This is a genomic window from Alcanivorax jadensis T9 (assembly GCF_000756655.1).
Lineage (GTDB): Bacteria > Pseudomonadota > Gammaproteobacteria > Pseudomonadales > Alcanivoracaceae > Alcanivorax > Alcanivorax jadensis.
This window is the reverse complement of sequence record NZ_ARXU01000001.1, coordinates 400668-458338: the sequence shown is the minus strand read 5'-3', so window position 1 is coordinate 458338 and position 57671 is coordinate 400668. Positions and strand designations below refer to the sequence as shown.

General features: G+C 58.5%; 53 protein-coding genes (2 of these 53 cut by a window edge). 36 read left to right on the top strand and 17 right to left on the bottom strand.

Annotated elements, in window-relative coordinates:
- From lpxD to T9A_RS01995, 26 genes are all read left to right on the top strand, one after another.
- Positions 1-347: the final stretch of a UDP-3-O-(3-hydroxymyristoyl)glucosamine N-acyltransferase gene (lpxD, locus tag T9A_RS02120; protein WP_035244648.1), read on the top strand. 664 nt of this gene lie to the left of the window's left edge; only the last 347 of its 1011 coding nucleotides appear in the window; its start codon lies off the left edge, out of view; its stop codon occupies positions 345-347.
- A 36-nt stretch (positions 348-383) separates the two neighbouring features.
- Positions 384-824 carry a 3-hydroxyacyl-ACP dehydratase FabZ gene (fabZ, locus tag T9A_RS02115; RefSeq protein ID WP_035244646.1) on the top strand — a complete coding sequence of 147 codons (441 nt, stop codon included), beginning with the start codon at positions 384-386 and terminating at the stop codon, positions 822-824.
- Between the two features lie 72 nt (positions 825-896).
- Complete coding sequence (lpxA, locus tag T9A_RS02110; protein WP_035244645.1) at positions 897-1664, top strand: acyl-ACP--UDP-N-acetylglucosamine O-acyltransferase; 768 nt, start codon at positions 897-899, stop codon at positions 1662-1664.
- A gap of 1 nt (position 1665) precedes the next feature.
- Positions 1666-2820, top strand: a complete 1155-nt coding sequence (gene lpxB, locus T9A_RS02105; RefSeq protein ID WP_035244643.1) for a lipid-A-disaccharide synthase — start codon at positions 1666-1668, stop codon at positions 2818-2820.
- Positions 2820-3458, top strand: a complete 639-nt coding sequence (gene rnhB / locus T9A_RS02100) for a ribonuclease HII (protein WP_052042432.1) — start codon at positions 2820-2822, stop codon at positions 3456-3458. Before lpxB ends, rnhB begins: the two co-directional genes overlap by 1 nt.
- Before the next feature lie 66 nt (positions 3459-3524).
- Positions 3525-7040 carry a DNA polymerase III subunit alpha gene (gene dnaE / locus T9A_RS02095; protein WP_035244642.1) on the top strand — a complete coding sequence of 1172 codons (3516 nt, stop codon included), beginning with the start codon at positions 3525-3527 and terminating at the stop codon, positions 7038-7040.
- 236 nt (positions 7041-7276) lie between these two features.
- Positions 7277-8248, top strand: coding sequence for an acetyl-CoA carboxylase carboxyltransferase subunit alpha (locus T9A_RS02090; RefSeq protein ID WP_035244639.1), 972 nt, complete (start codon positions 7277-7279; stop codon positions 8246-8248).
- Positions 8249-8371: 123 nt separating this feature from the next.
- The gene (gene tilS / locus T9A_RS02085; RefSeq protein WP_052042431.1) at positions 8372-9661 is read left to right on the top strand and encodes a tRNA lysidine(34) synthetase TilS; all 1290 of its coding nucleotides are present in this window, start codon (positions 8372-8374) and stop codon (positions 9659-9661) included.
- A 260-nt stretch (positions 9662-9921) separates the two neighbouring features.
- Positions 9922-11823 (top strand): RecQ family ATP-dependent DNA helicase, encoded by a 1902-nt coding sequence (locus T9A_RS02080; RefSeq protein WP_035244638.1) that lies wholly within the window; start codon positions 9922-9924, stop codon positions 11821-11823.
- Positions 11824-12271: 448 nt separating this feature from the next.
- A complete protein-coding gene (locus T9A_RS02075) occupies positions 12272-13900 on the top strand; it encodes a CTP synthase (protein WP_035244637.1) in 1629 nt (542 codons plus the stop codon).
- A 9-nt stretch (positions 13901-13909) separates the two neighbouring features.
- Positions 13910-14752 carry a 3-deoxy-8-phosphooctulonate synthase gene (kdsA, locus tag T9A_RS02070; RefSeq protein WP_035244635.1) on the top strand — a complete coding sequence of 281 codons (843 nt, stop codon included), beginning with the start codon at positions 13910-13912 and terminating at the stop codon, positions 14750-14752.
- A gap of 20 nt (positions 14753-14772) precedes the next feature.
- Positions 14773-16065, top strand: coding sequence for a phosphopyruvate hydratase (gene eno, locus T9A_RS02065; protein ID WP_035244633.1), 1293 nt, complete (start codon positions 14773-14775; stop codon positions 16063-16065).
- On the top strand, positions 16066-16428 hold the full coding sequence (locus tag T9A_RS02060; RefSeq protein WP_332248849.1) for an FtsB family cell division protein: 363 nt from the start codon (positions 16066-16068) through the stop codon (positions 16426-16428). It abuts the gene before it with no gap.
- Entirely contained in the window at positions 16425-17138 is a 714-nt protein-coding gene (ispD, locus tag T9A_RS02055; protein ID WP_156964804.1) for a 2-C-methyl-D-erythritol 4-phosphate cytidylyltransferase, read from the top strand. Before T9A_RS02060 ends, ispD begins: the two co-directional genes overlap by 4 nt.
- Before the next feature lie 2 nt (positions 17139-17140).
- Positions 17141-17614, top strand: coding sequence for a 2-C-methyl-D-erythritol 2,4-cyclodiphosphate synthase (gene ispF, locus T9A_RS02050; protein ID WP_084573373.1), 474 nt, complete (start codon positions 17141-17143; stop codon positions 17612-17614).
- On the top strand, positions 17611-18642 hold the full coding sequence (gene truD, locus T9A_RS02045; RefSeq protein WP_035244630.1) for a tRNA pseudouridine(13) synthase TruD: 1032 nt from the start codon (positions 17611-17613) through the stop codon (positions 18640-18642). Before ispF ends, truD begins: the two co-directional genes overlap by 4 nt.
- A 48-nt stretch (positions 18643-18690) precedes the next feature.
- Positions 18691-19353 (top strand): protein-L-isoaspartate(D-aspartate) O-methyltransferase, encoded by a 663-nt coding sequence (locus T9A_RS02040; RefSeq protein ID WP_035244629.1) that lies wholly within the window; start codon positions 18691-18693, stop codon positions 19351-19353.
- A 145-nt stretch (positions 19354-19498) separates the two neighbouring features.
- A complete protein-coding gene (locus T9A_RS02035) occupies positions 19499-20407 on the top strand; it encodes a DUF368 domain-containing protein (protein ID WP_035244627.1) in 909 nt (302 codons plus the stop codon).
- 88 nt (positions 20408-20495) lie between these two features.
- On the top strand, positions 20496-21284 hold the full coding sequence (locus T9A_RS17345) for a peptidoglycan DD-metalloendopeptidase family protein (RefSeq protein WP_035244624.1): 789 nt from the start codon (positions 20496-20498) through the stop codon (positions 21282-21284).
- 27 nt (positions 21285-21311) lie between these two features.
- Positions 21312-22232, top strand: a complete 921-nt coding sequence (locus tag T9A_RS02025) for a cation diffusion facilitator family transporter (RefSeq protein WP_035244623.1) — start codon at positions 21312-21314, stop codon at positions 22230-22232.
- 118 nt (positions 22233-22350) lie between these two features.
- Complete coding sequence (locus tag T9A_RS02020) at positions 22351-22980, top strand: hypothetical protein (protein WP_035244621.1); 630 nt, start codon at positions 22351-22353, stop codon at positions 22978-22980.
- A complete protein-coding gene (locus T9A_RS02015) occupies positions 22977-24515 on the top strand; it encodes a GMC family oxidoreductase (protein WP_035244620.1) in 1539 nt (512 codons plus the stop codon). The genes T9A_RS02020 and T9A_RS02015 overlap by 4 nt, the downstream gene beginning before the upstream one ends.
- 600 nt (positions 24516-25115) lie before the next feature.
- Positions 25116-25712 carry a transcriptional initiation protein Tat gene (locus T9A_RS02010; RefSeq protein WP_035244618.1) on the top strand — a complete coding sequence of 199 codons (597 nt, stop codon included), beginning with the start codon at positions 25116-25118 and terminating at the stop codon, positions 25710-25712.
- A gap of 11 nt (positions 25713-25723) precedes the next feature.
- Positions 25724-27322, top strand: a complete 1599-nt coding sequence (locus T9A_RS02005) for a GMC family oxidoreductase N-terminal domain-containing protein (protein ID WP_035244617.1) — start codon at positions 25724-25726, stop codon at positions 27320-27322.
- A 229-nt stretch (positions 27323-27551) separates the two neighbouring features.
- Positions 27552-28709 carry an iron-containing alcohol dehydrogenase gene (locus tag T9A_RS02000; protein WP_035244615.1) on the top strand — a complete coding sequence of 386 codons (1158 nt, stop codon included), beginning with the start codon at positions 27552-27554 and terminating at the stop codon, positions 28707-28709.
- A complete protein-coding gene (locus tag T9A_RS01995) occupies positions 28709-29140 on the top strand; it encodes an acyl-CoA thioesterase (RefSeq protein WP_035244613.1) in 432 nt (143 codons plus the stop codon). Before T9A_RS02000 ends, T9A_RS01995 begins: the two co-directional genes overlap by 1 nt.
- Before the next feature lie 216 nt (positions 29141-29356).
- Here the strand turns inward: T9A_RS01995 and T9A_RS01990 are convergent, their stop codons facing one another.
- The 9 genes from T9A_RS01990 to T9A_RS01950 form a co-directional block, all read right to left on the bottom strand.
- Positions 29357-30334 (bottom strand): AgmX/PglI C-terminal domain-containing protein, encoded by a 978-nt coding sequence (locus tag T9A_RS01990; RefSeq protein WP_035244611.1) that lies wholly within the window; start codon positions 30332-30334, stop codon positions 29357-29359.
- Entirely contained in the window at positions 30331-30831 is a 501-nt protein-coding gene (locus T9A_RS01985) for an ExbD/TolR family protein (protein WP_035244609.1), read from the bottom strand. Before T9A_RS01985 ends, T9A_RS01990 begins: the two co-directional genes overlap by 4 nt.
- Positions 30828-31358, bottom strand: a complete 531-nt coding sequence (locus T9A_RS01980) for an ExbD/TolR family protein (RefSeq protein WP_035244607.1) — start codon at positions 31356-31358, stop codon at positions 30828-30830. Before T9A_RS01980 ends, T9A_RS01985 begins: the two co-directional genes overlap by 4 nt.
- A 43-nt stretch (positions 31359-31401) precedes the next feature.
- A complete protein-coding gene (locus T9A_RS01975; protein ID WP_052042430.1) occupies positions 31402-32091 on the bottom strand; it encodes a MotA/TolQ/ExbB proton channel family protein in 690 nt (229 codons plus the stop codon).
- A gap of 140 nt (positions 32092-32231) precedes the next feature.
- A complete protein-coding gene (locus T9A_RS01970; protein WP_035244606.1) occupies positions 32232-32519 on the bottom strand; it encodes a hypothetical protein in 288 nt (95 codons plus the stop codon).
- Positions 32519-33271 (bottom strand): tetratricopeptide repeat protein, encoded by a 753-nt coding sequence (locus T9A_RS01965; RefSeq protein ID WP_052042429.1) that lies wholly within the window; start codon positions 33269-33271, stop codon positions 32519-32521. Before T9A_RS01965 ends, T9A_RS01970 begins: the two co-directional genes overlap by 1 nt.
- Positions 33252-36197, bottom strand: a complete 2946-nt coding sequence (locus T9A_RS01960) for a tetratricopeptide repeat protein (protein WP_035244605.1) — start codon at positions 36195-36197, stop codon at positions 33252-33254. Before T9A_RS01960 ends, T9A_RS01965 begins: the two co-directional genes overlap by 20 nt.
- On the bottom strand, positions 36194-38110 hold the full coding sequence (locus T9A_RS01955; protein ID WP_035244604.1) for a tetratricopeptide repeat protein: 1917 nt from the start codon (positions 38108-38110) through the stop codon (positions 36194-36196). The genes T9A_RS01960 and T9A_RS01955 overlap by 4 nt, the downstream gene beginning before the upstream one ends.
- On the bottom strand, positions 38107-38625 hold the full coding sequence (locus T9A_RS01950) for a hypothetical protein (protein WP_035244603.1): 519 nt from the start codon (positions 38623-38625) through the stop codon (positions 38107-38109). The genes T9A_RS01955 and T9A_RS01950 overlap by 4 nt, the downstream gene beginning before the upstream one ends.
- A 166-nt stretch (positions 38626-38791) precedes the next feature.
- On the opposite strand from T9A_RS01950, the gene T9A_RS01945 reads away from it, so the two are divergent.
- Positions 38792-39652 (top strand): fructosamine kinase family protein, encoded by an 861-nt coding sequence (locus T9A_RS01945; protein WP_084573371.1) that lies wholly within the window; start codon positions 38792-38794, stop codon positions 39650-39652.
- A gap of 11 nt (positions 39653-39663) precedes the next feature.
- A complete protein-coding gene (locus T9A_RS01940; protein ID WP_035244602.1) occupies positions 39664-40779 on the top strand; it encodes a 4-phosphoerythronate dehydrogenase in 1116 nt (371 codons plus the stop codon).
- On the opposite strand, the gene T9A_RS16980 is transcribed toward T9A_RS01940, so the two are convergent.
- A complete protein-coding gene (locus T9A_RS16980) occupies positions 40751-40951 on the bottom strand; it encodes a PA1571 family protein (protein ID WP_156964803.1) in 201 nt (66 codons plus the stop codon). The two genes, T9A_RS01940 and T9A_RS16980, sit on opposite strands and share 29 nt — an antisense overlap.
- Positions 40952-41024: 73 nt before the next feature.
- On the opposite strand from T9A_RS16980, the gene T9A_RS01935 reads away from it, so the two are divergent.
- Positions 41025-42164, top strand: coding sequence for an ATP-NAD kinase family protein (locus T9A_RS01935; RefSeq protein ID WP_035244601.1), 1140 nt, complete (start codon positions 41025-41027; stop codon positions 42162-42164).
- 141 nt (positions 42165-42305) lie between these two features.
- On the opposite strand, the gene htpX is transcribed toward T9A_RS01935, so the two are convergent.
- Positions 42306-43202: a protease HtpX gene (gene htpX / locus T9A_RS01930; protein WP_035244600.1), complete on the bottom strand. Its 897-nt coding sequence runs from the start codon at positions 43200-43202 to the stop codon at positions 42306-42308.
- Positions 43203-43323: 121 nt separating this feature from the next.
- Here htpX and T9A_RS01925 point away from each other — a divergent pair, with 121 nt between their 5' ends.
- A complete protein-coding gene (locus T9A_RS01925) occupies positions 43324-44256 on the top strand; it encodes a class I SAM-dependent methyltransferase (protein ID WP_052042428.1) in 933 nt (310 codons plus the stop codon).
- A gap of 126 nt (positions 44257-44382) precedes the next feature.
- On the opposite strand, the gene T9A_RS01920 is transcribed toward T9A_RS01925, so the two are convergent.
- Positions 44383-44898 carry a hypothetical protein gene (locus tag T9A_RS01920; RefSeq protein ID WP_035244599.1) on the bottom strand — a complete coding sequence of 172 codons (516 nt, stop codon included), beginning with the start codon at positions 44896-44898 and terminating at the stop codon, positions 44383-44385.
- Positions 44899-45009: 111 nt separating this feature from the next.
- On the bottom strand, positions 45010-46239 hold the full coding sequence (locus T9A_RS01915; protein WP_035244598.1) for a pyridoxal phosphate-dependent aminotransferase: 1230 nt from the start codon (positions 46237-46239) through the stop codon (positions 45010-45012).
- A gap of 139 nt (positions 46240-46378) precedes the next feature.
- On the opposite strand from T9A_RS01915, the gene T9A_RS01910 reads away from it, so the two are divergent.
- The 5 genes from T9A_RS01910 to djlA all read left to right on the top strand — a co-directional run bounded on the left by T9A_RS01910 (position 46379) and on the right by djlA (position 51705).
- Positions 46379-47047, top strand: a complete 669-nt coding sequence (locus T9A_RS01910; RefSeq protein WP_035244597.1) for a DNA-3-methyladenine glycosylase I — start codon at positions 46379-46381, stop codon at positions 47045-47047.
- Positions 47048-47139: 92 nt separating this feature from the next.
- Positions 47140-49053 (top strand): FTR1 family protein, encoded by a 1914-nt coding sequence (locus T9A_RS01905; protein WP_035244595.1) that lies wholly within the window; start codon positions 47140-47142, stop codon positions 49051-49053.
- A gap of 127 nt (positions 49054-49180) precedes the next feature.
- A complete protein-coding gene (locus tag T9A_RS01900; protein ID WP_408605289.1) occupies positions 49181-50101 on the top strand; it encodes an NAD(P)-dependent oxidoreductase in 921 nt (306 codons plus the stop codon).
- Positions 50101-50883, top strand: a complete 783-nt coding sequence (gene hyi, locus T9A_RS01895; RefSeq protein WP_035244592.1) for a hydroxypyruvate isomerase — start codon at positions 50101-50103, stop codon at positions 50881-50883. Before T9A_RS01900 ends, hyi begins: the two co-directional genes overlap by 1 nt.
- A gap of 3 nt (positions 50884-50886) precedes the next feature.
- On the top strand, positions 50887-51705 hold the full coding sequence (djlA, locus tag T9A_RS01890; RefSeq protein ID WP_035244590.1) for a co-chaperone DjlA: 819 nt from the start codon (positions 50887-50889) through the stop codon (positions 51703-51705).
- Between the two features lie 145 nt (positions 51706-51850).
- On the opposite strand, the gene T9A_RS01885 is transcribed toward djlA, so the two are convergent.
- Positions 51851-52795 (bottom strand): oxygenase MpaB family protein, encoded by a 945-nt coding sequence (locus tag T9A_RS01885; protein ID WP_035244588.1) that lies wholly within the window; start codon positions 52793-52795, stop codon positions 51851-51853.
- Positions 52796-53250: 455 nt separating this feature from the next.
- Here T9A_RS01885 and T9A_RS01880 point away from each other — a divergent pair, with 455 nt between their 5' ends.
- On the top strand, positions 53251-53490 hold the full coding sequence (locus T9A_RS01880; RefSeq protein ID WP_035244585.1) for an HP1242/YdcH family protein: 240 nt from the start codon (positions 53251-53253) through the stop codon (positions 53488-53490).
- A 104-nt stretch (positions 53491-53594) separates the two neighbouring features.
- Here the strand turns inward: T9A_RS01880 and T9A_RS01875 are convergent, their stop codons facing one another.
- The 3 genes from T9A_RS01875 to T9A_RS01865 all read right to left on the bottom strand — a co-directional run.
- On the bottom strand, positions 53595-55307 hold the full coding sequence (locus T9A_RS01875) for a ShlB/FhaC/HecB family hemolysin secretion/activation protein (protein WP_035244583.1): 1713 nt from the start codon (positions 55305-55307) through the stop codon (positions 53595-53597).
- A gap of 88 nt (positions 55308-55395) precedes the next feature.
- On the bottom strand, positions 55396-56670 hold the full coding sequence (locus tag T9A_RS01870) for a hypothetical protein (protein ID WP_035244582.1): 1275 nt from the start codon (positions 56668-56670) through the stop codon (positions 55396-55398).
- A 78-nt stretch (positions 56671-56748) separates the two neighbouring features.
- On the bottom strand, positions 56749-57671 hold the 3' portion of the coding sequence (locus tag T9A_RS01865; RefSeq protein WP_035244580.1) for an acetoacetate--CoA ligase. Its footprint extends 1018 nt past the window's final position; the window shows 923 of its 1941 coding nt (coding positions 1019-1941); its start codon lies beyond the right edge, outside the window; its stop codon occupies positions 56749-56751.

Sequence of the window (57671 nt, the reverse complement as noted above, 5' to 3'; positions counted from 1 at the left end):
TGATCGGTGATGGTGTGATTCTGGATAATCAAATCCAGGTCGCCCACAACGTGGTGATCGGGAACCATACGGCTATCGCGGGTAAAGCTGGTATTGCAGGTTCTGCCAAGATCGGTGCCTACTGTCTGATCGGTGGGGCTGCCGGCATTGCCGGGCACATCGAAGTCTGTGACAAGGTGCAGATACTGGCTATGTCACTGGTGTCGAGTTCAATCAAAGAGCCGGGTACTTATGGCTCAGCGTTACCCGTAGATACCCAGAGTCGCTATCGTAGAAATGTGGCTCGCTTCCGAAATCTTGATGATCTGGCTCGCCGCGTGCGCAAACTGGAACGTTCAAGCGATTAACGACCGCGTATTGCGGCACTTGCCTGTGTGGAACACATGATGATGGATATTCAGGCGGTCAGGGAATACCTGCCGCACCGTTACCCTTTTTTGCTGATTGACCGTGTTCTTGATGTGGAGCCCGGCAAGCGCATTGAGGCGATCAAGAACGTGAGCATCAACGAGCCCTTCTTTAATGGTCATTTTCCCCATGAACCGATCATGCCGGGTGTACTGATCATTGAGGCCATGGCACAGGCTGCTGGGATCCTCGGTTTTGTTACCGAGAACAAGAAACCTGGCGACGGTTTTATCTATTTGCTGGTTGGCACTGACCGCGCACGCTTCAAGCGTCGGGTTGTACCGGGTGACACGCTGCATCTTAGTGCCGAGTTCATCATGGCCAAACGCAATATCCTCAAGTTCGCCTGTGAGGCCAAGGTTGATGGCAAGATCGTCGCCAGTGCCGAGATGCTGGTGGCAGAACAGAAGGTCTGAGCCGGGGAGGCATAAGCCAGCGATTTTTGGCGTATACTCCCTGTATTTACAGAACATTAAAGCGAAAATTTCATGATACATCCGACCGCCCTTATCGATCCGGCCGCGGAGCTTGCAGAGGATGTGCAGGTAGGCCCTTACACGGTTATCGGACCTGATGTGAAAATTGGCTCAGGTACCGTTGTCGCCTCCCATGTGGTCATCAAGGGGCCGACCACCATTGGTAAGAATAACCATATCTTCCAGTTCGCGTCTGTTGGCGAGGATTGTCAGGATAAGAAATACAAGGGTGAGCCGACACGCTTGGAAATTGGTGATGATAACGTTATCCGTGAATCGGTAACGATCCACCGCGGTACCATCCAGGACAATTCTCTGACCCGCATCGGTAGCCGCAATCTGTTGATGGCCTATGTGCATATAGCCCATGACTGCATCGTTGGTGATGACTGTATTTTTGCCAACAACGCTTCAGTTGCTGGTCATGCGCAAGTTGGTAATGGTGTGATTCTCGGCGGTATGACTGGGGTTCATCAGTTCTGCAAGATAGGCGCTTACTCCATGACCTCCGGCTGCTCCTTCGTGCTGAAGGATATACCCGCCTATATCATGGTATCAGGTAACCCTGCCCAGGCGCGGAGCATGAACTTTGAAGGCATGAAGCGCCGAGGATGGTCTAAAGAGACCATCGCGTCCCTGCGAACTGCCTATAAGCTTATCTACCGCCAGGGGCTGACTCTGGAGCAGGCAGTGATCGAGCTTGAGGCAATGGACGCGTCGGATGAACTGCAGGCCCTTATTGACTCTCTCAAGGCATCCGAACGCGGCATCACCCGCTGAGATGGCAGCCAGCAAGGACGCTCCGCTTGTTGCCCTGATCGCCGGAGAAGCCTCCGGCGATATTCTTGGTGCAGGATTGATGCAGGCTTTGCAGGTTCGCTATCCGGGTGCCCGTTTTATCGGTGTAGGCGGCGAGGAAATGTCGGCTGCCGGTCTCTCCAGCCTGTTTCCCATGGAAAAGCTCTCGGTGATGGGAATCACCGAAGTTCTGGCTCACCTGCCGGAACTGTTGCGCCTGCGCAAACAACTGGTGAGCTTCCTGCTTGAAGAGCGCCCGGATGTGGTCATCGGCATTGATTCCCCGGACTTCACTCTCCCTATCGCACGGCGTCTCCACGCACAGGGTCTGAAAACCGTCCATTACGTGAGCCCTTCGGTGTGGGCATGGCGGCAGGGCCGTATCAAGGGCATCAAACGCAGCATCGATCTGATGCTCTGCTTGTTGCCGTTCGAAGCGCGCTTTTATGAGCAACATCAGGTGCCTGTGTCCTTTGTGGGCCACCCTCTGGCGGATCGTGTGCCACTGGAAACGGATACTCCGGCGGCGCGTGTCGAGCTTGGTCTGCCGGAAAGCGCCGACATTTTGGCAGTCCTGCCTGGTAGTCGTGGCGGGGAAGTGGGGCAGCTGATGCCTGCTTTCCTGGATGCCATGGTGGCCCTGCATGCTCAGCGGCCGGATCTGCATTTTGTGATTCCCGCAGCCAATGGCGCCCGCCGTGAACAGATTCAGGCACTGCTGGATACAGCAACGGATTTACCGGTCACCCTGGTGGATGGGCAAAGCCGTACCGTGATGGCAGCGGCGGATGTGATTCTGATGGCCTCCGGTACCGCTACCCTTGAGGGCTTGCTGGTGGGTAAACCTATGGTAGTGGGCTATCGGGTGGGTGCTATTACCTATGCCATCGCCAGTCGACTGGTGAAAAGCGAATTCGTGTCGCTGCCCAATCTGCTCTGTCGCGAACAAATGGTCCCCGAGCTGATCCAGGACGGCCTGACCACCGATGCCATTGTGGAGTCCGTGAGTCACTGGTTCGATTACCCGGATCAGGCTGATGCCCTCAAGTCCCGCTTCCGGGCGGTGCATGAACAGCTGCGTGGCGGTGCCAGTGAAAAGGCGGCGGATGCGGTCAACCAACTGCTGGAAGGTAGCTGATGGATCCGTTTTCCGAATACGCCTTGGCCGAGCCTTTCATTCCTTCCGTGTTTCGTTGGCAGCCGGGTATGCGGGTGGTCGGTGTGGATGAAGTCGGCCGCGGCCCCTTGGTGGGTGCGGTGGTAACCGCCGCGGTTGTGCTGGATCCTGCGCACCCGATACCCGGTCTGGCCGACTCAAAGAAAATCAGTGAAAAGAAAAGGTTGCAGCTTGAAGTTGAGATCAAGTCTCATGCTCTGGCCTGGTCGCTGGGGCGCGCTGAACCGGAAGAAATCGATGAGCTGAACATCTTCCACGCGACCTTGCTGGCCATGCAGCGTGCGGTACAGGCTTTGCCCCTTGACGTGCACGGCGTGCTGGTGGACGGTAACCGCGTCCCCGAGCTTGTCTGTCCGGCAGAGGCGGTGGTGAAGGGTGACGGTCGGGTACCGGCGATTTCTGCGGCCTCCATTCTGGCCAAGGTGGCTCGCGACCGTGAAATGCAGCAGCTTCACCAGCAACACCCCCAGTATGGTTTCGACCGCCACAAGGGTTACCCGACCAAGGTGCATCTGGCCGCGCTGGAACAACATGGTGCTCTGGCCCAACATCGCCGCTCCTTTGCGCCGGTGGCCAGAATTCTCGGTGCCCATGCCTGAGCTGGCACTGACCGGGACGGCTTGCCGAAACACGATACGAACACAGCAACACTGAGGAACACCCCATTGAGTGACCCCCGTTTTGTCCACCTGCGCCTGCACACCGATTATTCCCTGGTGGACGGGGTGGTGCGGGTCAAGGAACTGATCAAGACCTGTGCCAGCCAGGCCATCCCGGCGGTGGCCGTGACGGACGATTCCAACCTGTTCGCCATGATCAAGTTCTACTCCGCAGCCATGAATGCTGGAGTGAAGCCGTTGATGGGGGCGGATCTGTGGGTGGAAAGCGCCCATATCGAAGAGCCTGCAAAGTTGTCTTTCCTGGTACAGAACGAACAGGGCTACCAGAACCTGACGCTGCTGATCAGTCGCGCCTGGCAGACCAACCAGGACCGGGGCAGGGCCCTGGTCAAGCCAGAATGGCTGGAAGAGCTCCATGAGGGGTTAATCGTGCTGTCCGCGGCAAGCCAGGGCGAAGTGGGGCAGCTGTTGCTGGCCGAGAAAAACGACCTGGCACGGCAGCAGGCTCGCTGGCTGCAGTCTGTTTATGGTGATCGGGTGTATCTGGAAGTTCAGCGCACCTCCCGGCCGGGGGATGAGGATTGCCTGCACGCCACCGTGGCGCTGGCGACAGAACTGGCGATGCCAGTGGTGGCGACCAATGACGTACGTTTCATTCGCCGGGGGGATTTCGAGGCCCATGAGGCCCGCGTCTGCATCCACGATGGCAACACCCTGGAGGATCCCCGCCGGCCCAAGAAGTATTCCGAAGAGCAGTATCTGAAATCGGAAGATGAGATGGCGGCGCTGTTTTCCGATCTGCCGGAAGCGCTGGAAAACACCGTCGAAATCGCCCGCCGCTGTACTCTGGATATTCGCCTGGGCGAGAATTTTCTGCCGGACTTCCCGATTCCGGATGGCATGACCATCGAGCAATATTTCGAAAAGCTGTCCCGGGATGGGCTGGAAGATCGCCTTGAGGTATTGCTGGACAGAAATGACCCGGAGTACCCCAGCAAGCGTAAAGACTATGACGACCGGCTCAAGTTCGAGCTGGATATCATCAACCAGATGGGCTTTCCCGGTTACTTCCTGATTGTTGCCGACTTCATTCAATGGGGTAAGGATAACGAGGTGCCGGTAGGGCCGGGGCGGGGGTCCGGTGCTGGCTCGCTGGTGGCCTATGCCCTCAAGATTACCGATCTGGATCCCATTGGCTACGACCTGCTGTTCGAACGTTTCCTTAACCCGGAACGGGTATCCATGCCTGACTTCGATGTGGATTTCTGCATGGAGAAGCGTGACCGGGTAATCAACTACGTGGCCGACAAGTACGGCCGTGATGCGGTGAGCCAGATCATCACCTTCGGCACCATGGCCGCCAAGGCGGTGGTGCGCGATGTGGCGCGGGTCCAGGGCAAGCCCTATGGCCTGGCAGACCGGCTCTCCAAGATGATTCCGCCCACCCCGGGGATGACCCTGGAGAAGGCGTTTGAGCAGGAAGAAACCCTGCGCGAGTTCCTGGAAAGCGACGAGAACTCCGACAAGGATTCCGCCAACGAAATCTGGGAAATGGCGCTGAAACTGGAAGGCCTGACCCGGAACGTGGGCAAGCACGCCGGGGGCGTGGTGATTGCACCGGGCAAGCTGACGGATTTCGCGCCGCTCTATTGCGAGGAAGACGGCACCAATCTGGTGACCCAGTACGACAAGGACGATGTGGAATCCGCCGGGCTGGTGAAGTTCGACTTTCTCGGCCTGAAGACCCTGACCATCATTGACTGGGCGGTGAAGGCAGCCAACGTCAAGCGTCAGCGGGAAGGGCTGGATGATCTCGACATCGACCATATCCCGCTGAATGATTCGCCCAGTTTCGACCTGCTCAAGAAGGGGGATACCACCGCGGTATTCCAGCTGGAAAGTCAGGGCATGAAGGAGCTGATCAAGAAGCTCAAGCCCGATGTCTTTGAAGACATCATCGCCCTGGTGGCCCTGTACCGTCCGGGGCCGCTGGAATCAGGCATGGTAGACAACTTCGTTAACCGCAAACACGGTCGCGAGCCACTGGCCTACCCGGACCCGCAGTACCAGCACGAATGGCTGGAGCCGATTCTCAAGCCGTCCTACGGGGTCATCCTGTATCAGGAGCAGGTGATGCAGATCGCCCAGGAGCTGGCTGGCTACACCCTGGGGGGGGCGGACATGCTGCGTCGGGCCATGGGCAAGAAAAAGCCGGAAGAAATGGCCAAGCAACGGGTCATCTTTGAAGAGGGCGCCAAGGGCAAGGGCGTTGATCCGGACCTGGCCATGAAGATCTTCGACCTGGTGGAAAAATTCGCCGGTTACGGTTTCAACAAGTCTCACTCGGCTGCCTATGCGCTGGTGGCCTACCAGACTGCCTGGCTGAAGGCGCATTATCCGGCGGAATTCATGGCCGCCACCATCTCGGCGGATATGCAAAACACGGACAAGGTGGTGACCTTCATCGATGAGTGCAAGACCATGGGCTTGCAGGTGTTGCCACCGGATGTGAACTCCTGCGGTTACCGTTTTACGGTGAACCCGGAAGGCGACATCGTTTACGGTCTGGGCGCCATCAAGGGGCTGGGCGAGGGGCCCATCGAGGCTATCGTGTCCGCCCGCGCCGACGGAGGTGGCTTCAAGGACCTGTTCGATTTCTGCCGTCGTATCGATCTGAAGAAAATCAACCGTCGCTCCCTGGAAGCCATGGTGCGAGCCGGGGTGCTGGACAACCTGGGGCCGCCTTCCTCTGATAAACGATCCAGCTTCCATGACCGCGCCACGATCCTGGCTACCTTGCCGGATGCCATCGCCGCCGCCGACCAGGATGCCCGTAATGAGGCTGCCGGCATCATGGATATGTTTGGTGCCGTGGACGAAAGTCCGGCCACGGCAGTGGAATGGAAACCGGCCCGGTCCTGGAATGACGACACCCGCCTTAACGGCGAGCGTGACACCCTGGGGCTGTTCCTCACCGGCCATCCCATTGATCAGTATGAGAGCGAAGTGCGCCAGTTTGTCTCCGCCCGGCTCAACTCGCTGCTACCCACGGGTAAAGGTGAAGCGGCAACGGTGGCCGGCCTTGTGGTGGCCTTGCGTATCACCCGCAGCAAGCGCAGCGGCGAGCGTATGGCATTCGTGACCCTGGATGACAAGACCGGGCGGGTAGAAGTCTCCGTGTTCGGCAAGACCTTTGCCGAGTACGGAGACCTTGTGCAAAAGGATGCGTTGCTGATCTTCAAAGGCGGTGTCCGCAACGACGATTACACCGGCGGGTTCAACCTGATTGCCGATGAAATCATGGATATGCGCCAGGCCCGGGAAACTTTCGCCCGCCGCCTGCGCGTGGCCGTGCCGGTATCCGAAGAACTGCCCCGACGCCTGCAACAGACGCTGGCCCCATACCAGGGGGGAAGTACCCCGGTGCTGCTGGATCTGGACCACCCCATCGCTGCCGCCAGTTTCTGGATGGGCGAGGCCTGGAAAATCAGCCCCCACGAGTCCCTGGTAGAGGAGCTGCGGGTGCAGTTCGGCGAAGATGCGGTGCGGATGGAGTATTGATAGCGGCTTCTAGCTACGAGCCCTCTAACTACGAGCTAAAAGCTGGTGGCTGATTTCCTTGAAACAGTTTGCAACCTAGCCGTGCGCTTCGCGTCTCGACCTTGTCATCCGGTTACGGCTACACTTGTGCAGGCCAATTCCGGCGGGATCAGGGATGACGATTTCGCCAGCCATGCGCCAGACAGGGCGATTTTTCCCGGTGTTGCCAGCAAAACACCATAAACAGGCTCAGAGATATGAACCCGAACTTCCTCGAATTTGAACAACCCATCGCAGATCTGGAAGCGAAGATCGAGGAATTACGATTGGTAGGCAGTGGTAGTGAGGTCAACATTTCTGAGGAAGTGGCCAAGCTGCAGGAAAAGAGCATTTCGCTTACCGAGAACATTTTCAGCAACCTCAGTGCCTGGCAGATCTCGCAACTGGCCCGTCACCCCAAACGGCCTTACATGCTGGATTACATCAAGCGGATTTTCGCTGATTTTGATGAACTGCACGGGGATCGGGCCTTTGCCGACGACCCGGCCATCGTTGGTGGCATTACCCGCCTGAACGATCAGCCGGTGATGGTGATCGGTCATCAGAAAGGCCGCGAAGTGAAGGAGAAGGTGCGTCGTAATTTCGGTATGCCCAAGCCGGAAGGCTACCGCAAAGCCTTGCGCCTGATGGAAATGGCCGAGCGCTTCCGGATGCCGATTCTCACCTTTATCGATACTCCCGGGGCATTTCCGGGAATTGATGCGGAAGAGCGTGGCCAGTCCGAGGCCATTGCCCGCAACCTGCGTGTCATGTCTCAGCTGAAAGTACCGATCATCGCCACCGTGGTAGGTGAGGGCGGCTCTGGCGGGGCGCTGGCCATCGGTGTCTGTGATCATCTGCAGATGCTGGAATTCTCCACCTATTCGGTGATCTCCCCGGAAGGTTGTGCCTCTATTCTCTGGCGCAGCGCCGACAAGGCCCCGGAAGCGGCGGCGGCCATGGGCCTCACCGCTGGCCGACTCCACGAACTGGGCATCGTCGACCAGGTGATCAAGGAGCCACTGGGTGGCGCTCACCGTGATTATGAACAGGCGGCGGATGCCATCCGCAAGGCGCTGGTCAAGCAACTCGATGAGCTCAAGGCTCTTGAGGTTGAGGCACTGGTGGAGCGTCGCTACGACCGGCTGATGAGCTACGGCAACGTGGTCAGCGCTACCGCCGACGAATAACCGCTTGCCGGCCGTCCTCTAGCCGCCAGTCACGATGCTGTGGGAAGCTAGGCTTGCATGGCGAAGGCGGCAGCGCCTTTTTGCTCAAACCCGGTCCCGGCAAGCGTGATAATCTGATTCCCCATGGCAAACCCACCCCTGATTTCTGATCTGGCACAGCAGGCCCCACCGGGGCCGTTGTTGCTTGCCTTCAGTGGCGGCCTGGATTCCACCGTATTACTGCACCTGCTGGTGGAAGCCGGCCTTGGTCCTCGCCTGCGGGTGGTCCATATCAATCATCAACTACAGCCTGACAGCGGCGACTGGGCGGAACATTGCCAGCAGATCGTCGCCGGTCTGGAATTGCCCTGTGAGGTAATCGCGGTGCAGGTGGAGGCGGGCAAGGGGATTGAAGCTGGCGCCCGCCAGGCGCGCTACCATGCCCTGTTTGCTGATGCCCACCGGGATGGCGCCACCGTCATTACCGCCCACCACCGCGATGATCAGGCCGAGACCCTGCTGCTGCGCTTGCTGCGTGGTGCGGGCGTGCAAGGGCTTGCCGCCATGCGTGGCCTGGATCATCGCCAGGAAATAGCCGTATGGCGACCCCTGTTGGACCAGCCCAGATCTGTGTTGGAGCGCCATGCCCATGAGCAGGGCCTGCAGTGGCAGGATGATCCCAGCAACCAGGATCAATCCCTGCGCCGTAACTATTTGCGCCACAGCATTTTACCGGCCCTGCGCCAGCGCTGGCGTGGGGCCGACGAAATCCTGGCCCGCACTGCCCAGCACATGGGGGATGCCCGTGAGTTGCTGGACGAAAGGGCGCAGCAGGATGCCGACGCCTGTGGGGTCAGTTCCCAACGGTTTCCACTACCCGGGCTGGCAGCATTAGGCCCGCCCCGGCAACGTAACCTGTTGCGCTGGTGGCTTCATCGTCGCGGTGCCAGTGCGCCCAGCGCGGCCGTGCTGGCTGAGTTACTGGCGCTGCAGGATGCCGCTCAGGACAGTCAGGCCAGGGTGGAGTGGGGGAACTGGGCTGTGCGCTTGTTTCAGGGGGCGCTGTACTTGCTTCCCCGTCACGTTTTGGCGCCCTGGCAGGGCGAGTTGCTCTGGTCGGCGGACTCGCCCCCGCCCACGCTGCCATTCTGGCGATTGGCGACTATGGCCGAGGAGGGCGGGGTAAGCCTGATGCGTCCTCCTGGTGATCTCACTCTGCGTCCCTTCACCGGCGGCGCCCGTCTGTTGCGTAATGGCATGCACCAGCGCATCAAGGAACTGTGGCGAGCGGCCGGCGTGCCCCCCTGGCAGCGTCATCAGTGGCCACTGTTATACCGGGGCGAGACGCTGGTATCGGTGCCGCTGGTGGGGCTGGCGGATGGCGAAGAGGCTGCGAGTTGTGAGGAATGGTTTTTGTTGCCGCACTCTTCCTAGTCACGTGAAGGGATGCTGTTACTGTCGGTGGACCCTGTGGAAAGATAGGAGGCAGTAGGAACGAGAGCATCGTAAGCCTGTATCCTCCACTTGAATACCGATAGAGCCGAATTTTGGCCAATATCCTACGGGTTTGATCTACGCTGACTGATATAGACGGGGATTTTGGCTCTGTACCCTGAGGTCTTGGACCTGCAAGGAGGCAGCCATGACCTCTGCCTTCTTGCTCTGAACTTCCGCCTGACTACCGAAGAGCCCTCATGCAAGACGTGCAACAATTACTGCAACAGACATTCAATCTCCAGACCTTCCGGCCCGGCCAGCAGGCTGTCATCGACGCGCTACTGGCGGGCCGCTCGGCGCTGGCGGTGTTTCCGACTGGCGGCGGCAAGAGCCTGTGTTATCAGTTGCCGGCATTGATGCTGGATGGGTTGACGCTGGTGGTGTCGCCGTTGATTGCACTGATGAAGGATCAGGTGGACCAGCTTAATCGTTTGAATATTCCGGCGGCACGACTGGATTCCAGTGTGGATGCCGGAGAATTGCAGGCCATCTATCAAGGGCTCGACGATGGCAGCATCAAGCTGCTTTATGTAGCGCCGGAGCGTCTCGCCAATGAGCGTTTCCTGGCCCGGTTGAAACGCCTATCTATCAGTATGATGGCAGTGGATGAGGCGCACTGTGTCTCCGAGTGGGGGCATAACTTTCGCCCCGACTATCTGAAACTGGCGCAGCTAGCCCGTAAACTCAAGGTGGGCCGGGTGCTGGCGCTGACCGCCACGGCCACCCCGCAGGTGGCAGAGCAGATTTGCGATAGTTTCCACATCGCCGGGGCGGATCATATCCAGACCGGGTTTTTTCGCCCCAATCTGGCCCTGGCGGTGCGTCCTTGCCGCACCGACGAGCGTGATCAGTACCTGCTGGATCAGCTCACCAGCCGGTCTGCCGAGCCCGCCATCGTCTATGTCACCTTGCAGAAGACCGCCGAGACAGTGGCGGCCTTTTTGCAGGCACAGGGATTGAAGGCCCAGGCCTACCACGCCGGGCTCAAAGACGAGCCCCGCCATCAGGTGCAGGAGGCGTTCATGGCGGGGGAGACCGACATCGTGGTGGCCACCATCGCCTTCGGCATGGGGATCGACAAGGCGGACATTCGCGCGATCTACCACTACAACCTGCCCAAATCCCTGGAAAACTATATGCAGGAAATTGGCCGGGCCGGTCGCGACGGGCAACCCTCCCACTGCCACCTGCTGGCCAACCCGGATGATCTGACGGTGCTGGAGAATTTCACCTATGGCGATACCCCGGACAGTGAGTCGCTGGCCGCGCTGATTCACTGGCTGTTGGCACAGCCGGCGCAATTTGACCTTGCCGTTCATGAGTTATCCGGGCAGTTCGATGTGCGACCTCTGGTCATCAATACCTTGCTCACCTACCTGGAACTGGAAGGGGTGATCCGCGCCACGGCGCCGTTCTATACCGAATACAAGGTGGCTTTTCAGGGATCGAGGGAAGAGATTCTTGCCGGCTTCAACCCGGAGCGAGCTGCTTTTCTGGAGCGTCTGTTTGCCACTGGCAAGCAGGGTCGAATCTGGCTGACCCTGCGGCCCATCGACGCCGCCCAGACACTGGGCGATGATCGCTTGCGGATCCTCAATGCCCTGAACTATCTGGAACAGCAGCAGATGATCGAGCTACGGGTGGCCGGCGTGCGTCAGGGGTATCGAATGCTCAACCCGCCAGCGGAAAGCGAGCCCTTGATCGTGCGGATGCAGGAGCAGTTTGCCCTGCGTGAGCAGCGTGATATTCAGCGCCTGCAGCAGGTGTGTGACTGGGCGGGAAGCGCCGACTGTCACCAGCAGGCATTGGTTGGCTATTTCGGCGAGACTCTCGCGCAGCCCTGTGGTCAGTGCAGCGCCTGCCTCGGCGAACAGCCGCAGTTGCCGTCCCGTCGCCATCGTGCACCGGACCCGGCAGTGGTTCACGCCATGCGTGAGGAAAACCACCAGGCTCTGACCACTCCCCGGCAGTTGGCCCGCTTTCTCTGCGGCATCACCAGCCCCAGAGCCAGCCGAGCCCGCCTGGCCCGGCACCCGTCGTTCGGGTCACAGATGGGTGCGCCATTTTCCGAGGTGCTGGCTGCCTGTGAGAGCGACTGACGACGGGAACACAGGGTTCGATTCCGGCGACCTGGCGCAGTGCAGGTAATTCAGCGTTGCCTCGGGGAGTTGCGAGTCACGAAAGGTCAGGCCGGTTTTCCATTTCGAAACTCGCACCCCACAATCCACTGAGCGTTGAAAGCGGCATCCGTAGACAGAATAACGCCTGAGCCACTCAGGGTGGACCTGCGCCATGCATCAGCCCGCGCCACTTTTTACGCTCCCGAGAGCGATTCCGATTGAGGCGAGGGGCGCCTTCTGTTAGCATTTCCTCCCGTCCTGATGTAGCGCAAGCCCCTGAATTTTCAGGTGTTCAACCATCACTTGCGTAGCTGGCCAACCCGATTCAGAAAGCCCCTTGCCCGTGTCATGCGTGCAGGGTGTTTTTTTATTGGTGCCGGTTACACTGGTGAGAGTGCTACCAACCCACTAGCAATCTGGTGAGTGCATGTCACGTTTCATCTTTGTCACCGGCGGTGTGGTGTCGTCTCTGGGTAAGGGGATTACTTCAGCATCCCTGGCCACTTTGTTGGAAGCCCGCGGCCTCAACGTCACCCTGATCAAAATGGACCCATATATTAATGTGGATCCCGGCACCATGAGCCCTTACCAGCACGGTGAGGTGTTCGTGACCGAAGACGGCGCCGAAACCGACCTGGACCTGGGTCACTACGAGCGTTTTATTCGCACTCGCCTGAGCCGTCGCAACAGCTTCACCACTGGCCGTGTCTATCAGGACGTGCTGGACAAGGAGCGCCGCGGTGAGTATCTGGGTGCTACCGTGCAGGTGATCCCCCATATTACCGACGAGATCAAGCTGAAGATCCGAGAAGGGGCAGGGGATGCGGACGTGGCTATCGTGGAAATCGGTGGTACCGCCGGTGACATCGAGTCCCTGCCGTTTCTGGAAGCGGCGCGGCAGATGCGTGTGGAGCTGGGCTCCAGCCAGTCTCTGCTGGTGCACCTGACGCTGGTGCCGTATATCGCCACTGCCGGCGAGATCAAGACCAAGCCGACCCAGCACTCAGTTAAGGAGCTGCGCTCCATCGGCCTGCAGCCGGATATTCTGGTGTGCCGGGCAGATGACCCTATCCCGCAGAGTGCCCGCGACAAGATTGCCCTGTTTACCAATGTGGAAGCGCGGGCGGTCATTTCCTCCCCGGATTGCAAAACCATCTATCAGGTCCCCCGTGGCATGCACGAGCAGGGGCTGGATGACATCGTGGTGGAAAAGTTCGGACTGGATCTGCCGGAGCCGGATCTGGGCGAATGGGATCGTGTTGTAGAAGCCCAACTGAATCCGGAAAGCGAAGTCACCGTGGGCATGGTGGGCAAGTACATCGAGTTGGTCGATGCCTACAAGTCACTCAATGAAGCCTTGATCCACGCTGGCATCAGCAACCGGGCCAAGGTCAATATCCTTTACCTGGATGCGGAAGATATTGAACGCGAAGGCACTGGTGTGCTGGAAAACCTGGATGCCATCCTGGTTCCCGGTGGCTTTGGCGACCGCGGTACGGAAGGCAAGATCGCGGCCATTCGCTATGCCCGCGAAAACAAGGTGCCGTATCTGGGCATCTGCCTGGGTATGCAGCTGGCGGTGATCGAATACGCCCGTCACGTGGCCGGGATCGAAAACGCCCATTCTTCCGAACTGCGTCCGGATACGCCGGATCCGGTGGTGGGGCTGATTACCGAGTGGACCACGGAAGACGGTCGCAAGGAACAGCGCTCCAAGGAATCCGATCTGGGTGGCACCATGCGTTTGGGTGGCCAGGAATGTATTCTGGAGGCGGGCAGCCGTGCCGCCGATTGCTATGGTGGCACCAGTATTGTTGAACGTCACCGTCATCGTTACGAAGTAAACAATAATTACCTGCCGCAACTGGAAGGCGCCGGCCTGAAGATTGTTGGTCGTTCAACCGATGGCGAGTTGGTGGAAGTGATCGAAGTGGCAGACCACCCCTGGTTTGTGGCTTGCCAATTCCACCCGGAGTTTACGTCCACGCCTCGTGATGGGCATGGTCTGTTCAGGGGCTATGTGGCCGCGGCCCTGGCGGAACAGAAAGCACACTAAGGACGCGTTATGCAGAAGACCATCAAGCTAGGCGAGCTGGAGTTTGCCAACGACAAGCCCATGGCTCTTTTCGGCGGCATGAATGTGCTGGAATCCCGTGATCTGGCCATGCAGGTGGCGGAAGCCTATGCGGAAGTGACCAGCAAGCTGGGCATTCCCTGGGTGTTCAAGGCCAGCTTCGATAAGGCCAACCGTTCCTCGCTGAGCTCCTACCGGGGGCCGGGGATGGAAGAGGGCCTGAAGATCTTTGAAGAGATCAAGCAGACCTTCAATTGTCCGGTGATCACCGATGTGCATGAGCCCTATCAGGCGGCACCGGTGGCCGAAGTGGCGGATATCATTCAGCTGCCGGCCTTCCTGGCTCGGCAGACCGATCTGGTGGTGGCCATGGCAAAGACCGGGGCGATCATCAACATCAAGAAGCCCCAGTTCCTGGCTCCCCACGAAATGAGCCATATCCTGCACAAGTGCGAGGATGCCGGTAACGACCAGCTTATTCTCTGCGAGCGTGGCTCCAGCTTCGGGTACAACAACCTGGTGGTGGACATGCTCGGCTTTGGCATCATGAAACAATTCAACTACCCGGTGTTTTTCGACGTGACTCATGCCCTGCAGAAACCAGGGGGTCGTGCGGACAGCGCCGATGGGCGTCGTGCTCAGGTGGCTGAACTCGGTCTTGCCGGCATCAGCCAAGGCATCGCCGGGTTGTTCCTGGAAGCCCACCCGGACCCGGACAATGCCAAATGCGATGGCCCCTGCGCCCTGCGTCTGGACCGTCTGGAGCCATTCCTGACACGGATGCAAACCCTGGATAATACCGTCAAGGCACTGCCTGCCTTTGAAAACAACTGATTGAAGAGAGATTGACTGTCATGTCCAAGATCGTTGACATCAAAGCCCGCGAAATTCTCGACTCCCGTGGCAATCCCACCATCGAAGCTGATGTGATTCTGGAATCCGGCGCCTCCGGCAGTGCCTGTGCCCCCAGTGGCGCCTCTACCGGTTCCCGCGAAGCGCTGGAGCTGCGTGATGGCGACAAGGCCCGTTACCTGGGCAAGGGCGTCACCAAGGCCGTTGGCAATGTGAACTCCGCCATCCGGGAACTGCTGGTAGGAATGGAAGCCGGCGACCAGAAGGCCCTGGACAAGGCCATGATCGATGCCGATGGCACCGAGAACAAAGCCAAGTTCGGCGCCAACGCCATTCTCGCCGTGTCTCTGGCTGCAGCCAAAGCCGCTGCAGTGGATCAGGGCAAGCCCCTGTACGAGTACATTTCCGACCTGCAGGACGATGACAACGAATACTCCCTGCCGGTACCGATGATGAACATCATCAACGGTGGTGAGCACGCGGATAACAACGTGGACATCCAGGAGTTCATGATTCAGCCGGTGGGCGCTCCCACCGTGGCCGAAGCAATCCGTTACGGCGCCGAGATTTTCCACGCCCTGAAAAGCGTGCTGAAAAAGCGTGGTCTGAACACCGCAGTGGGTGACGAAGGCGGTTTCGCCCCGGACCTGCCCAGCAACGAGGCGGCCCTGGAAGCAATCATGGAAGCCATCGAGATTGCTGGCTACAAGGCCGGTGATGACGTGACCCTGGCCCTGGACTGCGCCGCCAGCGAATTCTACAAGGACGGTAAATACGTGCTGGCCGGTGAAGGGCGTAGCATGGATTCTGAAGAATTCGCCAGCTACCTGGCCGAGCTGTGCGACCGTTACCCGATCATCTCCATTGAAGATGGCATGGATGAATCCGACTGGGATGGCTGGAAAATCCTCACCGAGAAGCTGGGTAAAAAGATTCAGCTGGTAGGTGACGATCTGTTCGTGACCAACACCAAAATCCTCAAGCGTGGTATTGATGAGGGTGTGGCCAACTCCATCCTGATCAAGTTCAACCAGATCGGTTCTCTCAGCGAAACCCTGGATGCCATCAAGATGGCCAAGGATGCCGGTTACACTGCAGTCATTTCTCACCGTAGCGGTGAAACTGCCGACAGCACCATCGCCGACCTGGCAGTGGCTACCGCTGCCGGGCAGATCAAAACCGGTTCTCTGTGCCGCTCCGACCGGGTGGCCAAGTACAACCGCCTGATCCGCATTGAGCAGGAACTGGGGCGCGCTGCCTACCACGGTCGCAAAGAGTTCAAGTTCCTCGGTTAAATGATGCCGGATACCAGAACCAGCAAGGCAGGGAAGGAATTTGGCAAGCGGGAGGCCATGCAGCTGTCTCCCGCCAGGCAGATTGTGATTGCCCTGTTGGCTCTGGTATTTGTCGGCCTGCAGGCCCGGCTGTGGTTTGGTGAGGGCAGTCTGAGGCATGTGGCGACGCTGGAAAAAGAGGTAGCCACACTCAAGCAGAGCAATGCCAAACTGAACGAACGCAACCGGCTGATGGCCGCCGACGTGAAGGATCTCAAGCAGGGCACCGAAGCGGTGGAAGAGATTGCTCGCAAGGATCTGGGCATGATCCGCGACGGTGAAAGTTTTTTCCTGATTCTCGAACAACCCCGGGGCGGTGAGTGAATCCTGTCATTAACGGCCCTCTCTATGCGGTGGTACCGGCTGCCGGTATCGGTGAGCGCATGGGGGCGGGTTTTCCCAAGCAGTACCTGTCACTGGCCGGCAAGACCCTGGCCGAGCATACCCTCAATCGTTTGTTATCATTTGCCCCCATCGACCGTGTGTTGGTTGCCGTATCCGTGCAGGATCCCTGGTGGCCGACGCTGGGTGTCTCCACGCATTCGCGTATTGCCACTGTTAGCGGCGGAGCCGCCCGCGCCGAATCCGTGCGCAACGGCGTCACCAGGGCGCTGGAGTTGGGTGGAGAAAACGCCTGGGTACTGGTTCATGATATGGCCCGGCCTCTGGTACGGCTGTCAGATATTCAGAACCTGCTCGACCAGACCGACAGTCAGGGTGCGATATTGGCGTTGCCGGTGGTGGATACCATCAAGCAAGCCGATGATGGCAACCATATTGCCGCCACTCTGGATCGCGACTGCATCTGGCGGGCGCTGACGCCGCAGTTGTTCCCTGCTCGTGCGTTGCACGATGCCCTGCAAGGTGATCTGGCCGGTATTACCGATGAAGCGTCTGCCATGGAAAGAGTGGGACGCCGTCCGGCGCTGGTGGCGGGTCATAGCGACAATATCAAGGTTACCGTCCCGGAAGATCTGGCACTGGCCCGTTTCTATCTGGCCTGCCAGCTGGGCGACGAGGAGAACATGCTGTGAGTATTCGTATCGGCCAGGGCTTCGATGTGCACGCGTTCACGGAAGGGGATCACGTGATGCTGGGCGGTGTGGCAATTCCTCACAGCCATGGACTCAAGGCACACTCGGATGGTGATGTGGCCCTGCATGCCCTGTCTGATGCCTTGCTGGGTGCCCTGGCCTTGGGGGATATCGGTCACTATTTTCCGGACACCGATCCGCAGTGGCAGGACGCGGATTCCGCCACCTTGTTGGCGGCGATCTACCGGGACGTGACAGCGGCCGGCTGGCAATTGGGCAATGCAGATATCACCGTCATCTGCCAGGCCCCCAAACTGGCTCCCCATATCAGAGCCATGCGCCAGCGCATTGCCGATCTGCTCGATTGTGAGGTGGGGCAGGTTTCCGTCAAGGCGACTACCACCGAAAAACTCGGTTTCACCGGCCGCAAGGAAGGTATTGCGGTGCAGGCCGTGGTACTGGTGGAGTCTCGATGAGTCTACCCTGCGCCCATGGCGGGCCGGCATCCACTGGGGTGCTGAAAGCCTCTCCGGCAGATTTTCAGGTATTCGAGCACATGCATGTGCGCCCGGAAGGTGAGGGCGAACACCTGTGGCTGGAAATCGAGAAGACCGGCTGGAATACTGAGGATGTGGCGCTGTTACTGGCCAAACAGGCGGGTGTTCATCGCCTGGCGGTGGGCTACAGCGGGCTCAAGGACAAGTACGCCATTACCCGTCAGTGGTTCAGCCTGCATCTGCCCGGCAAGGCGGACCCGGAGTTTGACTGGCCGCCGGGGTTGAGGGGCCTTCAAGGGCTTCGCCATCGCCGCAAACTGAACCGGGGTACCCATCGCGCCAACGGTTTTGTGCTTCGTGTTACCGATTTCCAGGGAGATCGCCAGCAGCTGGAACAGCAACTTGCCACCATTGAGCGCCAGGGGGTGCCCAACTATTTTGGTGAGCAGCGCTTTGGTCGCGGTGCCGGCAACCTGGTGCGGGGAACCGAGTGGTTGTGTGGTGGCGAAGCGCCGCGCAAGAAAGCGCTGCGCGGTCTGTGGCTGTCAGCGGTGCGCAGCAACTTGTTCAACCAGGTCCTTGCCGAGCGTGTTAACCGGCAATGCTGGGACCGGGTACTGGCCGGTGATCTGCTACAGCCGCAAGGTAGCCGCGGCCTGTTCCTTGCGGACGACGACACAGAGGCCGGCGAAAGAGTGATTGCCGGTGAGGTTCATCCCACCGCCCCTTTGCCGGGGGTGCCGGGCATGGCATCATCTGGCCCTTGCCGGGAACTGGAACAGCGGATACTCGCACCGTATGCCACCGTGATCGATGGCCTGTGCAGCATCGGCGTTGAGGAAGCCCGCCGGGCAACAAGGTTGCCGGTACGGGAATTGCAATGGTCCTGGCAAGCAGAAAGGGAAGGGGAAGTGTGCCTGGAGCTGGCGTTTACGCTGCCCACAGGCGCTTTTGCCACGACAGTCATGGCGGAAATTATAAAACCTGAGTCCGAGACTTCAGGGTAACCCTGAGTGATCCGCCGAGAGGCACATCCAGAGGCAAAAGAAGTACAGATGGATATCCAACTTAGCGGCATCGGCATGACCTCTGCACGGACCCGGGATCGTCTGGTGCAACGGCTGCGTGATGCCGGCATCAGTGACGAGCGTGTGCTTGATGCCATCCGCAATACCCCGCGTCACCTGTTTATCGAAGAAGCCCTGGCCCACCAGGCCTACGACGATACGGCGCTGCCCATCGGCCACGGTCAGACCATTTCCCAGCCCTGGGTGGTGGCACGCATGACCGAATTGTTGATCGCCAACGGCAGACCCACCAAGGTGCTCGAGATCGGCACGGGCTGTGGCTATCAAACGGCGGTGCTGGCCCAGTTCTGTGACGCCCTCTATTCTGTGGAACGCATCCGCCCATTGCAGGACCAGGCGCGCAACCGTTTGATGAAGCTGGGCCTGGCTCGGGTACAGCTCAAGCACGCGGATGGTGGCTTCGGTTGGAAAAGCGAAGCCCCCTTTGATGCGATCCTGGCCGCCTGTGCCCGTGCGGACATTCCTGATGATCTGTTGTCACAACTGGCAGACGGAGGCCGTCTGGTGATGCCGGTGGGCGGTGATCGCCAACAGATCCTCACTGTGGTTGACCGTGATGGCGACCAGTTCCATGTGCAATCACTGGATGCGGTCCGCTTCGTGCCATTCCAGCGTGGGGTGATGCGGTAAGCAGCTACGAGCTACTAGCTGCGAGTGAAACAAACACTTTGCTCTTGAGGTTGCGCTTCGTTTGGGGCGGGCCCCATCCTGAAAGCTAGAAGCTAGAAGCTAGAAGCTAGAAGCTAGAAGCTAGAAGCTCTTTTCAAGGACTAACATGATTCGACCCGGTATTTTCTTTCGCGGCATGGCCATGGGCGCGGCCGATGTGGTGCCCGGAGTGTCCGGTGGCACCCTGGCGTTGATCACCGGTATTTATGAAGAGTTGATTGATACTCTTGGCGGGCTGACGCCGCGTTTGCTGAAGGTATGGCATCAGCAAGGCTTTGTGGCGTTCTGGCGTCAGGCCAATCTTACGTTTCTGGTGACCCTGCTGGCGGGCATCTTTACCAGTATTGCTGTGCTGGCGCGTTTGATTACCTGGCTGCTGGAGACGCATCCAGTGCCGGTTTGGGCCTTCTTCAGTGGCCTGATTCTGGCCAGCATCTTTCTGGTCTTGAAACCACTGCAACAACGGGGGGCGGTTCAGATTGCTGCCTTTGTGGCCGGCACTGGTGTGGCTGTGGCTATCGGGCTGGCGCCGGCGCTGTCGGCGGTGGGCAGTGGCGCAACGGTGTTCTTCTTCAGCGGCATGCTCGCCATCTGCGCCATGATCCTGCCTGGCATTTCCGGCAGTTTTATCCTTCTTTTACTGGGAATGTACCAACCGGTGCTGGAGGCAGTGAAGCAAGGTGAGATACCGTTGTTACTGGCCTTTATGGCCGGCTGCGCTATCGGCCTACTGAGTTTTGTGCATGTGCTCAAATGGACTCTGCACCGTTACCACGACACCGTCATGGCCTTGCTGGCGGGTTTCATGGCCGGGTCGTTGCTGAAGCTTTGGCCCTGGCGGGTATCGGGTGAACAAGGTCTGGCAGATCGTTGGTTGTCACCGGCGCAATATGCCAGTGAAACCGGCGACGGTTCGCAATTGGCATTGGCTCTGCTGGCCGGGCTGGTCGCGGCTACGCTGGTGTGGCTACTGTATCGGCTGGCGCCAGTGCATAATGTTGCGCAGGATTCGTAAATATTGAATTTCCGGTACCGTAATCCGGTGCCATTTCGAGGGAGTGGTTAATGGCGTGCCAACACCCGACAGGTAGCGACTCATTCTGATGCGTGCCCTGGCGACGGCATTGATCTTCGTGATGGTAGGCGGCTGCAGTGCGGGAAATTTTGCACCGGTCGTTGATATCTACGGTCAAGAGCCACGAACCAGCAAGGTCACCGCTGGCACCCATGAAGTGCGCGGGGGAGAAACCTTATATTCCATCGCCTGGCGTTATGGTTGGGACTATCGGGAGCTGGCCAGGGCCAACAGGATTCCGGCGCCTTATACCATCTATCCGGGGCAGCGTATTTCCCTGGCGCTGAAAGCACCCTCCAGCGGTACTTCATCGGCCTCCTCAAGTACCAGTAAACCGGCACCGAAAGCCCAGGACAAACCCACCAGCAAACCGGCACCCGCCAAGCCGCAAAAAACACCTGCGGCCAAACCCTCTGCGACTGCGTCTGCAGGTTCCACAGTGGGCCCGGTGAGCTGGCGCTGGCCGGCTGGGGGACAGGTGGTAGAAACCTTTTCCAGTGACAATCATGGCCGCAAAGGCATCGCCATTTCCGGTAAAACCAACAGCCCGGTAGTGGCAGCGGCGGATGGCCGTGTGGTGTATCGTGGCAGTGGCCTGACCGGTTACGGCAATCTGTTGATTCTCAAACATAGTGACCGCTGGCTGAGTGCCTATGCCCACAACGACAGAATGCTGGTCAAGGAAGGGGATGCGGTAAAGGCCGGCCAACAGATCGCCGCGATGGGAGCCACGGGGACTTTCCGTACCCAGTTGCACTTTGAAATTCGCAAGGATGGTAAACCGGTGGATCCGCTCACCTATTTGCCGAAGAAATAACCCCTCTGCTCACCAACGGAACCATCCATGACCAGTGAAACCCGCCGGGAACACCGCCTTTTGATGATCGCCGCATTGGCGTCAATCTTTACGGCATTGCTGTTGATCGCAGCCAAGACGGTGGCCTGGCTGATGACCGGCTCGGTGAGCCTGTTGGCGTCACTGGTGGATTCGGTGATGGATTCGCTGGCCTCGCTGATCAATTTCTTTGCCATTCGTTATTCCCTGGTGCCTGCCGATGAAGAGCATCGCTTTGGTCATGGCAAGGCGGAAGCGCTGGCGGGGCTGGGGCAGGCAATCTTCATTGCCGGCTCGTCGATATTCCTGATCCAGCAGTCTGCTTTCAAACTGATGGATCCGCAGCCGATTGAGCAGAATGCGGTGGGGGTAGCGGTGATGGTGTTTTCCATTGCGTTGACCTTCGGGCTGTTGTTGATCCAGAAATTCGTGGTCAGAGAGACCGGATCAACCGCCATCGAGGCCGATTCACTTCACTACCTGTCAGACCTGTCAGTGAACGCGGGGATCATCCTGGTGCTGGTGGTCAGTCAGTATGGTTTTCTGTGGCTGGATGGCGCCATGGGGCTGGTGATTGCCCTGTTTATTCTTTACAGCGCCTGGTCGATTGCCGGTGAGTCCATCCAGTTGCTGCTGGACCGGGAGATTCCCGGTGATGTACGTGATGTAATCGGGGCCATTGTGGCGGAGCATTCGCTTGCACTGGGGTTTCATGACCTGCGTACCCGCCAGTCTGGCCGCACCCAGTTTATCCAGTTACATGTGGATATGGATCAGAACCTGTCGCTGCGTGAAGCCCATGACCTGGCTGAACGTATCGAGCAGGGGATTCGCCAGGCCTATCCGGCGGCGGATGTGATTATCCACCAGGATCCGGTGGCGGTAGGCCCCAGCGTGCCGGTGGCCGGCCCCGGTAACGGCGATTTCTGATAGCCTTTCGCTGGCCGCCTGTTCTGTGCGGTCAAGCTCCCCTGTTAGAGTAAACACATTGTATTCATGTGGTCTTTTGAGTAGCTTCAAGGCTGTGTTTTTGCGTTGAGGACAGACCATGAAAAGCCAGCTTCAGGCGCGGCGGGTTTCCGCTATCTGGCAACAGGGCATGGCCCGCCGGCGGTTTCTGAAATGGGGCCTGCTGGGCTCCGCAGGCGTGGCGGCTGTGGCCGCCGGGGGCTTTGCCCTGCTGCGCCGTTCTCCACTGGACAAGCAGGAAGCTCCGGCCTGGGTACGAGGCCTGTCCGAGGCGGAATACCATCTCTTCAACCGGGCACGGCAAGTGTTGTTGCCCGTTGACGGCACCGCTCTGCTGCCAAGCGAGCAGGTGCCAGTGGTGCAGAATGTGCAAACCCTGCTGGGGCATTTGCACCCGCTGACGCGAAAGGAGGTGGCGGCCGGACTGGGTCTGTTCGATAACGCTGCGGTGCTCACTCGAGGCAGCCGGTTTGTCGATTTGAATGATGACGATGCCCGGGCCTATTTCGATAGTTGGGGCCAGGGCAATGTGATCCAGCGGACCCTGGCCACGGTTATCAAGCAGCTCGTCTATAGTGCCTACTGGCAGGATTCCGCCACCTGGCCACCCACGGAGTTCGATGGACCGGTGAGTGACAAGTGGGGGCTGGAATACCTGGGTAATGCACCGCTGCCTGACAGTGTTGCTGATGGGGAGGCGCGGGCATGAGCGAAGTGAAATGGCAGGCTTCCGGCTTGCGAGTCCACCAGGCCAGTGATGTTACCCGTGACCATTTGCAGCTGGAAGCCGATGTGGTGATCGTCGGGTCTGGCGCTGGTGGGGCAGTCAGCGCCTATGAGTTGGCCAAACGGGGAATGAAAGTGCTGGTGCTGGAGGCAGGTCCTTATGTGCCCTCCAAGGACTTCACCGAGAATTTCACCGACAGCCTGGACACCCTCTATCAGGATCATGGCAGTCAGAGTAACAGCGACGGCGATTTGCTGGTGCTTCAAGGGGCCTGTGTGGGAGGCTCCACGGTAGTCAACGGCTGTGTCTGTTTCCGAACCCCGGACTTTATTCTGCAGGACTGGCAGCGGGATTTCGGTCTGAGTGAACTCACCGTTGACGAACTGGCGCCGTATTTCGACGAAGTGGAAAAGAACCTGGCCGTTCACGATAACGGTGAGCATGAAATTCCCCGGCATGGTCGTCTGATTCGCGCTGGTGCCAATCGACTGGGCTGGTCGGTGAAACCGCTTAAGCGCAATATTCGCCAGTGTGGCCTCACCGGACATTGCCTGTCTGGCTGCAAGACCGAGCGCAAACAATCCATGCTGGTGACCTATCTGCCCTGGGCGGCAGCTCATGGGGCGCAGATATATGCGGATACACGGGTGGAAAAAATTGTTACCCGCGAGGGTAAGGCATGTGGTGTGGAGGCAATCATTACCCGCCATGACGGCACCGTGGCAGCAACCCTGTCGGTGTCTGCGCCCCGTGTCATTCTGGCGGCCGGGGCAGTGCAGACCCCCTTGTTGCTACTCAAGAGCGGCTTGGCAAACCGGTCAGGGCAGGTGGGCAAGAATTTTGCCTGCCACCCCTCCCTGTATGTACCAGCCCGATACCCGGAACCTGTGTACCCCTGGCGGGGTGCCATGCTGGGGGTCTATGTGGATGAGTTTATGCATCCGGACAAGGGTGGGTTTGTGCTGGAAGATGGCGGAGCTGGCCTGGTAGAGCTAACCATGGCCGCAGAACCCGGCACCGGAAAACCGTTCATGGATTACATGGCCAATGCCAAATATCTGGCCGGGTTGGTGACGCTGATCCACGATCACAATGTGGGCAGCATCGAATGGGATGGCGAGCGTAAAAAGATCAACTACAAGCTCAGTGATACCGACTTTCCCTCCATGCAACGGGCATTGAAAGCTGCCGCCAGGTTGCATCTCGCTGCTGGTGCCAGCGAAGTCTATGTGCCTGCCAGCGATCAACGGATTATCCGCAACGAGGCCGATATTGACAGCCAGGTGGACAGCCTGGAAAACCAGCCCCAGCATCTGCGCATGGTCAGTTACCATCCACAGGGTACGTGCCGTATGGGGGCGGACCCGGACCACAGTGTGGTCGCCGCCAATGGCCAAAGCCATGATGTACCCGGCCTCTATGTGGCCGATGCCAGCCTGTTACCCACCTCGATCATCGTTAACCCTCAGATTACCGTTTACGCCCTGGCCACTCGAATTGCCCGACATATGGGCTGATTCGGTGCCTTCAACAGCCTGCCTGGGGGTGGCTGACAGGATGTCGGTTGCTCCCGGTCACCAGGGAGCCTCTGAATAACTCCTTGCATGCTCAGTCTTTCAGGCTGGCTCGCAATCTAGGCGCGATTTTGAAGGTGTATGTCCATCCATCGAAAAAGCGCAACAACGAGTGCGAGTCAGCCTGGAAGACCCGGAGGGCGAGGTCTGAAGGGCCCATCTGCTGCGCTTTGCCGCTAGGAAAGGGAACCACCCTGCCCGTCGCGACAAAACACAACAGCTGCACCCTTCAGGCCACGCTGAGTACGCAAGGAGTTATTCAGAGGCTCCCTAGGGCTTTGGCGTTTGTAACGGTTTGTTATAGACTGGGACCTGCATCCGTGGCCTCATCGCGGCGCCTGACGTAAGCCGTTGCCGCCACAGACAATTTTCTTCAGTCGGTCGTATTGCCTGATACGCCGCTTCTTCAGAAAATTGCCTGTGACAACAAATTCTTGCGCCATGCATCCACACTGAAGCCACGGATACAGGTCACTAGAAATTACCGCTCCACCAATAACAACAAGGACCCAAAGGAACAGGGTCTGCCCAGGAGAGGGTTAGATGAATAACAACAAGCGTGCGCCGCTGCCCGGCTTTCTGGCCGGTCTGGAGCCGTTGAGTCGTCGCAGTTTCCTGCGCAGCTCCGTGCTCGCCAGCGCCGCAGTTACCTCCGGTTGTGCCAGTATGTTCGGGCGACGAAATGCCCCTGAAGCGCTGCAATATCATAGCCTCAACCAGGACGAAGCCCGGGTTATCACCCGCCTGACCGAGGTCATGTTACCCACCGCCAGTTATGGGCTGCCATCCAGTACCGAGGTCGTGCCGACGGTCAAGAATGTGGACGCCATGAGCCAGCGCATGCCCCAGCAGACCCGCGAGTTGCTTGGCCTGGGTATCTGGGTGTTCAACAACCGGCCCATGGTCAGCTTCAAGTTCAGCCAGTTCACCTCCCTCTCCGACGACAAGGCGCTCGATTACGTTAACGCCATGCAGGAAGGATCGTTCTTCGAGCGTGGTCTGATGACCACGCTGAAAGCCCTGGTGGCATTGAATTACTGGCGTGATGAGCGCACCTGGCCGGGGCTGGAATACCATGGCCCGGTGACCGAAGTGTGGGGCGTGCGGCGTCTGGGTAATGCACCGTTGCCGCGAGCCTGACAGGGGGAATTATGGCTTTTGTACGTGTCGCCCGTGACGGTGTCCCCGTCACCGAGGCAAAAGATGTGGCCCTGGATGCAAACCTGGGCAAACGCTTCACCCTGAAAACCGATGTGGTGGTAGTGGGCTCTGGTGCTGCCGGTTCCATTGTGGCCTATGAAATGGCCAAAGCCGGTCGCGATGTATTGGTGCTGGAATCCGGCCGCTATTATCCCAGCTCCCAGTTTACCGAACACCTGGGTGATACCATGACCAAGATCTATCAGGATCAGGTCGGCCAGGTAAATACCACTGCGGATATCATTTTTGTCCAGGGCGCCTGTGTCGGTGGCTCTACGGTGATCGGTGCCTGCGTGATGGAAGAGCCCGATGATGCGGTGCTGGATGGCTGGGCGAGCCAGTATGGCCTGGAGAATCTGTCGGCAGAAAAATTCCGGCCCTACCTGGATGGCGTGGCAGACCAGTTGCAGATTCATATCAACGAGGCCCACGAGATCAACGCCTGTGCCCACAAGGTGATTCAGGGCTGCGAGAAAATGCAGTTTTCCTGGAAACCGGCCCAGCGCAACGTGAAGCAGTGCGCGCTGACCGGGCACTGCCTGGCGGGGTGTCCTTCTGACCGGAAAATGAGCTCTCTGGTGACGCATTTGCCCTGGGCCGCCGCCCATGGCGCACGGATCTTCTCGGATACCGAAGTGGTACGTGTGCTGACCCGTGATGGTCGGGCCCGCGGCGTGGAAGCGCGTATTACCGACCCGGACAGCGGCGCCCACGTAGCCGACATGCAGGTGGATGCGGATATGGTGGTACTGGCCGCTGGCGCCATTCATACACCGCTGATCATGCAGCGTAGTCAGATAGAAGATCGCAGCGGTCAGCTGGGTCGTAACCTGTCGATTCAGCCCTTCACCCAGGTGCTGGGTAAATTCAAGGAGCCCTTGTATGGTTTCCGGGGGGCGCTGGTCGGGGTGCAGGTGGATGAATTCACCCGCACCGATGGCTTTACCATTTTCTCAGGGTTGGCAGAGCCGGAATCGCTGCTGGCTCAGGGTGACATGAAGGCGGGCAAGGCCCACATCGACTTCATGAAGAACTACAAGTACTACGCCGGGGTGAATGCCTTCAGCACGGACCAGGGCAGGGGATACGTGGAATGGTCCGGGGATGCCTATAGCGGTGACAAGACCATTCACTGGAACCCGAACCGGGAAGAGTTCAACAATATGAAGGCGTCTGCTGCTCTGGCGGCGCGTATCTTCTTCTCCGGCGGCGCGGAAAAAGTCTACATGCCCACCTTCCAGAATCTGGAAGTGGATTCGGTCTTTGCGCTGGATGAAACCCTGGACAAGGTGGACTTCGGCCTCAAGGGCATGTACACCTTCAGGGCCAACAGCTTCAGCCCCCATGGCACCTGCCGTATGGGCGCTGACCCCTACCAGGCGGTGGTGGCTCCCACAGGGCAGGTGTATGGCACAGCAGGTCTGTTCGTGGCAGATTCAAGCCTGATCCCCGAGCCCATGACGGCTCCGATACAGTGGACCGTGCAGGCGCTGGCCCAGTATGTGAGCGACCAGATCAACGAGAACGCGCACAATTACTTTATCGGTTAACCGCTGTTACGAAGAGCGAGTTGTAGGGAACAAGGGCATGCCTGACGGCATGACCTCGTTCCGTTCAGCTCGCTCTTTGCATTCCGGGGCTTGAGCTAAAGCCGAGGAATTCCGGCACCTTGTCTGCATCCCGCCGCGACGTAAATCGCGGCTCCCACGGCGTCATTCCCCATCCCCGCCTGTGCTAGCATTGATGCCCTAATCGGCACGTCATTTCAGGAGAGTCATCATGCCGGGTTTCGAATTCGCAACCACCCATCGTGTGCTGGTAGAGGCGGGCGCTGCCGGCCGTCTGCCGGGGCTGTGTCAGGAGCGGGGCGCCAGTCGGGTACTGCTGGTCACGGATCCGGGTATTCGCAGCACGCCACTGCTTGGACCGGTGGAAGACAGCTTTCGTCAAGCCGGTATGCCGCTGGCCATTTTTGATCAGGTTAGTGCGGATCCGGCAGACACTGTTGTGCTGGATGCTGCACGGCAGGCGAGGGAGGCGAAAGCTGACCTGGTGATTGGATTCGGTGGCGGCTCCTCCATGGATGTGGCCAAGCTGGTGGCATTGCTGGCGCATCCGGATGCCAGTCAGCAACTGTCGGATATCTACGGGGTGGGCTTGGCCACGGGGCCAAGGTTGCCGTTGATACAGGTGCCGACCACGGCGGGGACCGGCTCGGAAGTGACCCCTGTCGCCATTGTCACTACCGGGGCCACCACCAAGGCCGGTGTGGTGGCACCCTCCCTGCTGCCGGATCTTGCCGTGCTGGATGCAGAGCTGACCCTTGGCCTGCCGGCCCATGTGACTGCTGCCACCGGTGTGGATGCCATGGTTCATGCCATTGAGGCGTACACCAGTGCCCACAAGAAAAATCCCTATTCGGATATGCTGGCCCGAGAGGCCTTGCGCCTGTTGGGCGGGAACCTGGAGACCGCTGTAAACGATGGCAGCAACCTGGCGGCCCGTGAAGCCTGTTTGTTGGGAGCAATGATGGCCGGCCAGGCGTTTGCCAATGCTCCGGTGGCCGCCGTGCATGCGTTGGCCTATCCGCTGGGTGGGCATTTTCATATTCCCCACGGCTTGAGCAACTCGCTGGTAATGCCGGAGGTGCTGAAATTCAATGCTGCAGTAGCCGCCCCCCTGTATGCAGAGCTGGCGCCGATTCTCAGTGATCAGCGTTTCACGGATGCCAGCGGTGGTGCCGAGGCACTGATTGCGGCACTGGAGTCCCTGATCAATGCGGTTGGATTGCCGGTACGCCTGCGCGATGCCGGGGTTAGCGAGGACAGCCTGGAAACTCTTGCAGCGGATGCCATGCTTCAGCAGCGTTTGCTGATCAACAACCCACGGGAAGTCTCCGAGGCCGATGCGCTGGCGATCTACAAGGCGGTGTATTGATGGCAGAGAAGGGCAACCGGCCTGATCGTGATGAGTATGGGTATCTTTGTCCGGTGGATAGCCGCTGGAGCGATAACGACATCTACGGCCATATAAATAACGTGGTTTATTACAGCTATTTTGATTCCACCATCAACCGTTATCTGATCGAGCAGGGGGGACTGGATATTCATGATGGTGAGCATATCGCCTATGTGGTCAGCTCCGGTTGTGATTATCTGGAAGCCGCTGCGTACCCTGACTCGTTGTCTGTGGGTATGAAGGTGGACAAGCTGGGCAACAGTTCTGTGCGCTACGGCCTGGCATTGTTTGGCGCTGAAGGGCCGGCGAAGGCGACGGGCTTTGTGGTGCATGTTTTTGTGAATCGTCAAAGCGGCCGGCCGGTATCGATCCCGGCGCCGTTAAGGGAAGCGCTGGAAAAGCTCGTCTGACTGGCAAACGCGTTTTGCCCTCTGGAATCACTCCAATGGGAGGAGGATAGGGTAGGGTGCACTGAGCCGAAGGCGAACTGCACCATCAAACGCCGAATCGGTGCAGTTCGCCTGAGGCTCAGTGCACCCTACGCATTAACAGCCAAGACGAGGTTGTCCTCATCACAAAAAAGCCCGGCCTTTTGAGCCGGGCTTTTTTGTGGCTGACCATCACGATCAGTTGGGGAAGAAGTTCAACTTGTAGTCTCCCTTCCAGGTTTCCACATTCATAGCGCCAAAGTTCATGCCTTTGGCAATCAGCGTGATACGTCTTTCCAGTTGGCTGTCGCCCAGCTGGCTGGATTTCACTTTCACATCCTGTACATCGCCGTTGGGTGCGATAACTAGATAGAGGACCACTGTGCCTTGCAGGGCAGGGTTGCTGCGCAGAGCACGCTGGTACTGGCTGTTGAATTTACCAGCGTAGCGGTCGAATACACGGCGCAGTTGCTCCTGGGTACGACGGCTCTTGCCATCGCTGCCCTTGCGCGTTGTGCTGGCTGCCTGACCGGATTCGGCGATCTTGCTGTCCACCTTGCCGCCACCCACAGTCCCTGCAGACAAGGTGCCGCCACCGCCACCGCCGCTGGATGCCCTGGCAGTTGCTACACCGCCGGATCCTGTGCCGGCACGCTTGCCGATCAGATCACGTTCTGCCTTGGCGGCGCTATCACCACCGGTGCGCAGACTGTCGCCTGAATCTACCAATGGGCCAATATCATCCAAGCCGGCCAGGGAGTCTCCCAGATCTTCTTCGAGTCGTGCCTGGGCTTTTTCTCGTGCCTCTTCCCGTTGAACTTCAGCAGGCCGCGGTTTCGGTTCAGGCTCTGGCTTGGGTTCCGGTTTCGGCTCTTCAGGCTCGGGTTTTTCCTCCGGTTCTTCCTCCTCGGGTTCAGGCTCCGGTTCGGGCTCAGGCGGTGGTGGCTCTTTTTGTTTTTCGAGAACCAGTTGTGCCAATCGTTCAGGGATTTCCTGTTGTTCCCGCGGGTCAGGTTTTTCAATGGTGACCGATTCCACCAGGATCATCATCAGCAGTGCCAGAATCAGCAGAATGATAACGATGCCGTAAAGGCGCCGGTCTTCCCCCTCTTGTTTGTCCCAGGGCAGGGAGCCATCAATGAGTATGCGCAGCTTGTTGTTATTGTTCTGCGTCATTCAGACTCCTCCTCTGCCACTTTCAGGACAGCAAAGGCGACCTTGGTGTAGGGCGTCTCCATGCAACTGCGCATCAGTTTCTTGATGACGGCATAGGGTACATCCCGATCGGCCTGAATCATCACTTCCCGCTCGTCTTCCGGGTTTACCGCCAGAGCGCGGGAAGCACGGAATTTCAGCTCTTCTACCAGGGCATCGACGGTACGTTCTTCCTGTACTTTAACTGCCTGAGTATCGGCAATTTTACGGCCATCGATAATCACATTAGTGGCGCTGACCTGGATGATCAGGACATCGTTGGGCAGCTCCTGTGCGGTAGATTCCGGTAGCTGAATATCTTGGTCTTCCGGTAGTTTGGCGGCGTTGTTGTTATTCACCAGCAGGAAGATCAGCAGGATAGTGAAGATATCCATCAGTGAAGTCAGGTTCAGTGTGGCAACCATCTTGTGGCGGCCATGGTGACGGGCCATTCGGCGGGCGCGGGCGGATTTCTTCACGCGTCACCTCCGTTACTGCCAGTCTGATCCTGTGGCGCTGAACCAATGCTGATGCTTGGGAACAGCTCTTTCTTGATGGTCTGGCCATTGATCTCTGTGTTGTACAGACGCACGGCGTCCATGGTGTGGATCATCACCTCATAAGGGGTGTCGTCCTCACAGAGCAGGGTAATGGCGGTTTCCTCGGGAAACTTTTCTTTCAGGGTCACCAGATAATCATGCAGGGCGGCGCTGTCATGATCTTCGCCCTTGTTGTCCACAATTTTCAGTACGGCACTGGTGTTGCGGTCCACTACTTCATAGCGGTTACCGTAAATCAGTACTTCCAGTACCAGTTTGTCTTTTTCGTCGTCTTCCGAAGGTGGACTGCTCTCATTCACCGCGGGCAAGTTCAACTGCAGGATAGAGACCTGCGCGAAGACCGCGTTGATGAGCAGAAAAGGAATCAGCACTACCATCAGATTCAGAAAGGCAGTGATGTTCAGTTCCACATCGGTGTCGCGCGAACGTCGTCTGCGAAATCGCATACCAGATCCTTACACCAGATTGGCGAAAACAAGAAATTACGGCTTATTGGCCGTCGTTCTTGCGCTCTTGCTGGGCAGAAACCTGGCGGAAGACGTTAACGAATTTCACCGAGGCCATTTCCATGCTATCCACCAGTTTGCCGGCCATGGCGTTGATAAAGGCGAAGGCTAGCAGCATGGGAATGGCAGCAATCAGACCGAAGGCGGTGGTATTCATGGCAACGGAAATAGAGGCGGAAAGCAGATCGGCCTTCTGTGCCGGGTCAGCACTGGCGACTGCGGTAAAGGCGCTGATCAGGCCGAGGATGGTACCCAGCAGGCCGAGCAGGGTGGCAATGTTGGCAAAGGTGCCGATGTAAGGAGTCCGGGCCTCCAGACGCGGGATGATTTCCATCAGGCCTTCTTCCATGGCCAGTTCGATATCATCGTGGCGCTTGGCTGTCTTGGCGCGCTCCAGGCCGTAGCCGATGACTTTGGCCATGCCGGTGTTACTGCTGCTGACCACATCCAGCGCCTGGCGAAACTGGCCCTTGGCGATCAGGGGATAGACGTCTTTCCAGGTTTTCTGGTTCTTTGCCTTGGTGGCCTGAAGGTAAATGATACGTTCCAGGGACAGGGCAAGGCCCAGGGCCAGGACGACAAGAATGGGGTACATGAAGAAACCGCCATCCTGAATGAAGGTAATAGCGGTCTCGACAACGCCAGAATTCTGGGCGGCGGTGGTGGTTGGCATGGACTTCTCCTGCGGTATTCCTGTTAGTGTTATTGTTTCGCATGCAGCTAAGCCGTCTTGCTGGCTGCTACACCTTCCCCCAAGCGCCAATTTTTATCAGAAAAAAGGCTCGGGCGCATCTAGTGATATCGGTTGATGTGCTATTTCAGGAACAGATCATCGTTATCCGGCTCCTGATTAAGAAGCTGGTGATACTCGATTTCCCGCATCAACACCTCCTGATCCAGGGGTTCGAGTACCCTGTTGAGCAGGGAAGAGGTGGGGTCTTTTTTCTCCAGCTTCACCTCCCGGTCCTTCCAGGGCACCACGTTGAGTACCGTGGGGGCTTCCTGGGTGCCGATCACATTGGTGGACGCTTCCTGGCCATCGCCTTCGGCGTGGCTGACTGTGGCGCACACAAGAGCGGCGATCACGAGTAAAGGGCGCATCAGTTCAACTCTCCATTTTTGTTGCCGGCGTTCTGGTCCGCCACTGGCTGGCTGGGGGCGTCCGGGGCTCTGCGCTGCAGGTCCACAATCCAGTTGGCCACGTTCTCATCCGGCAATTTCTGCAGGTTCTGGTAGGCCTTGAAATGTTCCAGTGCCAGGTGCAGATCCTGTAGGTAGAGCTCGGCGAGAACGGCCAGATTGAAATGAGCGCGAGCATACTTCGGGTCCAGAACCAGCGCTCGCTCGTAATGGATACGGGCATCATCGAACTGACCCTGCTCACGCAATGCCAGGCCAAGGCCGTTGTGGGCATAGGGGTTGGCATCGTTGATGGCCAGGGATTGCTCGAAGGCCTGTTGTGCCTTGGCGTAGTCTTCCTGTTCCATGTAGATCAGACCCACATTGAGCTGAGGCCCGGAAAGTTGCGGGAAACGCTCACCCAGGGAGCGGAACATTACCAGGGCTTGCTTGTCTTTGTCTGCCATTCGAGCCTGCAGTGCACGGGCATATTCCGCCATGGCCTGCTCGGCGACCTTCTCCACCTTGGGATCATGGGGTACCGGCGGAATATGAATGGCGTCACTGTCGGCGGCAGCGCCACCGTCTTTCTGTTGCTCGTATTTGCTGGTGCCGCCCTCGGTGGAGCCCTCCAGCCCGATGCCGCCCTTGCTGGCACAGCCTGACAGCGCCAGGGCAGCGAGCAGTGCGGTGGCCGCGCCCAGGCGGCCGCGATCAGTAAATGATGTCCACATAGCTTTCTACCTGTTCAAACTTCGCATAACGGCCGGGGATCAATTCTGCCAGCGCGCCAAAGCTTTTCTTTACCCACTGGTCATAAATATCGTCGGTGACCAGATTGGTATTGGCGATAAGGATGTCGATGGCCTGGTCCTCGTAGGGGAAGGCCTTGTCTTCCAGCAGCATGGTGTACTCTTCGAGCTCAAGTTCATCCAGCCCGTTCGGGCGTTCGGAGGCAATCAGGTCGCGGGCCAGTACCCGGTACATTTCGCCGATCTTGTAGTTGGCGGCGGTGGCATATTCCGCGACGCCGATGTCAGCGACTGCCTGGTAATCCACCAGGGCTTTTTTCATGACTCCGGTCTTGGCGGCCAGGGAGGTTTTCAGCGGTTGCGTAAGGGCAATGCGTTTGAATTCCGCGAAGTGGGGTTCTGCCAGGGTAAAGCTGGCGTAGGCCGCCAGCCAGGCAACCCGGTCATTAGCTTCACCGCCGGCTTGGCGGTAGCTGGTTACCAGTTGTTGCAGCCAATGGTTTTCTCGCTCGCTGTTGCCGGTTTTCCGGTTCAGCTCTACCAGCCGGAATTGCGCTTCAGAGCGGAAATCGTAGGGTTGCGGCCACTCCTGAAGGTACTGCTGGTAGAGGGCAATGGAGGCCTGGGGCTGCTCTGCCCGGTCCTGCATTTCCGCTGCTTTCCACAACGCCTGGCGGGAGAGCTCGGGATCGTCGCCTTTGTAATTGGCAGCAATCAACTGTAGCTCGCCGGCAGCGGCGGTGTAGTTGCCCTGTTTCTCGTAGGCAATGGCCAGCTTGTCAGGGATGGTGTCAGTGAGCGGATCATCGGGGTAGCGCTGACGGAAGGCTTCCAGAACCGGGATGGCATCGGTGCTGCGGCCCTGGTTGATGAACAAGGTGGCGGCATCGAATTCCGCATTCTTGCGAACCGCCGCTTCCGGCACGGCCTGGCCAACACGCAGGAAGGTGGCAGCGGCGATATCCAGGTTACCCTGTTCCTGCTGCTGCTCGGCCTGACGGTAAATGCTGACCGCCAGTTTCTCCCGGTACTGCGCGCGTTGTTCAGCGGGCATCTGCATATCGAGCAGTTTGCCGTAAGCCATTTCGGCCACCTTGAAACGGCCAAGATCGAATTCGCCGTTGGCAATGGTGGCCCAGCCATAGCGCATCAGCTCGGCGGAAGGGGGGGGCTGTCGATTGACCAGAATGCCGGCGGTTTTCACGGCGCCTTCCACGTCACCCAGCGCCAGTTGGTCCTCGGCGGTGTCATGCAATACATTGGGCACTTCCGGGTGTTCCGGGAAGCGTTGTCCGTATTGCTGGGCGCTGGCGATTTTCTTTGTCCGCCAACGGCTTGCCTGTTCCTCGTCCGGGTTGCTGTCGAGAATCTGCTGGTAGGCTACCAGGGCATTGAAGGCGGCATCACCGCCTTTTTCATAGCCCTGGTACTGATATGCCGTACGTTCAAACTCACTGATAGCGGCCGGGTAATCCTCGGCGGCGTAGAGCACTTCCGCATAGCGGTGATTGACCTTGCCCTGGTCTTCGCTGGCTGGAGGGGTATCCAGGTATTCCTGGTACCAGCGCGCCGGGTTGCGGTAATCCGCCGGGTTGCCGGATTTCTGGGCCAGCACATGGTGGTATTCGGCCAGATCGAGAATATGACCCTTGAGCAGCGAGACATACTCTTCACGAATATCGGGATGGCGGCCCCAGTAATCGCTGTTTATCCCATAATGCTGAATAAATTTTTCCTTGGCCGGCAACACCAGGGTAGGGAAGCCACCTTTCTGGTAGGCGTCGATCTGCAGACTAGAGAATTCCGGCGCCAGGGTGGAATTCGGGTACACCTGGACAAACATGTCGAAGGCTTCTGCTGCATCGCGGAAGCGTTCCTGGCTCAGGTAGACCTGGCCCAGGGAGCGGTAGATTTCCGGTTCGTAGTCCCGCTTGCCGTTGCGAGCAAACCACGTTTTCACCGACTGCGGGCCATCCAGGTTACTGAACGCCAGGCTCACCACGCGCTGGGTATCGGCGAACAGTTTGTTCTCCATGCTGGTGTCGTCATTAAGCTCACTGGCGCCATTCAACGTGTCCAGCAAGGTAAAGAAGCTGGCTTGGGCCAGCTCGTAGTCGCCCAGTTTGTAATGACTCCAGCCATGCTTGTAGAGCGCCTGGCTGTAGAATTCATTATTGGCGCCGCGATTGATGACGTCAGCGTAGGCTTTTTCCGCATAGTCATAATCGCCGTCTGAGAACAGCATTTCACCCCGACGGAACTGGGATTCCAGGGCCCATTCGCTGTTCGGGTACTGCTCCACCAGGGTGTCAAGGCTGGCGCGGGCCTGTTCCAGGTTGCCATCCATGGCGTAGGCCTTGGACAACAGGTAATAGGCTTCCGCGCGTTGATCCGGATCGCTGGTGCTGTTGAGCAGTTCCTGATAAAGGGAGATGGCGGTGTTGTAATTCACGTCCTTATCGGCCATAGATGGCGCCATGGTGCCGGCCAGATCCAGCAGCGCCAGTTTTCGTTCGTTATCCGTTGTAGTGTTCACCTGCTCCATGGCATTGTCGTAGACGAGTTTGTCCACTTTTTGTTCGAGACGCTGGTTATCGGCGTCTTCAATACCCATTTCCTGTTCGGTGGCAGAAGACAAGGCCAGGTCCGCCATACGACGGAGCGTTTTGGCTCGACGTTCCGGGTCGTCGAACAGCTCAGCTGCCTGCCGGTAGCTGTTGAGTGCATCCTGGGTGCTGGCGCTTTCCAGTTGCTGCTCTTCAATGATGATGTCGGTGCCTTCCAGATCCGCCAGGGTGGTTCCCCCGAAGCGGGCCTGTTGCTCCAGTGTGCCGTTCTGCGGTGCAGACGCGCAGCCGCCAAGAGCAATGATTGCGGCTGCCAGCCCATGCAGGCGAAATCGGTTCACGATCCTGTCCTCTGTTTGCTGCCGTCAGATGCCGAAGTGTCCTGCAGGCGGGCGACGGCCAGATGTGCCTCGGCCAACTGGTCTGCCAGTTTCTGCTGGTTGGCCAGTAGAAGCGCAAGGGCATCGGCCTGCATGCTCTTTTCCAGAGCCTCAAGGGTGTCTTCGGTAAGACGCTTTATGTTGTCAATTCGTTGGGTCTGCCCGGCCAGTCTCTGGCCCAGGTCGTCCCGGGTGCGCAGGGTGGCATCCCGTATCTGCTGTTGTACGGCAGCAATTCGTTCGCCCAGAACACTGCTTTCTTCTCGTAATTGGGTAGCAGCTTGCTCCTGTTTTTGCCGTTGTTCTATCGACTGGTGAGCAATATCCCACAACAACAGGCCGCGTACCTTGCGTAAGCGAAGGGCATTGGCATGACTGGAGCCGGGTAAGGTGCCGAACTGGCGAGCCATGGCATCCACTTTCTTCCACATGATGGCCTGTTCGGGGGTGGCCACGTCTTGCGGTTTGCTCATGTCGACAAAATTGGGGATCGCTGAGGATACCCTGTCGCTAGCCAAGGCCAGTTGCTCCTGCCGGCCCATGTGACGAGTCATTTCAGCGCGGACATGCGGAAGGTTGCGGGTCAGGCTTTGCTGCTGGATTTGATAGGTTTCCTGAAGCGCGGGCAGTGACTGCTGCCATTGCTCCACCATGGTCTTGATCTGGTGAATCTGCCGGTAGTGCTCGAAACGTTGGGCAAAGGCGTTGCTGGAAAACAGTTTGTAGAGATAGGAGAGTTCATTGCCCTGGGCGAGATCGCCACTGTTGGCTGGCAGTAGGCCGGCCTGGTTGCGGTCTTCCGGTAACAAGGCTTCCGACCAACCAGGTTTGGTGATGTTGTCGATGGTCTGCTGGATGTCTTTCAATGCCTGACGGTATTCCGAAGCGGCATACTGATAGCCGGCTAGGGCCTGGGGCAGACCACCGAGCTCTTCGTAGGCACGGGGAGCTAGCATGAGCGCTTCCTGCACAGAGGGGTGGCTGCTGTTGCGGCGTACCGCTTCCAGCCACAGTGGCAGGGCGCGTTTTACCTCCCCGGCCCGGTAATTGGCCAGTCCAAGGGCGAGTAGGGCATCTTCGGAGAAGGGGCCGTCACTGCGAACCTGGCGCAGGTCTGCACGGGCACTTTGCAGTTTTCCTTCTCTCAACTCGGTCAAACCGGAGGCCAGAGCGGCCCGATCGCGCAGGGCGAGAGCCTGGTCAGAACTGCCGCCGGCTTCCAGTAAAGATTTCAGCAGGGCAACCCCCTGTTCGCGATGACCGCCGCGAATCAATGCCACACCCATGTTGTAAGTGGCGTAGCGGCCTTCATCCGTGCTCAGGGGAACAGAATGCAGATAATCCAGAGCACCAGCGAAGTCTTCCTCGGCCATGAAGATATTGGCCAGCATGAGACGTCGGCGGGCGTCGTCAGCCGAGTCCAGCCCATCTACATTGTCGCCGTCTAGAATCATGGCCGCTTCTGCCAGATTGCCTTCGCGATAATGCAGAGCCGCCTTGTGCAGCCAGGTCTGGGCCCGGGTGCGGCTAAGAATGTCCTTCTCCAGCAGGCGGTTGAAGATGACCTCTGCCTTGCCCGGCAGACCATAGGTCACATAGAGGTCGCCAAGTAAAAGCTCTGCGTAATCGGTATTTTCGTTGAATAGCGCCTGCTCCTGATTGACCAGCAGGGTATTGATGGCATTAAAGTTGGCATGACGGTAGTAGTCGAACATGACCTCGCCAAAAGCCAGGTAGCGGTGTTCCTCTTCGCCAAGAGGTATCGGACCTTCGTTGAAATCATCGAAGAATTCGACTTTTGCCGCCTGGGCGGGGGACAACAGGGTGGCGAGGCACGCCGCGACCAGCCATCGTTTTCGCCGCACCTGTGTCATTGCTGATTCCACTCACGGAATTCAAACTTGTGCTGCTGCTTGTTCAGGTCGTCCACCACCTGCATCTCCACCATTTTTTTGCCGGCCCCCTTGGTGAAGGTATAACTGGTGCTTTTCTGGTAATCCTTGCCTAGCGGATCATAGCCGGTGATGGTGGCTTCCATGACATGGCGGCCACTGGCCAGATTGCCGGTGTAGAGACGTTGGATGCCGCCCTTGGTGAGGGCCTCGAATTCCTGGTCAGTGTAAAAATGGTAACCCACGTGTTCACCATCAATGGTTAGATTCACATCGACCAGGCGAATCGGAGTGCCCACATCCACGGAGACAAAGATGCTGGTTTGCGGGCTGGCATAGAGGAGCTCCTGCTCGAGCAGGGTGAGATCCCGGTTCAGGTCCAGGGCTTCGCTTTTCAGCTGGCGGATCTGCTCGGACAGACCATCGTCATCGGCGCCGCTGGCGACCGTACATAGGCCGACAAGGAAGGCGCCGCACAGGGGCAAGAGTGCTTTCATGGGGTGGCGATCGCTTTGTGTTGTTGTTATTGGCCGGTAAACCGGCTGGCGTAGTGCCTAGTTGTAATCAGAAGAATGCCTTAAATCAAGGGGAACAGTCAGTCATTATTGGCCGTGAGAGCCGATTTTGGTGGCTTCTATAGTCAAGGAGTTTCACTTGATTGATATGAAATTACCAGTACTGCTGCAGCAGAGCCTTAATCAGGCTGGCCTAGAGGGTGATTGGACCCTGACTCCGGCGGCGGGCGGAGATACGGCTCTTAGCGGGGTTATTGATAACGGAGCGAGTCGTTATTTCGTTAAACAGCATCGCAATCAGCATTTGCTTGAAGCGGAATCTCTCGGGCTGCAAGCACTGTCGGAAAGATTGAGGGTGCCCAGGGTTATCCACTATTACGGTGCCAGCGCAGGCGGGGTATTGATCCTGGAGTATCTGTCCATCGAACCCCTGTCGGGGAATCGTGACTGGATGGCTGCCGGGGCAGCGCTGGCCCGTTTGCACCGGATCCAGGGGCGAGCCGGTTATGGAAGCCACCCGAACAACTTTATCGGTGCCAGCCTGCAAAGCAACGCGGGCCATAGTGACTGGCGCGCCTTTTTTGCCAGCGAAAGGTTGGCGCCTCAACTGCAGCGGGCCCGGCAGCAGGGCTTGCCGCCGGCGGCCGCGGAGCGCATCGGCCAGGTGATTGAACAGCTGGACCGCTGGCTGCCTGCCCGGCCACCTTGTGCCCTGGTCCACGGTGATCTGTGGCAAGGCAATCTGGGGCAGGTGAACGGGGAGCCGGTGTTCTACGATCCGGCCTGTTATCATGGCGACCCACAGGTGGATCTGGCCATGTTGAATCTGTTTGGCGCTGTGCCGGCGGCGTTCTATCAGGGTTATCAGTCGGAGTGTCCCGCTTCATTGCGATATCAGGCCTGGCCCGTGTACGACCTGTATCACTGGCTGAATCACTACAATCTTTTCGGTGGTCAGTATGCCCGGGCAGTGGATGACACCGCCCGCCGCTTGCTGAACACCCGCTGACAGGAAACGCGATGCAGATCATTGCCGATGCCAACATGCCGGGACTGGAAGCCTTTGACGCCATGGGCACCGTGACCCGGGTGGATGGTCGAAGCCTGACCCGACAGCAGCTGGGTGACGCCGAGGTGTTGCTGGTGCGGTCGGTGACCCGGGTGGATGCCAGGTTGCTGGCAGGATCCCGGGTACGTTTTGTGGGCTCGGCTACCATCGGTACGGATCACGTGGATCTCGGCTACCTGCAGGAGCTGGGCATCCGCTTTGCCCACGCGCCGGGCTGCAATGCCCGTGCCGTGGCGGAATATGTGCTGCAGGCAGTGCTGCGGCTCTGTCAGGCTGGCAATCGTTCCCCGCTGGGGGCAACGGCGGCGGTGGTGGGACTGGGCAATGTAGGGCACCGGGTGGCCTACTGGTTGTCCGATCTGGGCATGTCCGTGCGAGCCTGTGATCCGCCACTGGAGGAACAGGGCTATGAGGGCCCCTACGAACTGGAACCGCTGGATGCCATGCTTGATGCGGACCTGATCAGCTTGCATGTGCCACTGACAGACAGTGGGAATCATGCCACCCGCCATCTGCTGGATGCGGGCCGTCTGTCACGGCTGTCTTCGTCGCAGATGCTGATCAATACCTGCCGGGGGCCGGTGATCGACAATCAGGCTTTGCTGGCGGAGCTTGATGCGGGCCGGGGCCCGGCCACCATTCTGGATGTGTGGGAAACCGAGCCACTGGTGCCGCCCGCGTTATTCCGGCAGGTCCTGCTCGGCTCACCGCATATTGCCGGCTATAGCGCTGAGGGCAAGCTCAAGGGGACCCAGATGCTCTATCAAGCGTTCTGTGACTGGCTTGGAGTCACCGCACAACCGGCGCCGGTGTCGGCAAGCAATGAGATCATCACGCAGCCGGTGGCGAGCGAGGAGGATTTGCTCAAGGTGTTGCAGATAGCGTATCAGTTATCTGAGGATCACAGGCGGCTCGGTGACAGCCTTGCCTCAGCGGATCCTGGCAAGGCATTTGACCGGCTGCGCAAGGAATACCCGTTGCGCCACGAGCTCCATGACTGGCATTACCAGGGGGATATTGCTGCGCCCTGGCAGCCGATCATGCGCCGGCTTTTTGCGCCGGCGTGAACGGCTGGGCAGGGGGCTGACCGCTTTTTTCAAGGCGCTGAAATGCTTGCTGGATCATGGCTTCGGTGATGGGAACTTCCCGTCCCTGCTCATCAATGATGGCGCCACCGTGGAAATTCTTGCCGGGTTGCTGGCTGTCGAGGTTCATGGCTGCATCCCTTTGAGTCTGCATGATTGAGTCGTTTATTTAGGCGCTGCCCACCGTGGACAGCAATGCCATTTTTGTATCTGGATATGACCGCTTTATGAAAGTCGACGAAAGTCTCTGTCTCGGTGTTCTGGTAAATCCCTACGCGGGGCTCGGTGGCAGCGTGGCACTGAAGGGTAGCGATGGCGAGGAAACCCGTGCCGAAGCGCTGCGACGCGGTGCCGAGCCCCAGGCGCCGGCCCGCATGACACGCGCGCTGAAGGCGCTTGCCGACGCGCAAAACCTGACCGTACTGACCTGGGCCGGCGAGATGGGGGAAACAAGCTGCCGGGAGGCCGGACTGTCCTGTCAGGTCATCGGCCAATCCGCCATGCCCAGTGGTCCACAGGACACCCGCAGGGCGGCAGAGGCTCTGAAAGGCGCAGGTGCGGAGATGATCCTGTTCGCCGGCGGTGACGGCACTGCCCGGGATCTGGTCGATGCGCTGGGGCAGGGGACGCCGGTTTTGGGCGTTCCCGCCGGGTGCAAGATGCATTCCGCAGTCTATGCCATCAACCCGGAAGCCGCCGGCAGCCTGCTGGCAGAGCTGGCTGGCGGCGAGCTGGTCGGGCTGGAACTGGCGGAGGTACGGGATATCGATGAGGACGCTTTCCGCGAGGGTGTGGTCCGTGCTCGCCATTATGGTGAGCTCCAGGTCCCTGCCGAAGCCCGCTACCTGCAGCAGGTAAAGTGTGGCGGCCGGGAAGTGGAAGATCTGGTGGTCACCGAAGTGGCCGCCTGGATAGCGGACAGCCTGGAAGACGATACCTTTTACCTGATGGGCTCCGGTTCTACGGTGGCCGTGGTCATGGAACAACTGGGCCTGGAGAACACGCTGCTGGGTGTGGATCTCGTCTACAACCAGGAAGTGGTCGGCCGGGATCTGGGCGCGCGGGCGCTGCTGGAGCAGATCGGTGATGCGCCGGCCAGAGCGGTGATCACCGTGATCGGCGGACAAGGGCACCTGTTCGGTCGTGGCAACCAGCAATTCAGCCCGGCCCTGATTCGCCGCCTGGGCAAGGACAACATCCAGATCCTTGCTACCCGCACCAAACTGAAGACCCTGGAAGGGCGGCCGCTGCTGGTGGACACCGGTGATGCAGCGCTCGACCGGGAGTTGTGTGGTCTGTGGCCGGTGACGACCGGCTATGAGGATCAGGTGTTGTATCGGGTAAGCACTGAGGCAGTTAACAGTTGACAGCTACGCGTCCCCGAATGTTGGTTACTCAAAAGGAAGAGGCCGCGTCCAGTCTTTATACGCGGCCTCTTCCTTTTTGAACAAAGACAACCTCTCTCGCGTGGCTGTCAACTGTCCACTATCAACTGTCAATTTTAACTCTCACCCGTGCCGCTTCTCCTGCAATGCTGCAATACGATCATCCAGCGGCGGGTGGGAGGCGAAAAGGGCCTTGAAGCCTTTGGCCAGGCCGGAGTTGATACCGAAGGCCACCAGGGTATCCGGCATCTGGTTGGGCATCTGTGATTCTGCTTTCAGCCGTTGCAGGGCAGAGATCATGTCACGACGCTCTGCCAGCTGCGCGCCTGCCACATCGGCCCGGTATTCCCGGAAGCGGGAGAACCACATGACGATGGCGCTGGCGGCGATGCCGAAGATGATTTCCGCCACGATTACCACGATGTAGTAACCGAATCCCAGACCGCCCCCGCCGTCACGGCGCATGAAGCTGTCCACCACATAGCCGACAACGCGGGCGGCAAAGATCACGAAGGTATTTACCACCCCCTGGACCAGGCTCAGGGTGACCATGTCGCCGTTGGCCACATGGCCGATCTCGTGGGCCAGTACCGCGCGCACTTCTTCCGGGCGGAAACGGGTCAGCAGGCCCTGGGACACCGCTACCAGGGCGGCATTCTTGTTCCAGCCGGTGGCAAAGGCGTTGGATTGCTGGGCCGGGAAAATACCCACTTCAGGCATTTTGATCCCCGCCTTGCCAGACAGCTCTTTCACTGTCTGTAACAGCCATCGTTCGGCATCGTTGCCGGGCTGCTCGATGATCTTTACCCGCGCAGACCATTTGGCCATGGGCTTGGAAATCAACAGGGAAATCAGCGAGCCGGCAAAGCCAAACACCGCACTGAAGATCAGCAGGCTGGTCAGGTCCAGCCCCGAGCCACTGGCGGCAAAATAGGAATTCACCCCGAGCAGACTCAGGGTAATGCTGGCGACCACAATCACCGCCATGTTGGTCAGCAGATAAAGCGCAATGCGCATCATCGTCGGTTGTCTCCACGTGTCATCGGAAATGCCAAGTATGGGGGCGAAGGAGGGGAAGGCAAGGTATACTGCGTGGCAAAATTGCATCCTGCCACGTCTCTATCACTGCCTTTCCGATCCTATGCAACTCACCGAACTGTCAGACCTGCTTGCCCCTTATCTGGTTCCCTCCACGCCGACCCGGCACCGCCTTTTTCATGGCCGGGGGAAAACCGTGCCGGCTCTGGAATGGCTGACTATTGACTGTTTTGCACCGGTGCTGGTGGCCACGGTATTCCGGGCCCAGGACGATGCCATCCTGCAGGCGCTGGAAGCCAGCCTGACAGCCGCACTGGTCGCCCTGGGCTGTGACACCCTGGTCGTTCAGCATCGCTATGATGGCCAAGCGGAGAATGTGCTGGTGTGCGGCCAACTGCCCGAGTCGCCGTTGGCAGAGGAAGACGGGCTGGTCTACAAGCTGGATTTCCAGCGCGGACAGAATCTGGGTTTCTTTGCCGATATGGCTCAAGGTCGGCGCTGGATTCGTGAGCGTGCCGAGGGCAAGAAAGTCCTCAACCTGTTCAGTTTTACCTGCAGTTTTTCCGTTGCGGCCTTGGCCGGCGGTGCTGAATCGGTGGTGAATATTGATCTCTCCGACCCGGCACTCAGACTGGGACAGCAGAATCATGGACTCAACGGGTTCAAGGATGCCAAGGTGCATTATCTGCCGCACAACATTTTCCGAAGTTGGAAAAAACTGCACAGTCTGGGCCGTTACGACATCATCGTGATTGATCCTCCCAGCGCCCAGAAAGGCAGTTTCATGGTGGAAAAGGACTACCCGAAGCTGCTGAAGAAGCTGCACAAACTGCTGGCGCCGCAGGCGGAGATTCTTGCCTGTGTGAATGCGCCCTGGCTGGATTATGGCTGGCTGGAAGCTTGTGTGGAGGAGAATTTGCCGGGAGCAGAGCTGGCAGGGCGTTTACCGGGAGCGCCGGGGTTTGATGAAGCCGGGGAGCCTGCGCTGAAGACGGTGCACTACCACTACCGGCGGCCGGCGGAGCTCGATAGCTGATCTCCTGCATTTGCAATAGCCACCGTAGGGTGCACTGAGCCTAAGGCGAACTGCACCATCCCAACGCCAGATCGGTGCAGTTCGCCTTAGGCTCTGTGCAACCTACGTAGCGGCAACGTACGAGGTTTAGAAGCCGTCTTCGGTGACGACATGCGGGTTGTCATCATGCTTGAGCAGATCGGCAAATTCTTCGGCCTGTACCGGCTCCGGATTTCGTGACAGCAGATAACGCACTACCGCTGTGGTACGCACTGAATCCTGAGCACGGATGGCCTGCAGGAACTGCTCGGCGAGTGTCGCTTTCTCGTGCTTGACGGTGGCGGGTAGTGACGGATCGGTGTTGTCAAAGCGCAGCTCACTGATGGCGGTCAACAATACAAAAGCCTTGTTGGTCAGCACGGACTGCTCAATACCTTCCTGAAAGATGGTCGCCTGATAACGCAGCAACCCTTCCTCTGCCAGCCACAGCATGGCGCCCAGGCAGGCCATGTGACGGCTGCTGTGCAAGCCCACATCGTCCACTTCCGTAGGACCGATAATGTCTTCCACGTACAGCGCGCCGGGGCGCGGGAAGCTCATGTAAGCCTGCATGAGGATGCGGGCAACGTCGTGGCTGAAGTCGTCGATGTGCAGGTGTGACATGGGCGGCTCTTTGAAAGCAAATGCAGGAGCGTCGCTGGCGGCGCGATCACTAACGCCTGGAATCGCGCCGCCAGCGACGCTTCTGCAAGTCGGTTCGGGAATCAATCCCTGTTATTTTTTTCGTACCCGATCCAGATAACGGGCAATGCGGCCGATGGAATCTTCCAGGTCATCCACCCGGGGCAAGAACACCACGCGGAAGTGATCCGGGTTTGGCCAGTTGAAGGCGGTACCCTGAACGATCAGGACCTTTTCTTCGCGCAGTAGATCCAGTGCAAAGGCTTCATCGTCTTCAAACGGGAACACCTTCGGGTCCAGTTTCGGGAATAGATACAGGGCGGATTTGGGTTTGACGCAACTGACTCCGGGAATGGAATCGAGCATTTCCCAGGCCAGATCCCGCTGGCGTCCCAGGCGCCCGGTGGGCAACACCAGATCGCCGATGCTCTGGTAGCCGCCCAGAGCAGTCTGGATGGCATGCTGGCTGGGTACGTTGGCGCACAGGCGCATGCTGGCCAGCATATCGAGCCCTTCGATATAGCTCTCTGCCCGGTGTTTAGCACCTGATATCACCATCCAGCCAGCGCGGAAACCAGCAGCGCGATAATTTTTGGACAGGCCGTTGAACGTGATGAACAGAAGATCGTCGGCCATGGATGCGATGGACGTATGCACCTCGCCGTCGTAGAGGATCTTGTCGTAGATCTCGTCGGCGAACACGATCAGGTTGTTTTCCCGGGCAATCTGCAACAACTCCTGCAGCATGGCCGGCTCGTAGTTGGCGCCGGTGGGGTTGTTCGGGTTGATGATCACCAGGGCCTTGGTGTTCTTGTTCACCTTGGCACGAATATCTTCCAGTGACGGTTGCCAGTCTTGCTGTTCATCACACAGGTAGTGCACCGGGGTGCCGCCGGACATGCGCACGGCAGCGGTCCACAGGGGGTAGTCCGGTGCCGGCAACAGCACTTCATCGCCGCTGTTGAGCAAGGCCTGCATGGACATGACAATCAGCTCGGACACGCCATTGCCGATGATCACATCATCTACGGTGACGCCTTCGATGCCCTTGGTCTGGGTATACTGCATCACTGCCTTGCGGGCCGGGAACAGACCCTTGGAGTGGCAGTACCCGGTGGAATCCGGCAGGTTGCTGATCACGTCCTGAAGCAGCTCTTCCGGTGCCTCGAAGCCGAAGGGCGCAGGATTGCCGATGTTCAGCTTGATCACCCGGTGACCTTCGTCTTCCAGGCGATGGGCTTCACGCAGCACCGGGCCGCGAATGTCGTAACATACACCGCGCAGTTTGTCGGATTTGTTGACGTGGTATTGGTCGATGGTCATGCCGGTCCCGTTGAATTGGATAGAGCCAAGAGGCTGATTCTACAATGTCCCCAAATTACTGTATATCGACCTGAATCCGTGACTGCATCGCGGATCCAGTTATCGAGTTACTAGAAACAAAACGCAACCGGAGCAGAGCGTGACCCCATTCAAGGATTTGTTGGCCCTGGCGGTAAACCGCAAGGGGTCTTTAAAAGCGATCAAGGCGGAACTGCCTGGCGTGGCGGATGCCGGGCTTTTGCGCAACCGTGATGATGCGTTCTACTTTTCGGCGTTGACCCGGCGCATTTTCCGGGCCGGGCTCAAGCATTCCCTGGTGGACAACAAATGGCCGGCGTTCGAGGATGCTTTTTTCGGTTTCGATCCGGAAAAGCTGGTGCTGATGCCGGATAGCATGCTGGACGAGCGCATGCAGGACACGCGCCTGATTCGCCACTGGGGCAAGATGAAAGCCATTCGCCATAATGCTCAGCTGGTGCTGGATCTGGCCGAGGAGTACGGCAGTGTTGGCAACTGGCTGGCGGATTGGCCGGCGGATGACACCGTGGGAATGTGGCTGCTGCTCAAAAAGCGCGGTAAACAACTGGGTGGTAACTCCGGAGCCGCCTTCCTGCGCATGGTGGGCCGTGATACCTGGTACCCCACCGGTGATGTGATTGCTGCCTTGAAGGCCCAGAATATCATCGACAAACCCCCGGCCAGCCAGCGTGACCAGCGGTCTGCTCAGGCGGCGTTCAATGTCTGGCAGCAGGAGAGTGGCTGGCCCCAGGCCCATATCAGTAAGGTGTTGGCTTTTACGATCGGCTGATGTGCAGGGGCGTCGGTGTAGGGTCGGCCTTGATGGGTTTACTCAGATAAATGATAATGACTCTCCTTTTCACATTGAACTGGATTCATTTCATGGCTGCTGTTCCCATCCCGGTGCGCCTCGCCGCTGTTCTGATCTCGATCTTCTTCCTTAATTCGCCTGCGTTTGCCAGCAACCAGACTGCTCTGGTGCAGTTGGTGGAGTACGTCGGGGCGGATTACATCAATGCCGTGGTGGATGGCGATATCGTCAGCCCGGAAGAATACGCCGAGATGGAAGAGTTTACGGCCCTGTTGGCGCAGGGGGTGGCTCAGCTACCTGCCGCTGATGGCAAGCAAGACTTGCAGGATAAGGCGGATGCCCTGCAAAGGGCGGTGATCGACAAGGCCGTGGAACCCCGTATCAAAGAACTGACCCAGTCTATTCGTGCCACCCTGGTCACCGTCTACGGCATCCCGGTGTCGCCAAAAGCGGCACCGGATCTTGAGCGCGCCGCCGAGCTGTATCAAACCCAATGTGCCGCCTGCCATGGCGCCGAAGGCCGGGGTGATGGACCTGCTGGCGCGGCGTTGGAACCGGCTCCCACCAACTTTACGGAAGTCACCCGCTACAACGGGCGCTCGTTGCTGGGCCTGCATACCACCATCACCCAGGGAGTGGATGGCACCGGTATGGGCGCTTACAGCGATACCCTCAGTGACAAAGACCGCTGGGCGCTGGCGTTCTTCGTGGGAGCCAAAGCGGTCAGCGATGAGATGGCAGAAACCGGCAAGACAGCTTTCAACCAGATCCCCGGCATGAAGACATCACTGACGCTGGATACCCTGCTGGCCCAGGCGCCGGAAGATGTGTTGAAAGAGCAGGGCGAACAGGCCTATGCGGCCCTGGGGTATCTGCGCCGGGAGCCGTCTGCGTTGTTCAACAAAAACCGCTATATAGCCCTGAGTGATGAACGCCTGCAGGAAGCCGAAAGCGCCTACCGCAGCGGTGATCGTCAGGCGGCCCGGGCCGCTGCCCTGTCCGCCTATCTGGACGGCTTCGAGATGATCGAACAGCAGCTTGCGGCAGTGGATGGGGACCTTATGCGTGTGGCCGAAGCGGATTTCATGGCGGTGCGTGAAGCCATCGATCGTAACCGAGCGGCGGATACGGTGAGCGAGCGAGTGACAGCGGCGCGGGCCTCCCTGTCGAAGGCGGCGGATGCCCTGTCCGGGGATGGCCTGAGCCCTGCGGCAACCTTCTCTGCCAGCTTTTTCATTCTGTTCCGTGAAGGGCTTGAAGCCCTGTTAGTGGTGGCGGCTCTGCTGACCTTTACCCGCAAGGCCAACGCGGTAAGCGCCACCCGTCATATTCATCTGGGCTGGATTGCTGCTCTGGTAGCCGGCGGGCTGACTTGGTATGCGGCCAATTCGCTGGTCACGTTCAGCGGCGCTTCCCGGGAAATGACGGAAGGGGTGGCGGGCGTCGTTGCTGCCCTGATCCTGTTCTACGTAGGCTTCTGGATGCACAGCAACAGCAATAGTCAGAAATGGATGGGCTATATCCGTAGCAAGGTAGATGATGCTCTGGGCAGTGGTACGGTCTGGGTGTTGACGTTCGTTGCCTTTATCTCCGTTTACCGGGAAATCTTCGAAACGATCCTGTTCTATCAGGCGCTGTGGAGTCAGGTGACGATGGTGACTCAGGCCTTCCTTTTCTATGGAATCGCAGCGGCCGTTCTGGGGCTGGCTGTGGTCTGCTTCCTGTTCTTCCGTATTGGCATGAAGCTGCCTCTTGGCCTGTTCTTCCGGGTAACCAGTCTGGTATTGCTGGTGTTGTCGGTGGTACTGCTTGGCCGCGGCATTGCCGCCCTGCAGGAGGCGGGCGTATTGAGCGCGTTTTATCTGGGCGTTCCCACCATTGAATGGTTGGGTGTCTTCCCTACGTTGCAAGGCGTGGTAGCGCAGATGATCGCGGTAATACTGGGCGTCGTGTTGTGGTTGCGGGGTAGCAGGCAACAGGCATAGCGCTTTTACTGGCGTGTGGGCGTGTCTAATAGGTCAGAATCAGGAATAATTACCTCTGCCTCTTTCTGGAGCGTCGATATTCTGGCGCTCCAGAGATTCCCCTGTCCCGAGCGCCTTTGGCGCTGTGGTGCGTGAAAGCGGTACTGCCATGTCACAAACCAAAATCAGTTTTCTCGGCATCGGCTTGATGGGCGCCCCCATGGCGGCCCGTCTGCTGGATGCTGGTTTTTCCCTGACTCTCTGGAACCGGACCCCGGAAAAGGCGCAAGCCTTGTCCGACCGTGCGCGTCTAGCTGCCAGTCCGGCGGAGGCTGTTGCCGAGGCGGATGTGGTGATCACCATGCTGGAAAACGGCACAGTCGTGGACCAGGTGCTCTATCAGAGTGGTGCCATTAACCAGCTTCGCCAGGGTGCGCTGGTGATCGACATGAGCTCCATCGAGCCGGCCATGGCCCGCCGTCATGGGACGTTGGTGGAGGCGCAAGGCGGGGCTTATCTGGATGCGCCGGTGTCCGGGGGAACCCGGGGTGCGGAAGCAGGGACCCTGTCGATTATGGCCGGCGGTGGCGACGAGAGTTTCGTGCGTGCCGCTGAGGTACTTCAACCCATGGGCATCGTGACGCATATCGGCCCGGTGGGTAGCGGTCAGCTGGCCAAGCTCGCCAATCAGGCCATTGTCGGCATCACCATTGGCGCGGTGTCGGAAGCCCTGTTGCTGGCAGCCAGGGGTGGGGCACGGCCGGAAAAGGTTCGTGAGGCCCTGCTGGGCGGTTTTGCCGGCAGCAAGATTCTCGAACAGCATGGTGAGCGTATGCTGCAGCGCAATTTCGAGCCCGGTGCACCGGCGCGGATTCAGCTCAAGGATCTGCGCATGATCCTGGATGAGGCCCGTAGTGAAGGCCTGACATTGCCGCTCAGTCAGCGGGTGTTCGAGCAATACCGGGCATTGCTCGCCAGCGGCAACGGCGAGGTGGATCACAGTGGCCTGTTGCTGGAACTGGAGCGGCTCAATGGCGTCCGACTAGGCAATGCTGACGAGGAACACTGATGCCACGCTTTGCCGCCAATCTTTCCCTGCTGTTCACCGAGTTGCCGTTTCTGGACCGCTTTGCCGCCGCTGCTGACGCTGGCTTTCAGGGTGTGGAATATCTGTTTCCCTATGACTGGCCGGCGTCGAGCTTGGCGGAAAAGCTGCAACAGCATCATCTGACCCAGGTACTGTTCAATCTGCCGCCAGGGGACTGGCAGGCCGGTGAGCGCGGTATTGCCTGCCTGCCGGACCGGGTGGAGGAGTTTCGCGAAGGGGTGTTTCAGGCCCTGGAGTATGCCGAGGTGCTGGATTGCCCGCGGATGAATTGCCTGGCGGGCATTCGGCCGGAGTCTCTGCCTGCTGATGTGGCGTTCCAGACCCTGGTGGAAAACCTGCGTTTTGCCGCTGATCTGCTGGCGGCGAAAGGAATGACCCTGACGGTGGAAGCGATTAACTCGAAAGTGGACATGCCGGGGTTCTTTGTTGATACGTCTCTTGCTGCCATGACGGTCATCGAGGCAGCGGGGCGGGAGAATATCCGGTTCCAGTTCGATCTCTACCATATGCAAATCATGGAGGGGGATCTGTGCCGTTCCCTTTCGCGACTTTGTCCCCATATAGGACATATTCAGTTTGCCGATAATCCGGGACGCCATGAACCGGGTACCGGCGAAATTCATTTTGATAGGGTGTTTGCCCACCTTGATGCGCTTGATTATCAGGGCTGGGTCAGTGCGGAGTATCGTCCGCAACAGGACACCGAAACCAGTCTTGGCTGGTTCAGACCACGGATTAACTGATTAATGATGCAACTTAACTGGGGCGGCAAAATTATTCTCGGCCTGCTGGGGATGCTGGTGGGAGGGCCCATCGGCCTGGGTATCGGGGTGTTGATCGGGCACATGCTCGACAAAGGCGCCGCCCAGGTCCAGAACGTTCGCCCGCAGCAGGCGGAAGTGCAGAAGGCCCTGTTTGATACGGTGTTTTCCATCATGGGCCATCTGGCCAAGGCGGATGGCCGGGTCAGCGAGGATGAAATCGCCCAGGCCCGGGCAGTGATGGATCGCATGAAGCTCAACGAGGAACAGCGCGCTGAAGCCATTGCCCTGTTCAATCGTGGTAAAGAGGCTGACTTCCCTCTTGATGCAACCGTCGCTGAATTCGCGAGTACGGTAAAACACCGCAAGCAACTGATACTGGTATTGCTTGAAGTCCTGCTGCAAGTAGCCCTGGCGGACGGTGAGATCCACGAGGCGGAAGAAGAAATTCTGGTTCGGGTTGCCGAAGGGCTGGGTGTGCCGCGGGCCCAGTTTCAGCAGATTCTCAACATGCTGCTGGCCCAGGCCCAGTTCTCTGGTGCTGGCGGTGCCTATCGAGGCGGGCAGAGCTCTGCCGGTCCATCGCGGCCATCCCTGGGACAAGCTTATAAGGTGCTGGGTGTTAGTGAGTCTGCGTCCAACCAGGAAATCAAGAAGGCCTACCGCAAGCTGATGAGCGAACATCATCCGGACAAGTTGGCGGCGAAAGGGGTGCCGGACGAGATGATCCGCATGGCCACCGAGAAAACCGCGGAAATCAGTAAGGCTTACGACATGATCAAGGATAACCGCGGTTTTAAATAGGCGGCCCACAACACGAAAGACACCCACTGTTGGAGCTTTGCTTGCAAAGCGAATTTTCCAGCGAGGAGGTTGCTTTGATCCTTCGCTTTGCAAGCAAAGCTCCAACGGTTATCCGCCGCGTGCCGCGTGGGGCTTTTGCGTTTCTTCAATAACTCACGCTGGGTAGCCGGTCCACTTTCGGGATCGACCAGCCACTGCTCACCAGATCGCTTTCTCCGGTCCACCATCGATTCAGCAACCGGGTCGCCAGATCGGCGCGAGCCCGGCCCCCCAGACGCTGGCTGGCTTCGTGATAGGCAGGCTGAAAGCGCAATCGCGGTGGCAGCCGGCGGGTGATGTCCATTAGCCGGTTCAGGTGCTTCTGGTAGGCGCGGTGGCTGTCCAGCCCGGTTTGCGGTAACCGGAATGTCTGTCTCAGGTGTTCGGGGATCTGGAAAGAGGCCAGCGGCAGGTAGGGGCCATAGGGCAGTCGCCCCGGGTAGCCCTGCTCGCGGATCAGGTTGTGGCCCAGCTGGCGGCGTCGATCACTGATCGGGCCATGGTGGTTGAGGCGACGCTTCCACCAGCGCTGATGGGCGTGCCAGTCTGCCGGTCGCCGACTTTCGGGAATTCCCATGACCTGCGCCAGCAACATGGTTTCCTCGAACAACCGTTCCTGGTGGGCGGTATTCAGCGGCTCGATGATCTCCTGGTACACCGTCAGGCAGGAATCCATCCAGGCCGTCAGCGCATACAGCAGGGTTTCACTGTCATCCACGTCGAACAGTGTCTTGCGTCGCATGCGTGGGCTGTCCAGTGTCAGCAAGGCCTGGTCCAGGTTGCCGAACACCAGTTTCAGCATGAATACCTGGGTGTGCTGAAGCCGTTGTACCAGGTCATGGGAATCCGCCAGTAACTGGGACAGACGACTGTCCGCCAGGGCCAACAGTACCACTCGACCGTGTGCCAGGGAGGTGAGGTTCTCGCGCATCAGCTGCCAGCAGATGGAGCCGGGGCCGAACAGGCCCGCATCGGGCTGATAGCATTGTTCGCTGGCCTGGAACAGGCCGGCCTGGATATGGTCGCGGGTCAGTAATTGCGGTAACGCCATGTGCACGCCTCCTTTGTGCAGTGTGGGTCTCCAACTACCACCGAGCTGCCCGGTGACAACGTAGCGCTCTGGGGAGTCTCTGAATCACTCCTTGCGTACTCAGCGTGCCCTTCAGACCCCGCCCTCCGGGTCTTCCTGGCTGGCCCGCACTCGTTGTTGCGTCTTGAAGGTGCAGAGCCGACGGATGGACATATCTCAATCCCCTTTGGGGGGACACCTTCAAAATCTCGCCGCTCTTTACACCTTGGCCGAAGGGGAGAGCCAGCCAGGAAGACTGAGCATGCAAGGAGTGATTCAGAGGCTCCCTATTCATCCTACGGGCCTGCCTGATTGAATCTAATCAGGAAATGTGGTGATTTAATGATGTACGGGAACAGTGGCGCAGTTTTTTGTGTCGGAGAGTGAGACGTAGCCCTTGCCGGGTTACTGAACGTTACCGCAAAGGAGAAATGTCCATGTTGGGAGAGAATCACAGCATCCACCATGAATTTCCGGATCAGCGCCAGAAGATTGACGAACTGGTGAGCAATGATCCCGGTTTCAAGACGCTGGTGATGGAGCACGACAAGCTGGACAAGCAGATACGGGGCCTGGAAATGCGTGAGAGCCCGATTGCAGACCTTGATATGGAACGTTTGAAGCGGGAGCGTATTCGATTAAAGGATGAGGTGTACCATCGTCTTAATAATGGTTAAAGATAAAAAAGAAACCTGACGCATCAAAATGTCAGGTGTTAAAAATCACGAAAGGCTTGTTGGGTTAAAGGCGTTCTGACGCTGCTCAGCTTCAGGCGTTACCGCTAGAAATCCACTCTTCCTGTAACGATGAGCTGGACATCGTCCACTTCATCCTGGTTCACCAGTGGTGCTGCCACATCCAGGTGAAGCACCCGATCCACGCGGAACTTGCTGGGGCTGAGACGCAATCCCAGCCCCGCGTTTGCCAGAGTGCTACCGCGGGGTTGGCCTTGCTCCCAAGCTTGCCCAGCATCCACATATACAGCACCGCCCACATAGGCCAGGTTGAAAATCTGCCAATTGGTAAAGCGGCGTCGTTCGACGGACAACACCCAGCGCCGGTCACCCCGCTGATAGTCCGTGGGGTAGCCGCGCAAGTTGTCGTTGCCTCCGATCGTGAGTTGTTCGTCCTGGCGCAAATTGCGGCCGGCATTCACATTCAGACGGGCAAACCAGCGGTTGTTCTGGTTAAGGAAATAATAATAACTGAGGTTGCCCCCATAGTAGGTGCTGACAAAGTCATCGTCTTGATAGCGGCCACTCGCAGACAATCCACTGCGAAACAAATGGTGCTTGCGGATAAAGCGGGTATTGCTGGTGCTGAAATTGAAAATGACAGACTCGGCATTACTGCCAAGCGCTTTGCTGGCATGCCCCATTCGCGCAAAGTGATACCAGCCCAGGCGAATGTCTTCCTGACGTTGGGCGCGGTTTAGGTTTGAGGCTACCAGATGTTGGTTCTCCTGATACTCCACGGATATCGAAGGGTAAACGCGGCGCTCGTCCTCGGGCAGCGAGGTGGTTTCGTCGGGAACCGCGCTGAAGCGTTCCTCCTCGTCGGTTATCCCTAGCCGCCAGCGGACAATGGCTTGCTCCTGGACACCCGGTGACCAACCCACAAAGGCTTCGTAACGGCTATCTTCCTGCCGAAAGCGATTGACGGTCTGACCGTTGACTTCGATGCGTTCGAGTAGGTTCTCTCGCTGTATGTCAACGCCACCGGACCAGCGGCTGTCCAGCTGATAGAAAGGGCGTATTAGGCCGCCGGAGAGGGATTCACCATCACTGGCGTTGGTATAGCTAAGATTCAGTTGCATCCGTGCGGGCAGTAGGGGGTTACGATAACTGAAAAAGTGGCCGCTGCGATCGGCGTCATCGAAGTAGCCCGCGGCGACTCGCTGGCCGCTGCCCAACAAGTTACTTTCCGTAAACCCGGCACTGGTGCTGGTCTCACCGCCAGAACGTGATGCCGAGGTAGATGGCGAAAAGGTCCATACATCCCGCGTTACTACCAGCAAGTCAATGTGATCCGCACACACCCTGTGGGGCACGATCATCGCATCGACAAGATAGTCGTTACTGCGCAAAAGTCGTTCATTTTCCCTGAGATGATCTCTATCCAGCGGTTCACCGCTCGTCAGGATCATTTGTTTCTCAAGGGTCGTCTTACGGGTTTCTATATGCAAAAAATTAGCGGTTCGATAGAGCCAGTTATCTTCTGCCGGATCGTTTTCATTGAAGATGGGAAGCACGCTGTAGTGGATCTTGCCGATAGGGCGCCCTTGGTAACGACTGAAATCCACTTTCTGGCGGGTCTCGACAAATTCAAACAGGGCCGGATCCCCGTCTTCGTAGACAAGCTCACAGCTTTCCACAGTGGGCGGGGATGCCAAGCCTGGTAAGGGCCACAACAACAGCGTTGCCGTCAGCCAGGAAATGCCAAACCCGGCCCGGGAGAGTTGTTGCCGCTGCGTACCGGGACACAGTGCCTGCATGAACGAACGCCTGACCGGGAGAGCTTTTACTCTACAAAGCCTACGGCGGGAATGACAAGTTTTCTGCCGTACCTCGCACTCTTTCATGTTATTCCATTTTCAGGCTGGCGCTCGGCTCATCCAGTTGCTGGCGGGCATAGTTGCCGGGCGTAAGCCCCTGGCTGTCCTTGCTGTAGAACAGCCGGGTAACAAAATAAAACTCCTGACCAAAAGGGATGTCCGTCAGTGAAAAGCCCACATTGGGAAGCTGGCCAGGAAAACGCTCCGGGTCATTGGCCAGCGAAGCATCATCCTGGTAGAGCAGACGGGCAGGGGTATCAAAGCCCTTCAGGAAAGCCAGCTGGGCGAGCAAATCAAAACCACGGCCGGTGCTGAACCAGATCCAGTTGTCACCCTCAAGGGGCTTGTCGAGCATGGCCTTTTCGGCATCGGACAAACGGCCGTCAGTAACCGCCACATGATTGCCGGTCCAACTGGTCATCAGTTGACTGTCATAGAGGCCGTTGCCGTCCAGGGAAATATCCAGTGCCGGGCGCTTCACTACAGTTTCGGCGATGCCGGGCAAGGTAAAGCGACTATGGATCTCCATCTGTTTGGGCATCACCAGAAAATAATTGTTGATGCGCAGCACGGGTACCTTGGCAACGGTTACCGAAGTGGACGCGTAAACCAGCGCTGCCAGCGGACCATTGATGACCTGTTTTACCTTGGGATCCAGGTTGTTGTTGTTCAGGGTGATCCTGTTGTTTTCTCCGAACAGGCCGGCACTGAGGCGTAGTTTGAGGGTATCGAGAATGCTCTGGCGCTCACCGTTTTCGCCCTCAAAGCCGCGAAAATAAAAGTCGCTCCAGTTGAACAGGTTGCCGTCTGCCATGCTCAGTGCATAGTCGGTACTTTTGATTGTCATGGACTGCGGGTCGAACTGCACGTAGCGATCGGTACTCTGCAGGTATGCGTTCTTGATCAGGTAGAAGTAACGGGTTTCGCCATCTTGTTCCACGGCCAGTTCTGCGGCCACCTGTTCGGTGACCGGGCCGCCAAGGGGCTTTCCACCATCTTCAAAGCGCAGCAGCAGGCGATCCTCGGCATCAATCCGGAGGGGGTCGCCAACCGGACTGGTGCTGTCATCTTCTTCGAAATAGGGGTAACCCTGTTCCGACCATTGCACCCATTGATGAGGCACGGGCGCCAGGCGCCCATCTTGCATGGTGAAGAACGAATAGAGCCCGCTCTGCTTTCCATGCAGGACTTTGAAGGTGTCGCCGGTAAGCGTAATGATCTGGGCGTGCAAAGGACCTGACAGGGCCAGGAGAGGAAATAGCAGGGCGGCCGTCAACGTCGGCAAGCGTTTATTATTCTTCATGTTTTACATCACTGGGCCGGTACAAGCCTACATGATGCGCGTTTAAACCGGGCCGTCAATGGCCCGGTAAACGGGTGGTCAGTTTGCCAGCTCAGGGCGGTCGGAGAAATGTTCAAGTGCCTGCGGATTGGCCAGGGCATTGCGGTTGGTTACCGGGCGCCCGTGGATCACTTCCCGGACTGCCAGTTCGACAATTTTGCCGCTGACCGTGCGTGGAATTTCCGGCACCTCGGCAATCACCGCCGGGACATGGCGGGGCGTGGCACCTTCACGGATCGCTTTGCGGATTCGCGTCTGTAGTGCCTCGCTGAGATCGACGCCATCGGCCAGCACCACAAACAGCACTACGCGCACATCCCCTTGCCACTCCTGGCCGACCACAATGGCTTCACGGATCGCATCCAGGGTTTCCACCTGACGGTAGATTTCTGCTGTGCCGATGCGAACGCCGCCTGGGTTGAGCACTGCATCGGAACGGCCGTGAATGATCAGCCCGCAGTGTTGCTCATGGGGCACCAGCTGGGCGTAATCCCCATGGGCCCAGACGCCGTCAAAACGTGCGAAGTAAGCCTTGTGGAAACGGCTGCCATCCGGGTCGTTCCAGAACTGTATCGGGCAGCAAGGGAAGGGCTGTCGACACACCAGTTCGCCCTTGCTGTCCGCCAGCGGTTCGCCGTCGTCGTCAAACACGGCCACGTCCATGCCCAGGCCTGGGCACTGCAATTCGCCGCGGTAGACCGGCAGCAACGGATTGCCGAGAGCAAAGCAGGAAATAATATCGGTACCGCCGGAAATGGAGCTGACCAGCAGATTCGCTTTCACCTGCTCATAGAGATAGTCATAACTCTCGTGGAGCAAGGGGGAGCCGGTTGAGAAGAGCGTGCGCAGGGTGGCGAGATCATGGCTTTCGCGGGGCTTGAGGCCGGATTTTTCCACAGCCTGGATGAACTTGGCGCTGGTTCCGAAATGGGTAATGGCTTCGTCATCCACCAGATCGAACA

Coding starts and splice junctions, on each gene's coding strand:
- T9A_RS01995 (WP_035244613.1), top strand. CDS start 28,709: ATGGCAGAGAAGGGCAACCGGCCTGATCGTGATGAGTATGGGTATCTT.
- T9A_RS01955 (WP_035244604.1), bottom strand. CDS start 38,110: ATGACACAGGTGCGGCGAAAACGATGGCTGGTCGCGGCGTGCCTCGCC.
- T9A_RS01970 (WP_035244606.1), bottom strand. CDS start 32,519: ATGCGCCCTTTACTCGTGATCGCCGCTCTTGTGTGCGCCACAGTCAGC.
- rnhB (WP_052042432.1), top strand. CDS start 2,820: ATGGATCCGTTTTCCGAATACGCCTTGGCCGAGCCTTTCATTCCTTCC.
- T9A_RS02015 (WP_035244620.1), top strand. CDS start 22,977: ATGAGCGAAGTGAAATGGCAGGCTTCCGGCTTGCGAGTCCACCAGGCC.
- T9A_RS02005 (WP_035244617.1), top strand. CDS start 25,724: ATGGCTTTTGTACGTGTCGCCCGTGACGGTGTCCCCGTCACCGAGGCA.
- T9A_RS16980 (WP_156964803.1), bottom strand. CDS start 40,951: ATGCAGACTCAAAGGGATGCAGCCATGAACCTCGACAGCCAGCAACCC.
- lpxB (WP_035244643.1), top strand. CDS start 1,666: ATGGCAGCCAGCAAGGACGCTCCGCTTGTTGCCCTGATCGCCGGAGAA.
- T9A_RS01875 (WP_035244583.1), bottom strand. CDS start 55,307: ATGCAGGCACTGTGTCCCGGTACGCAGCGGCAACAACTCTCCCGGGCC.
- kdsA (WP_035244635.1), top strand. CDS start 13,910: ATGCAGAAGACCATCAAGCTAGGCGAGCTGGAGTTTGCCAACGACAAG.
- T9A_RS01950 (WP_035244603.1), bottom strand. CDS start 38,625: ATGAAAGCACTCTTGCCCCTGTGCGGCGCCTTCCTTGTCGGCCTATGT.
- T9A_RS01925 (WP_052042428.1), top strand. CDS start 43,324: ATGCAACTCACCGAACTGTCAGACCTGCTTGCCCCTTATCTGGTTCCC.
- T9A_RS02080 (WP_035244638.1), top strand. CDS start 9,922: ATGCAAGACGTGCAACAATTACTGCAACAGACATTCAATCTCCAGACC.
- T9A_RS01915 (WP_035244598.1), bottom strand. CDS start 46,239: ATGACCATCGACCAATACCACGTCAACAAATCCGACAAACTGCGCGGT.
- tilS (WP_052042431.1), top strand. CDS start 8,372: ATGGCAAACCCACCCCTGATTTCTGATCTGGCACAGCAGGCCCCACCG.
- T9A_RS02090 (WP_035244639.1), top strand. CDS start 7,277: ATGAACCCGAACTTCCTCGAATTTGAACAACCCATCGCAGATCTGGAA.
- T9A_RS17345 (WP_035244624.1), top strand. CDS start 20,496: ATGCGTGCCCTGGCGACGGCATTGATCTTCGTGATGGTAGGCGGCTGC.
- T9A_RS01940 (WP_035244602.1), top strand. CDS start 39,664: ATGCAGATCATTGCCGATGCCAACATGCCGGGACTGGAAGCCTTTGAC.
- lpxA (WP_035244645.1), top strand. CDS start 897: ATGATACATCCGACCGCCCTTATCGATCCGGCCGCGGAGCTTGCAGAG.
- fabZ (WP_035244646.1), top strand. CDS start 384: ATGATGATGGATATTCAGGCGGTCAGGGAATACCTGCCGCACCGTTAC.
- T9A_RS02010 (WP_035244618.1), top strand. CDS start 25,116: ATGAATAACAACAAGCGTGCGCCGCTGCCCGGCTTTCTGGCCGGTCTG.
- T9A_RS01975 (WP_052042430.1), bottom strand. CDS start 32,091: ATGCCAACCACCACCGCCGCCCAGAATTCTGGCGTTGTCGAGACCGCT.
- T9A_RS02020 (WP_035244621.1), top strand. CDS start 22,351: ATGAAAAGCCAGCTTCAGGCGCGGCGGGTTTCCGCTATCTGGCAACAG.
- T9A_RS01885 (WP_035244588.1), bottom strand. CDS start 52,795: ATGGCGTTACCGCAATTACTGACCCGCGACCATATCCAGGCCGGCCTG.
- T9A_RS02060 (WP_332248849.1), top strand. CDS start 16,066: ATGATGCCGGATACCAGAACCAGCAAGGCAGGGAAGGAATTTGGCAAG.
- T9A_RS01965 (WP_052042429.1), bottom strand. CDS start 33,271: ATGTGGACATCATTTACTGATCGCGGCCGCCTGGGCGCGGCCACCGCA.
- T9A_RS01880 (WP_035244585.1), top strand. CDS start 53,251: ATGTTGGGAGAGAATCACAGCATCCACCATGAATTTCCGGATCAGCGC.
- T9A_RS02025 (WP_035244623.1), top strand. CDS start 21,312: ATGACCAGTGAAACCCGCCGGGAACACCGCCTTTTGATGATCGCCGCA.
- htpX (WP_035244600.1), bottom strand. CDS start 43,202: ATGATGCGCATTGCGCTTTATCTGCTGACCAACATGGCGGTGATTGTG.
- T9A_RS02075 (WP_035244637.1), top strand. CDS start 12,272: ATGTCACGTTTCATCTTTGTCACCGGCGGTGTGGTGTCGTCTCTGGGT.
- T9A_RS02000 (WP_035244615.1), top strand. CDS start 27,552: ATGCCGGGTTTCGAATTCGCAACCACCCATCGTGTGCTGGTAGAGGCG.
- T9A_RS01945 (WP_084573371.1), top strand. CDS start 38,792: ATGAAATTACCAGTACTGCTGCAGCAGAGCCTTAATCAGGCTGGCCTA.
- T9A_RS01870 (WP_035244582.1), bottom strand. CDS start 56,670: ATGAAGAATAATAAACGCTTGCCGACGTTGACGGCCGCCCTGCTATTT.
- T9A_RS01980 (WP_035244607.1), bottom strand. CDS start 31,358: ATGCGATTTCGCAGACGACGTTCGCGCGACACCGATGTGGAACTGAAC.
- T9A_RS01920 (WP_035244599.1), bottom strand. CDS start 44,898: ATGTCACACCTGCACATCGACGACTTCAGCCACGACGTTGCCCGCATC.
- truD (WP_035244630.1), top strand. CDS start 17,611: ATGAGTCTACCCTGCGCCCATGGCGGGCCGGCATCCACTGGGGTGCTG.
- T9A_RS01935 (WP_035244601.1), top strand. CDS start 41,025: ATGAAAGTCGACGAAAGTCTCTGTCTCGGTGTTCTGGTAAATCCCTAC.
- hyi (WP_035244592.1), top strand. CDS start 50,101: ATGCCACGCTTTGCCGCCAATCTTTCCCTGCTGTTCACCGAGTTGCCG.
- djlA (WP_035244590.1), top strand. CDS start 50,887: ATGATGCAACTTAACTGGGGCGGCAAAATTATTCTCGGCCTGCTGGGG.
- T9A_RS02040 (WP_035244629.1), top strand. CDS start 18,691: ATGGATATCCAACTTAGCGGCATCGGCATGACCTCTGCACGGACCCGG.
- T9A_RS01905 (WP_035244595.1), top strand. CDS start 47,140: ATGGCTGCTGTTCCCATCCCGGTGCGCCTCGCCGCTGTTCTGATCTCG.
- T9A_RS02035 (WP_035244627.1), top strand. CDS start 19,499: ATGATTCGACCCGGTATTTTCTTTCGCGGCATGGCCATGGGCGCGGCC.
- T9A_RS01990 (WP_035244611.1), bottom strand. CDS start 30,334: ATGACGCAGAACAATAACAACAAGCTGCGCATACTCATTGATGGCTCC.
- eno (WP_035244633.1), top strand. CDS start 14,773: ATGTCCAAGATCGTTGACATCAAAGCCCGCGAAATTCTCGACTCCCGT.